This is a genomic window from Nocardia sp. JCM 38205 (assembly GCF_058222935.1).
In genome coordinates, this window is the sequence record NZ_JBYHFL010000007.1 from 227,981 (window position 1) to 270,120 (window position 42,140).

General features: G+C 68.4%; 31 protein-coding genes (1 of these 31 cut by a window edge). 28 read left to right on the top strand and 3 right to left on the bottom strand.

The window, feature by feature from the left end; translation table 11 throughout:
- Positions 1–341: the 3' end of an NlpC/P60 family protein gene (locus AC4HOU_RS24925; protein WP_195007226.1), read on the top strand. The gene continues 496 nt to the left of window position 1, outside the view; 341 of the gene's 837 nt are visible here — the last part of the coding sequence; its start codon lies beyond the left edge, outside the window; it ends in the stop codon at positions 339–341.
- A gap of 14 nt (positions 342–355) precedes the next feature.
- Here the strand turns inward: AC4HOU_RS24925 and AC4HOU_RS24930 are convergent, their stop codons facing one another.
- Both AC4HOU_RS24930 and AC4HOU_RS24935 read right to left on the bottom strand, forming a co-directional pair.
- The gene (locus tag AC4HOU_RS24930) at positions 356–1,588 is read right to left on the bottom strand and encodes a transglycosylase SLT domain-containing protein (protein ID WP_228806369.1); all 1,233 of its coding nucleotides are present in this window, start codon (positions 1,586–1,588) and stop codon (positions 356–358) included.
- A gap of 2 nt (positions 1,589–1,590) precedes the next feature.
- The gene (locus AC4HOU_RS24935) at positions 1,591–2,700 is read right to left on the bottom strand and encodes a DUF4226 domain-containing protein (RefSeq protein ID WP_194990378.1); all 1,110 of its coding nucleotides are present in this window, start codon (positions 2,698–2,700) and stop codon (positions 1,591–1,593) included.
- A 160-nt stretch (positions 2,701–2,860) separates the two neighbouring features.
- On the opposite strand from AC4HOU_RS24935, the gene AC4HOU_RS24940 reads away from it, so the two are divergent.
- The 10 genes from AC4HOU_RS24940 (at position 2,861) to AC4HOU_RS24985 (ending at position 16,867) form a co-directional block, all read left to right on the top strand.
- Complete coding sequence (locus AC4HOU_RS24940; RefSeq protein ID WP_194990379.1) at positions 2,861–3,163, top strand: hypothetical protein; 303 nt, start codon at positions 2,861–2,863, stop codon at positions 3,161–3,163.
- 1,217 nt (positions 3,164–4,380) lie between these two features.
- Positions 4,381–6,081, top strand: a complete 1,701-nt coding sequence (locus AC4HOU_RS24945; RefSeq protein WP_195021416.1) for a hypothetical protein — start codon at positions 4,381–4,383, stop codon at positions 6,079–6,081.
- A gap of 31 nt (positions 6,082–6,112) precedes the next feature.
- Positions 6,113–7,654: a PPE domain-containing protein gene (locus AC4HOU_RS24950; RefSeq protein ID WP_490725397.1), complete on the top strand. Its 1,542-nt coding sequence runs from the start codon at positions 6,113–6,115 to the stop codon at positions 7,652–7,654.
- Positions 7,651–7,995 (top strand): YbaB/EbfC family nucleoid-associated protein, encoded by a 345-nt coding sequence (locus AC4HOU_RS24955; RefSeq protein ID WP_163817648.1) that lies wholly within the window; start codon positions 7,651–7,653, stop codon positions 7,993–7,995. Before AC4HOU_RS24950 ends, AC4HOU_RS24955 begins: the two co-directional genes overlap by 4 nt.
- The gene (locus AC4HOU_RS24960; RefSeq protein ID WP_163817650.1) at positions 7,992–8,732 is read left to right on the top strand and encodes a hypothetical protein; all 741 of its coding nucleotides are present in this window, start codon (positions 7,992–7,994) and stop codon (positions 8,730–8,732) included. The genes AC4HOU_RS24955 and AC4HOU_RS24960 overlap by 4 nt, the downstream gene beginning before the upstream one ends.
- Positions 8,729–9,112 carry a hypothetical protein gene (locus tag AC4HOU_RS24965; RefSeq protein WP_163817652.1) on the top strand — a complete coding sequence of 128 codons (384 nt, stop codon included), beginning with the start codon at positions 8,729–8,731 and terminating at the stop codon, positions 9,110–9,112. Before AC4HOU_RS24960 ends, AC4HOU_RS24965 begins: the two co-directional genes overlap by 4 nt.
- Before the next feature lie 30 nt (positions 9,113–9,142).
- Positions 9,143–9,451: a hypothetical protein gene (locus AC4HOU_RS24970; protein ID WP_163817654.1), complete on the top strand. Its 309-nt coding sequence runs from the start codon at positions 9,143–9,145 to the stop codon at positions 9,449–9,451.
- 21 nt (positions 9,452–9,472) lie between these two features.
- Complete coding sequence (locus AC4HOU_RS24975; protein WP_195021414.1) at positions 9,473–12,160, top strand: collagen-like domain-containing protein; 2,688 nt, start codon at positions 9,473–9,475, stop codon at positions 12,158–12,160.
- Positions 12,161–12,232: 72 nt separating this feature from the next.
- Complete coding sequence (locus AC4HOU_RS24980; RefSeq protein ID WP_195021413.1) at positions 12,233–14,278, top strand: type VII secretion target; 2,046 nt, start codon at positions 12,233–12,235, stop codon at positions 14,276–14,278.
- 120 nt (positions 14,279–14,398) lie between these two features.
- A complete protein-coding gene (locus AC4HOU_RS24985; protein WP_195021570.1) occupies positions 14,399–16,867 on the top strand; it encodes a periphilin-like transcriptional regulatory Lge1 domain-containing protein in 2,469 nt (822 codons plus the stop codon).
- A 299-nt stretch (positions 16,868–17,166) separates the two neighbouring features.
- Here AC4HOU_RS24985 and AC4HOU_RS24990 read toward each other — a convergent pair whose 3' ends face one another.
- Positions 17,167–18,369 carry a hypothetical protein gene (locus AC4HOU_RS24990; RefSeq protein ID WP_195021412.1) on the bottom strand — a complete coding sequence of 401 codons (1,203 nt, stop codon included), beginning with the start codon at positions 18,367–18,369 and terminating at the stop codon, positions 17,167–17,169.
- A 187-nt stretch (positions 18,370–18,556) separates the two neighbouring features.
- Between AC4HOU_RS24990 and AC4HOU_RS24995 the strand changes: the two genes are divergently transcribed.
- From AC4HOU_RS24995 to AC4HOU_RS25075, 17 genes are all read left to right on the top strand, one after another.
- A complete protein-coding gene (locus AC4HOU_RS24995) occupies positions 18,557–19,522 on the top strand; it encodes a C40 family peptidase (protein WP_163814953.1) in 966 nt (321 codons plus the stop codon).
- Between the two features lie 107 nt (positions 19,523–19,629).
- Positions 19,630–21,384, top strand: a complete 1,755-nt coding sequence (gene eccA / locus AC4HOU_RS25000) for a type VII secretion AAA-ATPase EccA (protein WP_163814955.1) — start codon at positions 19,630–19,632, stop codon at positions 21,382–21,384.
- 4 nt (positions 21,385–21,388) lie between these two features.
- On the top strand, positions 21,389–22,945 hold the full coding sequence (eccB, locus tag AC4HOU_RS25005) for a type VII secretion protein EccB (protein ID WP_194990985.1): 1,557 nt from the start codon (positions 21,389–21,391) through the stop codon (positions 22,943–22,945).
- 59 nt (positions 22,946–23,004) lie between these two features.
- Positions 23,005–26,955, top strand: a complete 3,951-nt coding sequence (gene eccCa / locus AC4HOU_RS25010) for a type VII secretion protein EccCa (protein ID WP_280499461.1) — start codon at positions 23,005–23,007, stop codon at positions 26,953–26,955.
- A 91-nt stretch (positions 26,956–27,046) separates the two neighbouring features.
- Positions 27,047–27,373 (top strand): PE domain-containing protein, encoded by a 327-nt coding sequence (locus AC4HOU_RS25015; RefSeq protein ID WP_267469128.1) that lies wholly within the window; start codon positions 27,047–27,049, stop codon positions 27,371–27,373.
- 33 nt (positions 27,374–27,406) lie between these two features.
- A complete protein-coding gene (locus tag AC4HOU_RS25020; RefSeq protein ID WP_195021411.1) occupies positions 27,407–28,780 on the top strand; it encodes a PPE domain-containing protein in 1,374 nt (457 codons plus the stop codon).
- Positions 28,781–28,809: 29 nt separating this feature from the next.
- Positions 28,810–29,121 carry a hypothetical protein gene (locus AC4HOU_RS25025; RefSeq protein WP_163814965.1) on the top strand — a complete coding sequence of 104 codons (312 nt, stop codon included), beginning with the start codon at positions 28,810–28,812 and terminating at the stop codon, positions 29,119–29,121.
- A gap of 47 nt (positions 29,122–29,168) precedes the next feature.
- Positions 29,169–29,483 carry a hypothetical protein gene (locus AC4HOU_RS25030; RefSeq protein ID WP_163814967.1) on the top strand — a complete coding sequence of 105 codons (315 nt, stop codon included), beginning with the start codon at positions 29,169–29,171 and terminating at the stop codon, positions 29,481–29,483.
- 20 nt (positions 29,484–29,503) lie between these two features.
- Positions 29,504–30,376: an ESX secretion-associated protein EspG gene (locus AC4HOU_RS25035; RefSeq protein WP_309139017.1), complete on the top strand. Its 873-nt coding sequence runs from the start codon at positions 29,504–29,506 to the stop codon at positions 30,374–30,376.
- 34 nt (positions 30,377–30,410) lie between these two features.
- Positions 30,411–31,940, top strand: coding sequence for a MinD/ParA family ATP-binding protein (locus AC4HOU_RS25040; RefSeq protein ID WP_228816062.1), 1,530 nt, complete (start codon positions 30,411–30,413; stop codon positions 31,938–31,940).
- Positions 31,937–33,475, top strand: coding sequence for a type VII secretion integral membrane protein EccD (gene eccD, locus AC4HOU_RS25045; protein ID WP_195021410.1), 1,539 nt, complete (start codon positions 31,937–31,939; stop codon positions 33,473–33,475). The genes AC4HOU_RS25040 and eccD overlap by 4 nt, the downstream gene beginning before the upstream one ends.
- Positions 33,475–34,830 carry a type VII secretion-associated serine protease mycosin gene (gene mycP, locus AC4HOU_RS25050; protein WP_195021409.1) on the top strand — a complete coding sequence of 452 codons (1,356 nt, stop codon included), beginning with the start codon at positions 33,475–33,477 and terminating at the stop codon, positions 34,828–34,830. The genes eccD and mycP overlap by 1 nt, the downstream gene beginning before the upstream one ends.
- Positions 34,827–36,536, top strand: a complete 1,710-nt coding sequence (gene eccE / locus AC4HOU_RS25055; RefSeq protein ID WP_324197448.1) for a type VII secretion protein EccE — start codon at positions 34,827–34,829, stop codon at positions 36,534–36,536. Before mycP ends, eccE begins: the two co-directional genes overlap by 4 nt.
- A gap of 27 nt (positions 36,537–36,563) precedes the next feature.
- Complete coding sequence (locus tag AC4HOU_RS25060; RefSeq protein WP_232052348.1) at positions 36,564–36,899, top strand: helix-turn-helix domain-containing protein; 336 nt, start codon at positions 36,564–36,566, stop codon at positions 36,897–36,899.
- A gap of 77 nt (positions 36,900–36,976) precedes the next feature.
- A complete protein-coding gene (locus AC4HOU_RS25065; RefSeq protein WP_163814975.1) occupies positions 36,977–38,038 on the top strand; it encodes a discoidin domain-containing protein in 1,062 nt (353 codons plus the stop codon).
- A gap of 10 nt (positions 38,039–38,048) precedes the next feature.
- On the top strand, positions 38,049–38,798 hold the full coding sequence (locus AC4HOU_RS25070; RefSeq protein ID WP_195021408.1) for a hypothetical protein: 750 nt from the start codon (positions 38,049–38,051) through the stop codon (positions 38,796–38,798).
- A gap of 148 nt (positions 38,799–38,946) precedes the next feature.
- The coding region (locus tag AC4HOU_RS25075; RefSeq protein ID WP_490725409.1) for an NAD-glutamate dehydrogenase domain-containing protein at positions 38,947–42,140 on the top strand (3,194 nt) is incomplete at its 3' end.

The following is a 42,140-nucleotide window of genomic DNA, read 5'->3' on the forward strand; positions in this document are numbered from 1 at the left end:
TCGCTGCCGAAGGGGGCGGCATAGCAGTCCCGACAGCACAATCCGGACACCCACAACCCGGCGGCTCCTGCGTACAGACCAGCGACACGTCAGTGATCGACCTACCCGGCACGATTGCCGGGCAGGGACTGTGCGGCCAACGCGTCAAGCTCGACGCCGTCTCGGCGGGTGATCTGATCTTCTGGGATTACCGCGATCACGCGCCGACCCGAGTCGGCATTGCAGTGGACCGAACGCGCGTGGTCACCGCAGATCCGGCCACTGGGCAGTTCGGGTTGATGGAGATCAACTCCGACAGTGACGTACGCGTGAAACGGGTGCTGCCCGGTACCGAGAGCTGACGGCGGGTGCGGGCTCAGTAGCCCATGTACGCCCCACCTTCGCGCATACTCGCGATCCCCGGCACATTGCTGACCGAGCCGTATCGATCGATGGAGTAGCGCACGCCGGCGATGATGTTGTCGACCGGATTCCAGATATCGCGGTGCCCCGGCAGCGAATAGGCGTTGAACGTCGGGTCGATGGTCTGCATCAGCCCCTTCGACGGGATGCCGGCAGCGGCGTTGCTGTCCCACAGGTTGATCGCGTGCGGATTGCCACTGGATTCGTGCTGGATTATCGCCGCGATGGCCGAGCGGTCGATCTGGCTTGTGTCGTAGCCGTTCTCGGCCAGTACGCGCATGGCCTGATCGATCCATTGACTCTGCTGCCCGGTGGGCATCGTCCGGGGCGGTCCGGTCCCAGCGCCGCCGCGGCCCGGCCCGGTTCCGCGGCGCCGGCGCGGTGCGGGTGCCTGGGGCCGCGATTCCCGGACGTAGCGACCTGCGAGCGCGGCTACCCGATCCGCCGACACCGCGGCGTTGGTCTGCCCCTGGCCCAGCACGGTACCGGCCCGTTGTAGCGCCCTGCCCAACGTGGCGATCACCATCTGCTGGCCCTCGGGTGTGTCCGCCACCGGCCCCAAAGCGGTGAGCGCCGTGTTGACTTCGGCGATGAGTGTGCTTATCGCCGCCCTGCCGTGCGCGGTGGAATTCGCCGCGTCACCGAGGATCCGCTCGAGCTCGACGTTCAAGTTCCCGAGGGCCTCGACGCGACGAGACGTATTGCCCTCGTGGAGACCGTATTGCGCGCCCATTTCACCGCCCAAACGTAAGGGGCCGGTCGGAGCGCCGGTACTGACGACAGGCGGCGCGTAGCCCTGACCGGTGACCGCGGAGGGCGAGCCATCGCCGTAGCGTCCCGCGATGGCGGCAAGCGCGGCCATCGCCGGCGCGGCCACCCCGACGAGCGCAGCGGGCAAAGCACCGAAATCCGCTCCGGCCGCCGCGGCGGCACCGCCGGGCCGCGCGTCGCCGACCGGTGGTACCACTCCCGGCGCGGTGGCAGGCGATGTCGGAGCAGGCGTGCCACCCGATTGTGCGCCCGGCTTGGCGGTCGCCGCCGCCGCTCCCGCCCCTGGTGCCGCGGGACCGGAGGAGCCAGTGGGCGGACGAAGCTGTGCCGGGCCCTTGTTGCCGACGCGTTGGCGTCGTTCTCTGCGCCCGGGCGCCGGGTCGACGGGGCCGGTATCGACGGTGGGCCCAGCCATGGTCAGTACCCCACGTGGGCGCCGCCGGCGCGTACCGCCTTCACACCGGGCACGTTGCCCAACGAGCCGTATCGGTCGAGTGCGTAGCGCACGCCGGCGATGATGTTGTGGACCGGATTCCAGATGTCGTTGTAGCCGGGAAGGGCATACTGCCGGAACGTCGGATCGATGGTCTGGAGCAGGCCCTTCGAGGGAGTTCCCCGTTTGGCGTTGTCGTCCCACAGGTTGATCGCCTGTGGATTGTTGCTGGATTCGTGCTGGGCCATGATCGCGATGGCCGCGGGATCGACCTTGCTCATATCGGTGCCGGACCGGCGCAGGATATCCATGGCCTGCTGGATCCATTGGCCGACCGACCCGCCCTGTCCGACGCGGTACGGGCTGTACCCGGTCCCGGTCGTCGCGTTCCCGGAGGGCTGCTGCTGCCCGTTGATATTCCACAGGTACTGGGCGGTGAGGCGTTGGACGTGGGCGGCCATGTCCTTGGTGGTCGATTGCCCGGCCGAGACAATGGTGTGAGCCTTCTGCAGAGCGCGCGCGAGGATTTGGTGTACCTTCGCGTGACCTTCGCGGGTATACGCATGCGGGCCGAGCTCGGCCAGTGCGACATTGACTTCCCGGATGAGCTCGGTGAGCTTCTTCCGGTCCACCTTGTGGTTGCCTGCCAGACCCGAGACGTACTGGGCGAGCTGGTTGTCGAGATTGTTGAATGCGGTCGCGGCTGTGCGCTGGAACAGTTGCCGAGCACGGCTCCCACTGGCAGCGCCGCCACTGCCGGGGGTGAGTCCCAGCATCTTTCGTAGCTCGATGACCTCGGGATCGGTCGGATTACCATCCCCATAGGCCGCCGCCAAGAGACGCAAAGCCTTGATCGCACGCTGAGCCTCGGGCGACAGGCCCCCCGCGACAGCGTCGGCGGCGGTGTCTGTCATGCCGGCGCCCGCGGTGCCGGTGGTGGCGTCGGGTTCGCCCAGCTTCTCGCGAGCGCTCGTAGCCGGTGCGGCAGCCGCGTTCGCGGTCGTCGGCGCGGACGCTGTCGCTGCCGTTTTCCCCGCGGCATCGCCGTTGTTGCCGGTCAAACCCGACAGCGCCGAAGCGAGCATCGGCAGCATCTGTGAGCCGGCGGACAGGGCAGGCTCGAGCTGAGCGAGCAGGTCCGCGCCGTCTTGCGCCGCGGGCTCTTGCTCGGCGGTCGGCCCTCCGGAGGCGGTGGAGCGGGCCGTCTCTATCGAGGTATCCGCCGGTACACCCGCCGGCGAGGCCGGCGCTATTGTGGCTGCCGGGGAGGACGCCGATCCGGCGGATTGGGCGTTCGCCGAGGGTGCGTGCTCGCGCTGGGTGGTCGCGGCGGGCGTATCGCGGCCGTTCCCCGTGCTCGGGCCGGTGGTATTCGCGGGCGCGCCGTCGGTGCCGGTCGATACCGGTCGTGTGCTGGACCCCGCGCGTGCCCGACCAGATGGCGGCGACCAGGGACTCGGTGTGGTGAGCCCGTCGTCGGTGTCGTGTTCTGCGACCGTGGCCGGCGTTTCGGCGGTCGGCCACACCTCGGCGCTGGTCATGGTTGGGCACCTGTAGTCGAGCGGGCACGCCAGCGGAGCTTCCTGGACTCGGTTCCGGTCTGTGGTCGTTGGTGGTGGAGGTCCATTCCGGCTGTCCTCCCATGTCCGTCGGTGACCGGCGAGGCCCGGCCGGCCGCATCGCTCCGCCTACCCCATGGTGCGGTCTCCGAACCATCCTCACCCGTGCGCGCACCATAAGGGTTCCCAGCATTGGGGATCTTCGACAATGAGTGGGTTCGGAAGGGTATGTGGCGCGTGGACTATCACTGGAGCGTGGAACCGGCGGCTGTGGCCACCACGGTTCTGCCGAACGCGCCCCTGTTCCTGTTCGACGTCCTTGGTACGCGAGCACCATGGCTGCCGACTGATAGTGGAGGCCTCTGATGTTTGGGTGGTTGAAGAAGGCGGCGGTCGCTACGGCTGGAGTGGCCCTGCCGTTGGTCGGCGGAGCGGTCGGTGCGTACGTCGGTGGGCCGATCGGTGCCAGGATCGGGGCCGCCGTCGGCGGTAGTTTCGCGAACTGGGCGCAGACCGGAAAACTCGATGGGTCGACGATCGTTGCCGGCATTGCTTCGAGCGTCGGTATGAGGGCGGGCGGCGGACTCGCAGGGGGGAGGCTGGGTTTCCTCGGAGGCGCTCAGGGCCGCACTGCAGCACGAGCCGGGCAGGCCGCCAGACGCAACTACAATCTTCCCGCCAACGCCCCTACGCCGTTACTGAGGGGTGGCCGCGTGGGGGCAACCCTGCGTGGACAGGCGCAGCATGCTCGGCGTGCGGAAAGAGCGAACCTGGCCCGAAACCGACCCGATTCGTGGCGTAACCATTTCAACCCGGGCGCGGACGGACTCCGGTGGCGTCTCCCGAACAGAAACCTCAGGCGATCGGGCCTCGGGTACGCGGGGGCATCCGGCACAGGTGCGGTAGCCGGCTACTACGCGTCCAAGCCGCTGAACAATTACCTCTTCGGCGACCCTCCGGTAAAGCCGGGTCAGGCTCCCGGAGGTAAGGGGCCAGGTAATGGAGCACCAGGGTACGCTGGAAAATTCGTAGGCGGATACGTCGAGTCGGCGAGGAACGGTAGTTTTACCCAGTACGCGAACCCCGACAACACCAAAGGATTCATCTGGCAGCCCGATGGCTTGTCCCCCGGAATGAAGCAACTGTATTCCAAGGACACCGGAGCCGCGGCCGCAGTGACCATTTGATGTTCTCGCGAGTTGGGAGGTCGACGTAGTGGCGGAACCGGCAGAGACTTCGACGTCCTCGGAACCATCGACCCCTTCGAGCCCATCGTTCGTCGAGTATCTCGATATCACCTATCGGATGTTCGGCGTGGACGAGCCTGCCGACATGGAGTTGCCCAAGCTTCCGAAGATGCATTTGGCGAGGCCCGGAATCGACGAGTACACGACTGCGTCCGAAGGCCTCATCCTGGTCGCCGATTCCTATGAATCGGTTCAGCAAAAGGCCTGGGAGAAGGTTGTCGAGACAAAAGAAATGACGAAAACCGGACGCACGAACATTCTCGATTTGATCGACGGCATCAATGACTACGCCATGCGGGCAAATAACGACGCATCATTCTTTGATATTCTGGAGTCCGGATTCAGGGGTGTCGACGGCGTCCGAGAGATGTCGACGGAAAAGTCTCAGGAACTCGGCGACGGCCTCCGGAACGATGTCCAGAAATGGATAAAAGACTCGGCCGCGCAAGGTCAGAAAGATCGAGAAGCCTGGCAGAAGCAGATGGAAGGCATTCTGGGCGCGCAGAAGCCGTCAGGGCCGTCGGCGCCGGGAACACCGGGCGCGCCGGGGGCTCCCGGGGCGAACAACCCGGGACAAAATCCGCCGCCCTGGGTCAACGACAACGGCCCCAAGCAACCCGGCACAACACCGGATCCGACACGTCCCGGCACGATCACTCCGCCGGGGACGACGAAACCCATCACCCCGCCGGAGACGAAACCGCCGGCGTCCGGCGTGAAACCGCCGTCTTCGGATATCAAACCGCCGACGACGACTCCGCCGATTTCCACTCCGCCGCGGGTGAATCCGCCGATCTCGTCGCCGAGTTCGCCTGGCTTGGGCGGTATGCCGGGGATGGGCATGCCCGGAATGGGTATGGGCATGCCGGGGATGGGAATGCCTGGTATGGGCATGGGTCTGCCCGGGATGAACGATCAGTTGGCGCGGCGTAACGAGTTGGATCGGGATCTGGCGCGTCGGCGTGAGGAGCTCGAAGATCGGCGGGACAAGCCGCGTGATGTGGCGCAGCCGAAGCCCGCGGCGCAGCCCGCGGTGGCGCAGCAGGGTCAGGGGGCGCCCGGAGCCCCGAATGGGCAGCAGGTGAACGCGAATTCGGGTGCCACGGCCGCTCCCGGGGCGGGTACCCCGCCACCGCCGGGGCAGGCGGCGGGACCGGTGCCGAACGAGAAGGGGTTGGTGCCGTTCGACTTTCCCGGACGGCCCACACTGTGGGTATCACCGGTGGTGCACAGCGCGTTGGGAGCCGCCGTCGCCAACAAGAAGGGCATCGATGCCAAGGCCGCGTACGCGAATACGCCGGCGAAGTGGAACGACGACAAGACGATCGGAATGCGGATCGATCCGAGCCAGTTGATCACCGGCGATGTGGCGAGCTGGAAGGATGGCACCGCGATCGCTGTCGTCTGGAAGAACGAGGGCGGTGCCGACGCTGTGCCGGTCGCCGACGGTGCAGGCCCTCCGGCCGGCGGTGCCGAGGGCACGCTGGAGATCGTCGCCAACGGCGAGCTCCAGGCGGTGACCGGCGACATCATGAAGGAGGACGGGCCGTACGGGACGTTCAACGGCTTCTTCCATCCGAACGGGATCGATGCGGTGCCGCCCACCGACGCCGGTGCGGCGGCGCCCGCGCCCGCCACGGCGGATCAGCAGCCGACGGTGGTGGCGTAATGGGTGCAGGTTGGTCTGAGGGGAGACGATTATGGCTCTCGATGTCGATCTGAGCGCATTGGTGAAGGCGGCGTCGGGCTTGACCGACGCCGCACGTGACACCGGACTGGCGCTGCCCAGCGGCTGGGTGGTGCCCGCGGGCGCCGACCCGATCTCCGGTGCGAAGGTGCCGCAGTTGAATGCTCAGACTGCCGCTGTCGTGAACGGCATGATCGATGTGCTCAACGCGGTCGCGATGGACGCATACAAGATCGGGAAATCCGCCCAGGCCTATAGCACTCAGGACGATGCAGGGGCCCGCGCGATCGGCGGCCGCGGCGGGGAGATCATCGCGAACCCGATCGCCGAACCGGTTCCGATGCCGCATCGCAAGCCACCCGTGTACTCGGCGCCGAGCAGTGCGGCCATCGACCCGCTGACCTTCGCGAAGCAGTTGCAGGCGGGCCCGGGGCCGGGGCCGGCGAAGGAATTCGCCGAGAAGGTACGAGGATTCGCCCGTGACATCTCCCCGATCGCGAACCAGGCCGTAGCCGATTCGGCCGCCGCCATGGCGCAGTGGACGCCGGTCGGGGAGAAGGTCGCCGGCAATCTCACCCGGTACAGCGGCTGGCTCGGCCATCTGGTCACCGGAATGCGGTTGCTCGCCGATTCGATCGACTCCTACAGCGAGGCGTTCCGGATCGCGAAGTCGACGCATCCGACGCCGGAGGAGATCATCGCCGCCCGCAAGGAACTGCTCGCCGCCATGCGCTCCAAGGACGAGGCGCGCACTGCCCTGGCGCTGGCGAAATTCGAGGAGCAGAACGCCCGCTCGGCGGAAACGGTCACCGGATACAGCGCTGCCACCAACACGCCGCTTCCGGGTGAAGCCGCTGCCGCGGAATCCGCCGCGGGTCAGGCCGCAGGCGGTCAGGGCTCGGGCGGCCAGGGCGGCGGCGAACAGGGCTCGGGTGAGCAGGCCATGGACCCAGGCATGCTCGCCAATCTGCTGCCCGCCATGATGAACGCGATGTCGAGCATGGGCGGCCTGCCGCTGGACCAGTCGTCGCAGGAATACCTCGACGACTATGCCCTGGGTGACGAACTGTACGACGACAGCTACGGCTTCGGTTCCCCCGGTGGCTACGGAGGCTTCGGCGGCGGTGGAGGTGGCGGCGGAGGCTTCGGCGGTTCCGTCGGCGATTTCGACGCGGCCGCCGTCGCCGCACCCACACCCCTGACCACGTCGGCTTCGGTGCCCGCGGGCCTGACGCAGGGGTTGCCGCGCGCGCCGGTGATCGAACCGCTGTCCGCGTCGTCGTCCGGCGGGTCGGGCAGCGCGATGCGGGGTGCGGGCATGCCGATGATGCCGTACATGCCGATGGCTCCAGGGGCCGGTGGGCCCGGCGGCGGTGGTGAGGATCGCAACCGGGTCGTCGCCTGGCACCCCGATCGCCTCATGTACGTCGACGACACGCCGCACACCGAGATGGTGATCGGCGAACGTCCGACCATCGCACCCAGCGTCACCCCGCCGACACCGAATTCGGCTGGAGGCAACCAGCATTCGAGTCACTCCGGAGGTTCTGCATGACCAAGATCCATCCCGATGTGCAGGCCGCCCTCGATATGGCGCGCGACCTGCGTCACCGCATCGCCGATATGCGGGAGAAGATCGATGCGATCCGGGCGCGGCGTCCCTCGCCGAGCGGTGCGGTCATTCCCGAGGTCGACGCGATGGGCAGGTTGACCGGCCTGTATCTCGCACCCGGCACGGTGGACCGATTCACCAGCCCGGAACTGGTCGACGAGATCATGGCCGCGATCCGCGACAGCGCCGCCGACGCCGGACGCCAGTATCGCTTGGTCATGGACGGCCCCCTCGAGTCGGCCGAGCCGGAAGCGACCGCCGGTGCGTCCGGGGCGTCGTCATGACGCAGGCCGATACGGTCAGTCCTGGCGAGGCGATCCGCTGGCTGCACGAGGAAGGGCTGAGCAGGCTGGCGGGCACAGCGGCCAATGCGGCCGCTCCGTTCGGCGCCTTCACGGTGGACGTCGCCACCGGCGCGGTGACCGCATATCCGGTCACGAATACCGGTGCCGGCGCCCAACTGCTGACGTTGTCCGCCGACGAGCTGCCCCCGCCGGTGGAGTCCGCCCGGCGGTTGGTGGTGGCCGGAATCACCATGGGGGACGCGATTCTCGTCATCGATCTGGCCGCGTTCCTCCAGGTCGCGATCAGCGCCGATCATGCGGTGGCCGTGGCGCGTTCGTGGGTGATGCAGTTGCTGCTCGATCCCGAAGTCACCATCACCACCAACAGTGAGGCGGTGACGGTCGGCGACAGCCCGAGGTGTCGCCGCGGATTTTTCCCCGGTGGGGGAGCGTCGATCATTCACGTCGACGACAAACGCCCGCCCGTCACCACCCTCGTCCTCGACGCGGCCGACGACGGCGTCGACCGCATCGAGGTGGCGCCGGACGGCACCGGAGAGGTGTACCTCGGTGCGCGGTTCTGGCCGCTGAGATTCGTGATGACCATCGACGACACGATGTGGTCGGGCCTGGTAGCCGGACTCTCCGGAACCTCGGACGCGCCGGGCCCGGCCCCCAGACCCACCGCGGTGGCGGCTGCCGACGCCACCGAACGACCCCCGGAGATGAACCGATGACGCATCCGAATGCCACCGAGCCGGTCGATTTCGACGATTTCGACGAGGACGGCTATCACGGTGACGCCCCCGCCGCCCCGGACTGGCAGAGCATGATCTACGAAGTGGTCAACCTCGATCACAGCGTCGGCGTCGCCTGCAACCGTGACGGTGAGGTGGTCGGTCTGCACCTGACCGACGAAGCCAGGGAGAACGGCGATGCCTGGCTGTCGGCCGAGATCCTGCGGATCGCGCGGCTGGCCCATCTGAAATCCAGGGTGGGCTTGCGCGCCGAGATGGAATACAACGGCGCCCGCCCCTACACCGTCGACGCCTTCGATCTGCCGACCGAGGCCGCCTACCGAGCCATGGAGAACGCCGAGCTGGGCCGCACGCCCTGATACCGGCCGGATCCGAGACAGGACCCTGACATGTTGGACCGCGACAGCACGCCCGAAGTTCTGCGCCCGGTGCAGGCCTATGTGTATGCCATGACTTCCGGGGCCGGCCAGGTGGGCGCGGCGGTTGGCGATTTCACGCTCACGTGCCGCCCGTCGTCGTCGCTGGACCATGCGCTGGTCGGCGAACTCGACTGGATCACCGAAACTTTCGGCAATGCTGTGCGTAGCTGCCTCGGGCGCGCCGATATCGCACTCCGGGAAGCGGTCGACGGCGCCAATGCCCACGACATCGCCGACATCCTCGGCGCGGCCGCGGTGCGCGGTCACCGCCCGGTCTGATCGCCGGAACAGCCGAACGTCATGGAGCCGGAGCGTACGAGCCCCTACTGGGACGCCATCGTCGGCGACGATTGGCCCGAGGTCTCTCCGGCGCACTGGAATGCGCTGGAGACCCGGGCGCGGGCCGCGGCCTCCGCGCTGAACACCGGTGACGCACCACAGGCGCGGCTGGCCTTCGATCAAGCGGTGCGGGCCAGTGAACGCCTGCAACCGATCAAGGACGAAATGCTGGCGCAGCAGGGGATGCCGCAGGCGTTCGCCGACGCGCTGCTGGCCGCGAGCGAGGTCTTCCGCGGGTTCGGTGACCTGGTCTATCGGACCCGCAACCGGATTCTCGACATCGTCGACGACGCCACGGCTCGGATCACGGCAGTGCGCCGCAGGGCCCAAAGCGATGACAGTGCCGAAAGTACCGAAGGCGAGGCGAACCGGCCCACGCCGGAAGAGGCCGAAGCGACGATTGCCGCCATCCTCGCGACCGCGCGCGATGACGTGCGCGATGTGGTCGCCGCGGCGCTGGCCACGCTGAGCCCGTCCGGTGTACCCGCGCTCGCCAGAATCGCGGAACTGCTGAGGCAGCCCGGTCCGTGGACGCAGCGCCGTTCGGGAGCGCCTGATCCACCATCGGGTCGTGCTCCGACGGAGCCGGTGCACGACCGGTTTCGGCAACCGCCCACGGCGCCCGCTGCGCCGAATCCTCGCGGCGTGCCTGTTCCCACGCCGCTGCCGAATCCAGACGGACCGCACACGCTTCCGCCTCCGGTGCATGAGACGCCCGATGGGATCGGGCAATCGCCGGAGGCCAGGGGGCCGGCCGATATCGTCACCGGACCGGGGCCTGCGGCTGGGCCCGGCGAGCCGACGGGGCAAGGCGAGTCGGTCGGCCAGGGCGAGTCGACCGGGCAGGGCGCGGCGATCGACCGCACGCCCCGGGGCGAGGGTAATTCGACCGGCGGCAGCGTCCCCGTATCCGATCCTGCGGGCGGCCCGGTCCATGCCGGCCCGGTGGGTCGTGGTTCCGCTGGTCAGGTGCCGACACCGTGGGGCGCGGTCATCCCCGATACGGCCAGGGGCGCGGCGGGTTCCGATCCCGGCATCGACCGGTCGAGCAGCCCGGGCGATCGACCCTCCGGCGACGCCTCGGATCGCCTGGCCGGCGCGAGTGCCTATCGTGCCGGTTCGGACGAGCAGCGTTCCGATGGTGAGTCCACTCGCGCGAAATCATCCGGCTCCGAGACGGACCCGGGCGCGGATCCGGCCGACCCCGTGGCCGATGCCGCTATTCGCGCCGCTGGGCAGAAGAATCCGGGGGCCGACTTCGCGGCGGACAGCGATCCAGGGCCGGACCAGGCCGCCGCGGCCGCCATGGGTGCGATGCCGCCTCCGATCTTGCCGGCCGGCCCGCCACCGTCGGCGGTCACGGCCGCAGCGCCCGCTGCTCCGCCACCGCCGGTGACCGGCAAAACCGCCGTTCCATCGAGCGCGGCGGCGCAGCCATCGTCGCCGGCTGCGCCACCCGCGCCGCCGGTGGCGCCGGCGAAGGCTCCCGTCGTCGGGGCGCAACCTGCTGCGGGCGCCCCGGCGCCGACCGGACCGGCAGTCGCGTCCAACAGCCAGCCGGCTCCCCGGCCCGGGATGCCACCACACGAGCAACCCGCGGACCCGGACGATTCCGGCGACATGGTGCGCAATGTCGTCGGCGCGGCCATGGCGGCGGCAGCAGGACCGTCATTCGTCCTCGGCGACAAGGTCGACGGCGATCTGGTCCTCGCCCGCACGCTGCTGGCCGGCGTGCTCGCCGCCGCACCCCCTGTCGTCGGGCATGCCACGGCGGTCGCGGTCATGCGCCATTCCGGCGGGGTGAGTGCGTTCCTCACCACCAACGAGGGCAGAGGCTGGTTGCCCACCGGAGTGTTCGTGCCGCCGGAAATGTCGACGCCGTGGATGTGGTCGGTCTCCGATGGCTCGGCCTGGGAGGGCCTGTCGGATCCGGCGCGGGTGCTGGCCGAGTTCGGCGTGGCGTGGGGACGCAAATCCGGTGCTCGGCTGACGGCTCTGGCCTCCTCGCTCCCGATCCACGCCGTGCTCGCCGCCCAACTCGGCGAGGTGGCGACGATCGGCGAGGTGCCTGCCTCACCCGAGATGGATCTCAGCGCGCGCACCGGCAAGCTGGTCGACCGGCTCGAACTGACGGCCTCACCACGCATGCTGGCCAGGGTCGCGGCGATACCCGACGACGAAATCCTCGCCCGCTGCGTCGATCTGGCTGTCGACGCCCATCAGCGAGTCACGCGGGCGCTCGGCGAGAACGCGCACGCCCTCGGCGCGCCCACCCAGCGCGAACGCGTACTCCGCGCGATTCGGCAAGACCGCGAGGTGCCCGAGCAGTGGTTCGACGAGCTGCGCGATCTGGACGATCTGCTCGCCGCGTCGATGGTGTCACGGCGGTTCGACGCGTCACGGGTGACGCTTGGCGAGTTGCGCGCCGAGCACACCGGCACCGAGGGTGCGGCGTTGCGGGCCATGGTGTTCGAGCGCCGCTGCGATGAGCTCGTGCTGCTGCTGGCCGGCGAGCCGACCCGGCAGTTGCTCCGCGACGCGATGTACGCGCACGCTCAGGTGACCGGGCATCCCGCGCTGCCCGAACCTGCCGCGCCCCGGCCCGGTGCGAACCGGCCATCGGCGGTGTCCGCGCCGACCGTCCGCTGACCAGGCGCGGATTCCCAATGGCGGGAAGCGCCGAAAATGGACGGGTCAGTGGTGTGGAAGGAGTGATCAGGCGTGCCGGAAGGTCTGAGTCTCGACCCCGCGGTGTTGCGGCAGCTGGCTGAACAGCACCGGCGCGTCGCCCGAGACACCCGGGAATGGGCGAAGCCTCCCCTGGATTGGCTCAACGACTTCCCACGGACCTACGGGGCGATCGCTGATCCCGTCTACGAAGCGCTGGTCGAGTACTACAACGAACGGCAAAAGGCAGGCAATGCCCTGGCCGACGATCACGACAGGACCGCGGACTATCTCATCAAGTCTGCCAACGACTACGAGTGGTCCGATCAGCAGGGCGCGCAGGCCGTGCGCGGCGGCGGCCAGGGCCTCGATACTCCGACCGGAGGGGGTGCGGGCACTCAGCCGGTTCCGGCGCCGACGCCCGTCGGACAGACACCCGACGCTCCGTCGACGGGCGGCCCCGGCACGGGCACCACACCACCGGACAGTTCGGCTCCGGACCGCCCGGCCCCCGGTCCGGTGCTCCCGGGCGGTACCGCGCCGGATCAGACCGATCCCTCCGGCCCGACAGCCGACCAGCCGGCGCCGAACGTCACCACGCCGCCACCGGTCACACCCGGCATCGGCGCCCCCGGTGCGTCGGAAACCGCTGCGCAGCAACCCGCTGCCGCTTCCGGTGTGACCCCGCAGGTTCCCACCGCGGCGGCGGCAGCGGGCACCGACACCGGGACGAATACCGGTTCGTCCGCGCCTGCCCAGCCCACCGGAGCGTCGGCGCCCACCGCGACGCCACCGCCGTCCACCGGGATGCCCGGCGTCGCGCCGATGGCGCCGGTCGCCGGCCCGATGGACGATCGGGCCGCCACCGCCCCGCCGTCGCAGACGAGCGGCCGCTCCGACGCCACGCCGATGATGGCGCCGGTGCCGACCCCGTTCGCCGCGGCCGTGGCCGCCGCGAAGGACAAGGCGGCCGAGCCCTCGCATGTGGTCGGCGACGAGGTCGACGAAGATCTGGTGATCGCGCGGACGCTGCTGCGTTCGGTGCTCGCCGCGGTCGACTCCTCGGTCATCGGCCTGACCTGGGCGGTATCGGTGATGCGCGGACCGGCCGGCGCCGGCGTGTTCATCACCACGAACGAGGGCCGCGGCTGGATGCCCGCCGGGCTGTTCCTGCCGCGTGAGGTGTCGTCGCCATGGATCTGGGACGAGCTGCTCGGCACCGACTCCGGCGAAGGCTCACCGTGGGAAGGCGTCACCGACCCGGCCCGGGTGCTCGCCGAATTCGGCCTGGCCTGGGGCGCCAAGGCCAACGCCAAGCTGTCCGCGCTGGTGTCATCGGGGCCGATCGACCCCGGCCTGCGCGCACAACTGCGCGACGTGTCGACCGAAGGCAACGTCCGCCCGGCCGAGGAAGTGGATCTGCGCGTATTCACCCCGGACACCGCCGATCGTCTCGGCCTGTTCGGCACGATGAGCGCCTTGGAGCACGTGTCCGCGCTGACCGACGAGCAGGTCCCCGGCCGCTGCATCGAGCTCGCGGTCGACGCACACGTCCGGGTCGGTCGCGCCGGGCCGGTGCCGGCCGAAGCCGCTGAGGCGCGGTCGGTGCGCGAACGCATCCTGGCGATGGTTCAGGCCGGCCAACCCGTTCCGGCCCCGTGGTGGGACGACCTGCGCGATGCCGACGACCTGCTCGCGGCCTCTATGCTCTCGCGTCGCGTCGATCCCGGCCGCGTCGGCATCGGCGACCTCAGGGTGGACAGCTCGGATTCCTCCCTGCGGGACATGGTGTTCGAACGCCGCTGCAACGAACTGGTGATGCTGCTCGAGGGCGAGCCGACCCGCCAGGGCTTGCGCGACGCCGTCTACGCCCACGAGCAGATCATCGAACACCCCCTGTTCGTGGAGGCGCCGTCCGCGGTGTCCGCCGCCGACACCGGCCGCGTGGACCGTCCTGTTACCACGACCGGAACCGTGTCCGCGCCAGGAACTTCGGTCGCCCCGCCGAGCGGAATTTCCGGGCCGCCGCCAGGAGTCTCGGCCGGTCCGCCCCCGGTCGTACCGCCCCCGGTTCCGAGGAGCAGCCAGGATGGAGCCTGAGTCCCCCGGCTACACCGGGCCGCGGCGAGTTGACGGAGACGGTTCGGACCGAGCGGTACGTATGGTCCGGCCTACGGCCGGGCGCCGCCTCGGTGCCGCGACGCAGGTTCGGGTGCGCTGATGTCGATCGAGGACGAAGCACGCGCACGGGGTGACGTATCGCCGAATACCGCGAGGCCGGGGGCGACCCCGAAACCAACTGCTCAGGCGTCGCCGAAGGAGCCCGATAAGGAGGAGAAGGAGGAGAAGAAGCTCGACGGCACCGCACCCATCAAGGGGGCAGTCGAACCGGAATTCGACGCACCGTCGACCAAGGACATCAAGCTCGATGCCGCCACCGGCAGCAACACCATCAAAGTCGGCGATACCCTCGGGCCGAATGATGAACTGGTCTCGGACAACGGTCGATACGCCATACGATTCCAGGACGGCAACCTGGTTTTCGTCGACAAGGAGCTCGGCCAGAAAGCTCTGCAATCCGGCACGGACAATGGCACCAGCTCGGTTACCGGTGCCCGGTTCGACAACGACTCCATCGACATCCTCGGCGGCCAGCATCTCGCCAAGGGTGACAAAGGCCGGGCGCTGTGGTCGCAGGGATTCGAGTTCGACAAGTCGATCCTCGACAAGATCAAGGCCTACCGGATCAACGACGATGGCACGATCGTCGCGCTCGGCGGCAAAGACAACACAGAGGTCCTGGGTGTCGCCTACTACATGGGCGACCAGAAGAAACACTTCATCCCCGTCGACTTCCCGGTGCCGCCGGGCGGTAGCGAGTTCTTCTATGACACCGTCGCGACGATGCGGCGGATCATGCAGCTCCAGGTCGACCAGCTCGGAGCCGGTAAGCCATCCGCCGCGCCTGATCCGCTCGAGGAACTGAAAAACGCGGGGCTGCCGAGCGGGAAATTCACCTCGGAAATGGTGAAGATCTACCGCGACAATCACGAGAAGATCGAAAGCCTCAACCTGGCTCTCGACAAGCGGCTCAAAGACGTCAAGGTGTTGACCAAGGATCTCGCCAGCGAGGTGAGTGACGCGAAGAACGACATCGTCCGCAGGTTGGAGGACCTCGGTCAAGTGATGCGTTCGCCCATGTATGCGAGCGCGCGACCGTGGGGCCAGAGCCTGGAAGAGCTGGAAGCGGAGAAGAAGGCCAAGGTCCAGCGCACCTACGACAAGGACGGCAACGTCACATCGTTCGAGCTGAGCAAGGAGCTCGAGCAGAAGCTGCTGGATGCTCTGCGCAGCACCTCGCTGGACATCTCCAAGAGAATCGAACGCGTCAAAGACTTCGTCGAGGGGAAGAAGCCTCCCAAGGACCCGGGCGGGAAGCAGAAAGACGGTTCTTCCGGCAATACGGGTGACGGCGACGGCAAGCGTAATGGCGGTGGGCAGCAGACGCCGCAGGGTCCAGGCCAGCAGCAGGGGCCCGGCCCCACCCCAACCGGCCCTGGCGCCAACCAGGATTGGAGCGGCACCTACAACGATCTTCCGGTGGGCGCCGACAACCCCGGCGGCGGAACCGGCCAGGGCACAACCGATCCGAAGTTGGCCAAGTTCTTCAACGATCTCGCCGACGATATCGAGAAGATCGGGGCCGGCGGTGGCGGCGGTACGGGCGGCGGTTCCGGTGGTGAGGGGGGCGGGGGCTCCTCGGGTGGGGGCACGTCGGGCGGCGGAACGTCGGGTGGGCAGACTCCTGGCGGCCAGGACAAGCCCGGTGACCAGACCAACCCCGGGTCCGGTTCCGGTGGCGCGGGGCAGCCGCAGCAGCCGCAGCAACAGGGTGGCGGCGGCATGAATCTCGCGATGCCGTTGATGATGATGATGTCGATGTTGCCGCAGGTCGTCGGCCAGGCCGCGCAGATGATGATGGCGCAGAAGGCCGAGCAGCAGGAGCGCGAACGGGTCGAGGAGGAGCGCAGGCTCGAACGGGAGGAACGCCAGCTCGAGCGGGAGGAACGTAAGGCCGACGAGGAAGCCGCCACCGCACAGGCGTCGGCGCAGGCCGGTGGCGCGCCGGCCTCCGGCGAGGGTGCGCCGCCGGTTGCGGCCGCATCGTACGGTCCGGGTGCGCCGCCGCCGGTGGTCATGCCCGGCGGAATGACAGATGCGCCGCTGCCGGATGGGACTACGCAGAAGGTGCCGCCGGCTGTCGCGCAGGCGTTGAACAAGGAGATCTACAACACCAACGGCAGTGACGCGCACGCCGCGTACGCAGGCACGACCGGGCAGCAGACCCCGAGCAACCCGTGGACCGCGGTCGACCCGAACACCACCGACCCCGACAAACGTCTGCGCACCGGCGATGTGATCCAGTGGGAGAACCGGACCGCGCTGGTCGTGATGAACGATTCCGGTTTGAACGTCCTGCTCAATGGCCAGCTCGTGCAGATGGACCCGCACAATCCACCGGACGACGGTCACGGGCCGTTCGGAAGGTTCCAGGGCTTCTTCCACCCCAGCGGAATCGACAAGGCCGCAGGCGATCTCACCGCGGGTGCGCAACCGACCGTGGATGTCGCGCCGGGCGGCGGTGCGCCGCCGCAGCCGAAACCGGTTCGGCCGCAGGTCTATACCTGATTCGCCGGCGCGGCGGACGTTGCGCCTCGCCTGCTCGGACCGGGCACTTCGCCATTCGCGGCCGGCCACGAGACACCCCGGCCGGCGACGAGATGGGATCGCGCCGACCGATCGTTCCCGACTGCCCGGCACCCTGTCGCACCAGAGGCAACCGTGCTACCAGGTCGCCTGGGGCGTATCACGGTAGCATGACGCAGGTTGGTCCAGGCCGCCCCTCGTGTTACCTGGTCACGTGGCCGCATCGCCCCCACGGAGTACCCGCCGATGACGGCATACGGACGTGGCGTGCCCTGCCGAACTCAGGCCGGGGCAGCCTTCGGTTCCTCGCCCTTCGCCGGCTCACCCGCCGGCTTGTTCGGATCATTCGGCTTCTGATCGCCCGGCGCCGCAGCGCCTTCCGCGGGCTTGCCGGAATCGCCCGGTGGCGGCGCCTGACCCTCGGGCGGCTTGCCGTCACCCGGCGGCGGTGGCGGCGGAGCGCCCTCGCCCTTCTTCTCTTCGGCGTTCTTGGGTTCCTCAGGGGCGAACGCCTCGTGCAGCATCGGCAGCATGGGGATCAGGGACATGGGGATCATGCCGAGCATGGGCAGCATGCTGAGCAGGCCACCCAGACCGCCATCACCACCACCGGCTTGGCCGCCGCCCGGCTGCTGCGCACCGCCGCTCGGGATGCCACCGCCGCCGCCCGCGCCACCGCCGCTACCGTTACCACCACCACCGTGCGCGATGTCCCAGTTGTAATCAGCAGCGGCCACGATCTTCTCGCAGATCTTGCGCAGGGCACGCGCGACGATCTTCATCACCGCGTAGTCCTGTGCGGCGGTGAGCTTGGCCGCGGAATACGGTTTCAGCGCGGCCTTGAGTTCGGTGACGATCGTCTTGATGGCCGCCAGATTCTTGGACTTCTCGTCGGCCATCACCGTCGAGGTCTTCGCGACCTTGTCGTCCATGGACAGCAGCGCCGTCTTGGTCTGGCGGGATTGGCCGAGAGCCTTGTTGTACGCCTCCACCATCTGGCCGTTTCCGACATTGTCGGCGGCGACAGTCTTGAGCAGCTCGCTCACCTGTGGCGGCGGTGTGACGGTGTGTTCGCGGCCCAACAGGTCGACGGCGAACCGAATCGCCTTCTCGGCCTGCGCGATCAACAGCTTCGTCTGCGGTGAGGCGCCGGGCGGTGGATCGAGGTTCATCCAGTCGCCGTTGGCGGGCGGCGGGGTGCGGACCGGGTCCTTGGCGGAGATCGGCCGCACCGAATCGGGATCGCCCGACCCCTTTGCTCCGTCGGCAGGCAGGGCCGGGCGCGCCGGCGGTGTCGTCGTCGCGTCCTTGGCGCCCGACGGGTCGGCGGAGCCGGCTCGTCGCGCTTCTTCGACGGGCTGCGCGACAACTCGGCCGACCTCGGGTTCGGCGGGAGTGGCGCTCTGCGCGCGTGGAGCAGCGGCTACCGCCGCGACCTCTGCGGGCTTTGTGCTCTGTGCCTGTTGAACTTCGGTGTCCGCCACACCTGCCACCATTCTGTCGACACCGCCTCCCGCTGTTATCGCCCCTCATTGTCTTGCCTTCCCCGCGCTGGGAAGTGCTGTGCCCGAGCGCAACGTCCCATTGCTGGGAAGATGCTCGATTCGGCTGCCGGGACAATGACGTGGAATCGGAAAGGCGGTCGGTGATGCGCGACGGTAGGTCGGTCGGATGGCGCCGGGGCTGACGACGGACGCCGAGGGCGTGCTGCGTTCGCTGGCCGGCCTCTACGGCGAAGGGCAACCGACGGCGGGCACGAACACGGCCCTCGCCAAGGCCGATCTGGCGGCGAGCGCGTTGCGCGGCGGTCATATGCAGGCCGGCTATTCCGAAGCACGCACCAGGCATGAGTCCGCCGTCGAGGCCCATGCGGGCAGGGCGGGAGTGGTCGACAAGGCGGTCGCCGGCTCCGGTGACGGCACCGTGCTCGGCCGGCGCGCCCTCGACCGCGAGATCGCCGAATTCCATTCCCGGGTCAAGGCGCTGAGCACCCTTGGCGACCTGCGGTTCAGCGGTCCGGCCCTGCTCGATTCCGCGCAGAAGGCGGTCACCAACGCCACCAAGCAGGTCAACGGTGATCTCGACGCGGCCAGGCGCCAGGCCGCGCAGATCGTCCCACCCGAGGTGCCGAAATCGCGTGTCCGCGGTCAACCGCCGATCCAGCGGCGCAGACGCCGTCGGCCATCGAGAGGGCGAGCCTCCGGCGGTATCCGACGCAGCAGTGCCGACCGGCGCCGGGTTCCCTCGGACGGCACCCGCGGCGGACTCGCCGTGAGCGCGGCCAGCGCCTGGCTCGGTGCGCCGTATATCTGGGGCGGGGGCGGCCCCGGTGGCCCCACCGGAGGCGGCTTCGACTGTTCCGGGCTCACGCAGTACGCGATCGCGCAGGCCACCAACGGTGAAGTGATCCTGCCGCGCACCACCTACGATCAGATCCACAGCGGCGTCCGGGTGCATCCATCCGACGTGCAGCCGGGTGATCTGGTTTTCCCCGGCAGATCGTTCAGTGCCCCTGGTGTTCCCGAGCATGTACAGCTCGCCGCGGGCAACGGCATGGTGATCGAGGCGCCGACCTTCGGGCAGACGGTGACGTGGTCGCGGATGGACAGCGACTCGGTCGTCATCCGGGTGCTGTAGAACGAATCACCCCGCCTCTTCCCAATTTTGGGGACTGTGGTCGATTCAACTGATCGCCCCCGTGGCTAACCTGCACTCAGGCGGAGATCGGCGGAAGGGAAGTCCGAGTGTCAGCGGCCGAGGACGCGTTCTACACGGGTGTACAGAGTTTGGGGCTTGTCGCCGGAGGGGTGCGCAACGAGCAACACGCGGCCGCCGCCTTCAGGACGGCGACCGACCTCGATCCGGACATGTGCGATGCCTGGCTGGGCCGCGCCATGGCCGGTGAAGTGACCTCCGAAGTCATCTACGGGGCCTACCGCTCCGTGCACAACCTGTACCGCGATCAGCAGCGCGCCGGCCTCGCCGATCGCGCGCTGTGGTGTCAGGTCGAGGTCGGCATGTACGGGCTGCGGGTGGCAATGGCCGACCGGGCCCAGATCGCCATCGCACAGGCGTGCTTCTACGCCGACGGTGGCGAGTGGGCCGAAGCCGCGGCGATTCTGGATGAGGTCCCCGGCGACGACGTGGCCGGTTTCGTTCGGATGTCGCTGTATTACCGCACCGAACGGTGGACCGATGTGCTCGCCGCGCGCACCGCGCAGCCCTCGCTCGACGACGGCCTGCTGGATATCGCGGCCGAATTGATGGCCACCTCGGCGCTGGCGCATCTGGGCCGGTTCGGTGAGGCGATGCCGCGCGCGCAGCGGATCGTCGAGGACAGTTCGTCGGGCAACCTGTCCTACATCTGGGCCGACGCGCACTTCCTGCTCGGCATGCTGTTGCGGCACAACGGCGATACCGAAGCAGCGGACAAGGTGCTAGCGGGCCTGCAAGGGTCGGGCCTGTGGGGTGAGCGCGAGGAATGGCAGCGCGCCGTCCGGGACAAGAGCTACCGGTTCGCGATCACCACACCGGAGCTGATCGCCTCCCGCGCCGACATCTGGGATCCGCGGTCCGGCGACGATCCGGTGCAGGTCGCCGCCAGCGCCGCCAAGGCCGAACGCGAAACCCTGCTGACCGAGGCATCTGAGCTGCTCAATGCCCAGATCGGCATGGCCTCGGTGAAGGAGCAGGTGGACCGGCTGAAATCCGGTGTGCTGATGGATCAGGTGCGCGCCAAGCGTGGGCTCGCCGTCGAATCGAAGTCGCAGCATCTGATCTTCTCCGGGCCGCCGGGAACCGGTAAGACCACCATCGCCAGGGTGATCGCGAAGATCTTCGCTGGGCTCGGGGTTGTGCAGAACGCCGAGGTAATCGAGGTCTCGCGCAACGACATGGTCGGCACCCACCTCGGTCACACCGCGCCGAAGACCAATGCGCTGATCGACTCCGCGCTGGGCGGAGTGCTGTTCATCGATGAGGCCTACACCCTGATCCAGGAAGGGCTGTCCGGCGGTGACGCCTTCGGTAAGGAAGCCGTCGACACGCTGCTGGCCCGGATGGAGAACGACCGGGACAAGCTGGTCGTGATCATCGCGGGCTACGAAGACGAGATCGATCGCTTCCTGGCCTCCAACGACGGCCTTGCCTCCCGCTTCACCAAGCGGATCCGGTTCTCCAGCTACGACGCCGATGAACTGGTGCAGATCGCCGAACACATTGCCAAGAAGAAGGATTCGATCCTGTCCGAACAGGCGATGGAGGTGCTGCGCGAGCGCTGCGAGCAGCTGGCGGTGCAGAACCGCGACGGCAGGCGGCTGATCGACCTGGCGGGCAACGGCCGCTTCATCCGCAATGTGGTGGAAGCGGCCGAGGCCGAACGGGACTACCGCTTCACGCGCGACAATCTCGATGTGTCGACGATGACCGACGAAGAGCTGATGACCGTCGACGCGTTCGACATCACCTCCGCGCTAGCGGGTCTGGCACCCACCAGGTGATGTGATGGCACGTTTCCGGGTGGTGACCAAACACCAGATATCGGGCTGGCGTTTTCTCCTGCACCGGATCGAGCACGCCCTGGTGCGTCGCGATGCCTCCATGATCGATGATCCGCAGCGCGGCCGGTCGACCGCGCTGATGATCGGTGTCGCCCTCGCGTGTGTCTGTGTCGCCGGCGCTGCGGTGATGGCCTTCTTCAAACCGGCCAAAAACGTCGGTGATTCGAAGATCGTCGCCGACAAGGACACCGGTGCGCTGTACGTTCGCATCGGCGATCGGCTGCATCCGGCGTTGAACCTGACCTCGGCGCGGCTGGTGGTCGGTTCGGCCGACAATCCGGTCCGTGTCTCCAATGGTGAACTCTCGAAGTATCCACGCGGACCGTGGGTCGGTATTCCCGGAGCACCGGGCAATATCGTCGATTCCGGATCGAAGGACTCATCCTGGGCGGTCTGCGATACCACTCGCTCCGGAGCCGCAGCGCCGGTCGATTCTCGCACCGGCCTTCCTACGGCTACCCTCACCGCACCACGAACCACCGCCATCGGCGGGCCGCTGAACATCGACGGCGAGACCACCCGCGCGCTGGCCGGCGCCGAGGCGCGCCTGCTGCGTGACGACTCCACCACCTGGCTGGTCTACGCCGATCACGAGCAGGGCTTCGTGCGCGCGGCGATCGATCTCGCCGACTCGGCTGTGGTGCTGGCACTCGGCATCGACCCGACGGCGACGGTGGTCGCCGCCTCCAAAGGTTTGATCAACGCGATCCCCGAGGCACCACCCATCCGGGTGCCCGCCGTTCCCGGTGCGGGGGAGATGACGACCCTGTCCACCGGACTGACCGTTCCGGTGGGCTCGGTGCTGACGGTGTCGGGACGCGACACCGAGGGCGCGACGTATGTGGTGTCGCAGTCCGGCGTCGTTCAGGTGAACGCGGTGCTGGCGGACATGATCCGCAATGCCGACTCCCAAGGCGCCATTTCGGTGCGGACCGTCGGACCCGATGTGATCGCGGCGAATCTGCGCCCCGGCGCCTGGCCGGGGACGGCGACCTATCCCGCGACCCAGGTCGACATCGTCGAGCCGGAGCGGTTCGGCGTCACCTGCTACCACTGGTCGCGTGCCGCGGGTGACGCCGCCGCCACCACACAACTGGTGGCGGGGGATCGGTTGCCGCTGCCCGCCGAGGAACAGTCGCGCACGGTGCCACTGGTGACCGCGCCGAACTCGCAGGGCAAGACCGCCGACGCCGCGTACATGCCCCGGACGACCGGGCGATTCGTGCAGGTCAGCGGTTCGGATCCGGCCTCACCGCTGCGGGAGGGCCTGTACTGGATCTCCGACAGCGGCGTGCGCTACGGCATCGACGTCGACGCGGCCAACGAATCCGATGCCCGCCAGACCCTGTCCGCCCTGGCGCTGCGCGCGCCCGTACCCGCACCCTGGAGCATCGTGTCGTTGTTCGCTGTCGGGCCTACCCTGTCCCAGGCCGATGCCAAGGTCGTGCACGACGGCATCCCGGTCGACAAAGCCGGACTGGGCTTCGGCGGACCGTCGTGACCGCCACCCGCCGATTCGTCCGGCCGGCCCGGATGATCCGTGGGCCCAAAGCTCCCGCGGTGACCGAACTCCGGTTGCAGCCGCCGACCGAACTGCCCAAGCCGGTCCCGCCGTCCAAGCTCAAGATGATCCTGCCCGTCGTCATGGTCGCGGCCATGGTCGGCATGATGGTGATGATGTTCCGCAGCGGGATGCCGACATCGCCGATGATGCTGTTCTTCCCGCTGATGATGATGGTGTCGATGTTCGGCATGGTCGGCGGGCAGTTCTCCGGCGGTGGCGGGACATCGGCGGCGAGCCTCAACGAGGAACGCAAGGACTACCTGCGCAGCATCACCGACAACCGCAAGACCGTGCACGAGGCCGAAAAGGATCTGCACACCTTCCTGCGCTACACCCACCCCGGGCCTGCCGAGATCGCCCGGTTGGTCGGCGGCAAGCGCATGTGGGAAGTGCAGGTGGCCAGCCCGCAGTTCCTGCGGGTGCGGATCGGGCGGGGGCGCATCGCCAACCAGGTGCGGGTGATCGTGCCCGAAGCGGCGCCGACCTCCGATCTCGATCCGGTCGGCGTCGTCGAACTCACCAGGTTCGCCAAGGCGTACTCCACCGTCGGTGGTATGCCGGTCGCGATCAATCTGCTGTCCGCGCCGCAGGTCGGATTCGACGGTGATCCGGCCGCGGTGGCCGGATTGATCCGCGCGATGATCGCCGAGGCCGTCGTCCTGCACGGGCCGGACCAGGTGGCCGTCGCGGCGGCGCTGACGGATCCGGACGCGCCCGAGTGGGCGTGGCTGAAATGGCTGCCGCATACCCAGCATCCCACCGCCACCGACGCGGTCGGCCCCGCCAGGATGGTGTATCGCAGCGTCGGCGAATTGCGCGCCAAGGTGCTGGCCGATCTCAATCGAGGCCCGTTCTCCGCCAACAGCGAGCCCGCGCTCGACCGCAAGCATCACCTGCTGATCGTCGATGTCGGCGGCCAGGCCAACGAGCGCGATATCTCCGGCATCGACGGCTGCACCTGGTTGCGCCTCGGTCCCGCCGAGCAGTCGCTGCCGCGAGCGCTGAAATTCACTGTCGGCGAGGATCGTTCGCTCAGCGAGGTGACCGCGCGCGGCCTGCGCCGAGTCGGTGTCGCGGATTCCCTGTCGCTGCCCGCGATGATGGCGCTGGCCCGGCGCGTGGCCCCGTACCGGCTGTCCACGGTGGTGGAGGCGGTCGCGGCCGAACAGGCCAGCACCGGCACCTCCTGGGAGGAGATGGTCGGTCTCACCGATCCCGGCGATATCCGCATCGACCAGCAGTGGCCGATGCGCCGTGACAGCGATCGGGCCCGGCTGAACATCCCGTTCGGGCACGATCCGGCGGGCGCGATCGTGCACCTGGATATCAAGGAATCGGCCGAAGAGGGCATGGGCCCGCACGGCATGTGTATCGGCGCCACCGGTTCGGGTAAATCGGAATTCCTGCGGACCCTCGTGCTCTCCGCCGTCGCCACCCACTCTCCGGACCAGCTGAACCTGCTGCTGGTCGACTTCAAGGGTGGTGCCACCTTCCTCGGCTTCGACCGGCTCTCACACGTGACCGCCGTGGTGACCAACATGGAGGAAGAGTCCGACCTGGTCACCCGTATGGAGGACGTGATCAACGGCGAAATGGTGCGCCGCCAGCGCATTCTGCGCGACGCGGGCAATTTCGCCAACGTCGCCGACTACGAGCGGGCCAGGGAACAGGGCGCGGACCTGGCCCCGCTGCCGACGCTGTTCATCATCCTGGACGAGTTCGCCGAACTGCTCGAGCACTACCCGGACTTCTCGAAACTGTTCGTCGCGATCGGCCGGCTCGGGCGGTCGCTGCGCATCCACCTGCTGCTGTCCTCGCAGAAGGTGCCGGCGAACCGGATGGGTGAGCTGGAGGCGCACCTGTCCTATCGAGTGGCCCTGCGCACCAACCAGACCAGCGACTCCCGTGACGCCATCGGCACCGCGGATGCCTACCACCTGCCGAAGAAGCCGGGCTCGGGCTATCTGCGGGTCGGTTCCGGTGATCTGCAACGGTTCCAAGCCACCTACGTCGGCGAGGCGTACACGCCGCGCGCGACCGTCTCGGCGCCGAACGCGTCGAACCGGGCCCGGCGCGCCGGGGGCGGATACCGTCCGCCGCAACGATTCACCACCGGCCCGGTCGCCGATATCCGGCCGACTGTGGTCGAGCAGGCGCCCACCCGGTCCCAGCAGCCCGAGGCGGTCGAGGGCGAGCAGATCACCGTGATGGAGACGGTGCTGCAGCAATTGGCAGGACACGGCAGGCCGGCACACAAGATGTGGCTGCCGCCGCTGAACACCCCGCCCACGCTGGACCGCCTGCTGGGCGGGACCGAGCCGGGTTCGCTGAGCATTCCGGTCGCCTTGATCGATAAGCCGCGCCAGCAGCGCCAGGATAGCTGGACGGCCGATCTCTCGGCGGCCGGCGGGCATATGGCGATCGTGGGTGGCCCGCAGTCCGGTAAGTCGACGGCACTGCAGACGTTCATGCTGTCGGCCGCGCTCACCCACACCCCGGAACAGGTGCAGTTCTACTGCGTGGACTTCTCCGGCGGCTCGTTGTCGGCGATCCGATCGTTGCCGCACGTCGGCTCGGTGGCCGGGCCGCGCGATCAGGACCGCATCCGGCGCACCATCGCGCTGATCACGAATCTGCTCGAAACCAGGCAGAACCTGTTCGCGGAGTTCGGCATCGATACCATCCGGAAGTTCCGTGCGATGCGCAACGAGTCCGGTGGGCGCCCACCCTGGGCCGATCGCGACCCGTACGGTGATGTCTTCCTGGTCGTGGACGGCTGGGACATCGGATTGTCCACCAACGGACCCTACTTCGACGAGTACTCCGCGACCATGGAGCAGATCGCGCTGCAGGGCTTGAACTTCGGCATCCACCTGGTGCTGACGAGTTCGCGCTGGATGGCGGTGCGGCCCGCGGTCAAGGACATGATCCAGACCCGGATCGAGATGCGGCTCGGCGACCTCACCGATACCACCTTCAATACCCACCGCAATGTGATCGCCGCGATCCCCACCGATCGCCCCGGCCGCTGTGTGTCGGCCGAGGCATTGCACATGTTCGTCGCGCTGCCCCGGATCGATGGGATCGCCGACTCCGAATCGGTGGCGACCGGCCTGGAAGCGGCGATCGCCGAGGTACACCGCCGGTACCCCGATCGTGCGGCGCCGCCGGTGCGGCTGCTGCCCGCCCTGCTGGAATTCGACGAGATCCCCGCGACCCCCGCGCCCACGAATCTGGCGCAGCGGCTGGTGGTCCCGTTCGGTGTGCGCGAATCCGATCTGGGGCCCGCGACGATCGACTTCGGCATGTCGACGCACTTCACCGTGCTCGGCTCCTCGGGCTCCGGCAAATCGTCGGTCATCGCGTCGCTGCTGGAATCGATCACCCGCCGGTTCACTGCCGATGAGGCGCGGATCCTGCTGGTGGACTACCGCCGCCGCCATCTCGGAGCCGTTCCGGAGAACATGCTGATCGCGCATGTCACGAACGAGCGCGATGTGGTGGGCATCATGCCGGATCTGCTGGCGAAGATGGACAGCCGCAGGCCGCCCGACACGGTGACCACCCGGCAGCTGGCCGAGCGCTCCTGGTGGAGCGGCCCCGAGGTCTTCGTCTTCGTCGACGACTACCACATGGTGGTGCCGCGAGGTGCGATGAACCCGCTGGATCCGCTCAAGCAGATCCTGGTCGACGGCCGCGATACCGGCCTGCACGTCGTCGTCGCCCGCAATATCGCCGGCGCCGATACGGCCATGTACGACAACGTCATCGGCGGTATCCGCAACCTGAACTCGTCCGGCCTGATCATGGACGGCACCCGGCAGGACGGTGCCCTCATCGGTGATGTGCGCGCCACGAAGCAGCCGCCGGGACGCGGAATTCTGGTGGAGCCGATGCTGACCCGGCGCGAGCTCGTGCAGTCGGCGTGGATACCTCCACGGCTGTGAAACTGTGAGCCTTCCCACTGTTGGACATAACTTACCGTTCTACTCAGGCAGCTCGCTCCGAGCTGTTCATGGTGTTGATTGGAGTAATGCGATGACACTCCCTCTCCAAGTCTCGTCGTCGGCAATGCGGTCGACCGGTGCCTCGTACGAAGTGGATCAGGCCGCGTTCGAGGCTGCGCTCTCGATCGCGGCGCCGGCGACCATCGCCATGCCCGCCGCCCTCGACCCGGTCAGCAAGATGGTTTCGGCAAGGTTCAACACCTACGCCGGGTCTTTGCTGAAGGAGGTGGGCGACGGGTCGCTCAAGCGGCGTGACGGCGGTGAAGTGCTGGCGCCTGTCGCAACGGCGTACACGGACTCCGATATCGCCGGTGGCGGAACGGTTTCCGCGTACGGGTCGGTATCCGCACTGCGCTGATAGCGCGTCTCATCGCAAAGGTGGAGGCCGACAGTGCCGATTTTTGCTGCGTTGTCGCCATTGGCGATGTCCATCGCGCTCAATACCGGGCCAGGTCCCTGGCCGATGGAGCAGACAGCGCGGGCCTACCGTGGTATCGCCGAAACGATGAGTATCGCGGCCACCTGTTCGGAAGCGCATACCGCTGCCCTGGCCGCGCATTGGAAGGGAGATACCTCCAACGGCGCGCTGGCCGCCTATCGCCGGCATTCGGCTTGGCTGCGGCAGCAGGCCGACCTCGCCGCTCAGGTGGCGGTTCGATGTGACGCCCAGGCGGGGGCCTACACGGTCGCTCGCGAGGTGATGCCGCGCCCCGAGGCGATCATCGCCAATCGCGCCAGAGCCGTGTCACTGGCCGCAGGCTCGACGATGGCCGGAGCGAGCGCGGCGGCTTTCGCGCTCAACGAAGCCGAGTACATGGTGATGCGGGCGATGGCGGCGGCTGCGATGGCATATTACGAAACCGAGTCGCTGGCGAACGCGGCTTCACTGCCGCCACCGATCCCGCCGCCGGCCATCACCTCCGCGGCAGGCGGAGGCATGGTGCCGCCGCTCACGAGCCTGTTGCCCGACACCGGCCCGAACTCGACGGGTTGGGGGCAGGGCGGCCAGGGCGGTGAATTCGGCAACGGCGGCTCGCAGTTCGACAGATCCGGTGGCCAGGACGGTCTTTCGTCCTCCGGCGGTGGCGACGGCGGCAGTAACGGTGGTGGCGACGGCGGCGGTGGCGGATCCTCCGATTCCGGTGGTGGTGGCTCCTCCGACGCCGGCAACGGCGGGCCCAACGGCGGCGACACACTTCCTACCGATGGTGGCGCCGGGCCCAATGACGCGATGCCGGGAGACCCCGGGTTGAGCGATCCGGTCAGCGCGCCGGAAACGCTGACGGATATGGGCACACCCGGGCCGGACACGTTCGGTCAGGGCGCGATGGAAGGCGATCCGGGCTTCTTCGGTACCACACCGGGATCGACGACCCTGGCCGGCCTGCAAGGTGGTGTCGGCTCTGCCGTCGCTCTCGGCATGGTCCGTGGCGGTATCGGCGCGATGTCGGGGGCCGCCACCGGATTCCGAATGCCGCCGAGCTGGTCGCTGCGCGCGCCGGGCGCGACCTTCGGTGCGCCGGTCGCTCCCCCCTCGGGCCCACCCGCGGCCAGGAACGCCCCACCGCGCGGGGCCATCGCCCCGAACACTCGTCGCCGTCGCCGCGACAACGAGGAACTTCGGAAAACGGCCGCGGTGTACACCCCCGGCGAACCCCAGGAGGTGCCAGTACTGGAGAGACCCCCGGCCATCGGCGTCATCGAATACTCCGATGACGTCGAGACACGAGACCAAGAACTACTCGGCGAATCCGCCCGAGTGTGAAACACGGACTGTCTGAAAGGAATGTCATTATGGCGATGGGATATAACGGCTCACAGGGGGAGCTGCAAGGGTTCGCCGACAAGTTCTTCACTCATGTGGAGACGATGGGCGCGCACATGTCGGTGCTGCGCGATCTGAAGGTTCAGTTCCAGGCTCCGCTGACCGGTGCGACCGGTAAGGCTACTCAGGACGAGTTCGAGAACGCGATCAACAAGGGCACGCAGTTGCAGAAGTTCCTGAACGAAGCGGTCGACGCCCTGAAGACCTCCGGCGCGCGCGTCGGCAACCAGGACCTCGATGGTTCCGTTGCCGTCGGCAAGAGCACGAACTTCAACTTCTGAGAAATCGTCTCATACAAAACTATTCGTATTAGAAGGGATGGAATATCATGGCCGCAGGCGAATTGACCGATGACTATTACCGGGTAGACGAGCTCGTTCAGGCGACCACCAATCTGCTTTCGCAGATGGAACTGAACGACACCGAGAAGCGCACCTTGAGCAATCTGGTCGCCGAGAACTTCCGTGGTGAGGGTGGTGAATCGCAGTCTCAGTTCCAGGCCCGGTTCGACACTCTCGTCAACGAATACAACACGGCGCTGAAGGGCCTCAAGGGCGCGGTCGGCAACGTGGGCGGCAGCGGCGGTGAAATGCACATCACCGACAAGGGCCTGCGCGGGTTGTTCGACGGGATCCTCGGATAAGGAGTGGTTGTCCACCAGTGGTGATTTCTTCGTCAGGTTCGTATATCGCCGGATCGGATGACGCCGATCAGGACCCGACCGTCGTCGATCTCAATGTCGACGCGGCGCTGGCGCTGCAGGATCTGACCGGGATCGACGACTATCCGCCGGTCCTGGCCCTGCTTCCGAACATCTACGACGAAGACGATCACGCACGGGTACGCGCGGTCGTCCTCGACGAGCTCGAGACCGCGGGCATCGTCGAGGACGGTCGCGTGCATCCCGTGGTCCGGCAGTGGTTGCACTGCCTGGACCGTCCCGACGCCGAACTCGTCGTCCGGGTCATCGACCGCGGGCAGGGCGACGACGACATGGCGATGCTGCGCATGTCCCTGGTACGTCAGGGCGAGCAGCATGTGCTGGCGGTGCGCTGCGACGACCATGTCGTCATCCAGCCGGTGTTCGTCGAAGGCCGGAGTCTGGAGACGCTCGCCGCCGCGGTCGTCGCAGCGGTGGGTCCCTGTCCGCCACTGGAATTCGAGCCGCTGTCCGCCACCGAGGAACAGTTCGGTGAGGTACCGTCCGAACAGACCGAGCGACGGCAGGCGCTGCTGGAGCTCGGTGCGCACCGGCAGACCGCCGGTGTGCTCAGCAGGGTGATGGACGAGGTGGTCCGCCGCGCGGAGATTGTGATGTTCGAACATCACGACGGCGTCCAGGCGGTACCGAAGGTGAGTTCGGCAGTGCTCGACACGGTGTCGGGCCGGATCGTTGTGACGCCGAGCGTCGCGATGGATGGGCAGCTGTGGACCACATACCTGCCGGGTGACGATTCCGCGATCGCGACCGCTGTGGCGGCGCTGGTCGAATTGTTGCCCGGCCGGAGCTGGTTCGACACCACCCGCATCAGTTGACCGTCCCCAGAGCGGTTTCGGAGAGGACGAACAGATGAATCGCGCACCGACCACGAACGGTCATTCCGCGGAGCCCGTGCGGGCTCGCGGTGGCTACGACGCCTACTTCGCCCAGCAGGTGGACCTGCCGCCGGGGTCGGTCACCGGGGTGGGCGGGGCCGGTGTGCATCCGTCGACTACCGAAGCGGCGGACGCATCGAGGCCCGCGGGCGACCAGCGGGGACCCACCGCTGCGCCGGCCCAGGGCAACAGCTCGGCACCGCAGCAGGTTTCGGCGCCAGGTGCGCCCAGTTCATTGTCGTTGCCGAACAGCGATGCGCCGCCGCCCGCGGCAGCTGTCGCGGCGCCGGGTGCCGAGCAGAACGCCGCCGGCCAGGCCCGGCCTGCGCAAGACCAGCACCAACAACAGCAACACCAGCAACAACCACAGCACCAGCAACAACAACAGCAGCAACAGCAGCAACAGACGCAGTCCGGGTACCCGCCCGCGCAGCCGAATCAGTTGCAGAACCCGGCGTCCGGTGCTGCCGCGCCACCGCCCAACAACTGGGTGCCCGACCGCGTCGAGGTCACCACTGTGGACCAGTCGCGCGTCGAAGTACTTCCGGTCGCGCTCACTTCCATCGAGTTGCTGGCGAACATCTCCGCGGCCAATCAGGCTCAGCTGCGCTCCAACAGCGGTGTGCGCGGTGCGCTGAACAAGGTGGGTTTCCGGCTCGGGCTCTCGCCGGCCGAACAGCGCACCGAAGATCGCCGCAGCCGAATCCGCCGACAGCTCAACAACACCTACCAGATCGCGATGATCAGCGTGAAGGGCGGCGTCGGCCGGACCACCACCACCGCGACTCTCGGCTCCACGTTCGCCTCGCTGCGTCCCGATCGCGTCGTCGCGATCGACGCCAATCCGGACTTCGGCGATCTGTCCACCCGGACGGTGCGCCACCCCTATGGGCTCACGCTGCGCGAACTGGCGCGCGATCCCAATCTCGGCGCCTTCTCGGCGGTGCAGTCCTACACCTCGGTCAATGCGTCGAATCTGGCTGTTCTCGCCTCACCGTGGACCACCGAGGCGAACGAGGCGCTCTCCGGCCAGGAATACGGCACCGGGGTGGAGATCCTGCGCCGCCACTACAACCTGCTGCTCGTCGACTGCGGTACCGGCGTGCTGGATTCGGCCACCCGGACGGTGTTGCAGACCAGCGACGCGGTCGTGGTCGTGACCCCGGCGACCGTGGGTGGCGTGACCGGTGCGGTGGCGACGCTGAACTGGCTGAGCACCCACGGACTGGATCGGTTGATCGCGAAGTCGATGGTGGCCATCGTGCATCATCAGCCGCTCAAGCCGACCGTGGACGTCGAAGCGATCGAGAATCTGTTCGCCACCGCCCATCGGCCCACGTTCACCCTCCCGTACGACGCGCATCTGGCCGAGGGCGGCGAGATCGATCTGCGGCTGGTCACCAAGGAGACCAAGCTCGCGTTCGAAGAACTCGCGGCCGCGCTCGCCGACGACTTCCCGACTCATCTCGCCGGTGATCCCGGCCATCACGGAGGGTGGCGATGACCACTGTTGTTGCGCCGCCGGCGAATTCGTCTCCGGCCACTGCGGCGCAGCCGCCCGCCGAGGTCGCACGGGCCAGGATCGCGGTGCTCGTGGGGACATACCAGGTCGATGTCGTGGTCCCGACGAAGTTCAGCATCGAGACCTTCATCGACGATCTGCTCGTCGTCCTCGCCGATGCGATAGACGACGAGAGCGTGGACTTCACCCCGCCCGCCGGGCAGTGGAGTCTCGGGCGGCCGGGGGAGCCGCCGATGCCGCGTTGGCGCACGCTGGCCGATCACGATGTCGTCGACGGCACGGTGCTGATGCTGTCGGTGGTGGAATCGGCGGAGGTGTTCACACCCGTCGTCGAGGACATCACCGACGCACTGGCGATGATCAACGAGCGCGAGTTCGCCGAGTTCGACCCCCGCGCGTCCAGCATCGTCGGACTCGCGGCGCTGGGGGCGGGGTCGACCGTCGTCGCGGCGCTGCTGTCGTGGTCATGGACCGAGACCGGGTCGCTGTGGTGGTGTGCGCTGCCCGCGCTGTTGCTCGGGCTGATCTGCTGGGGCGCGGCCGTGCGGTCGCGTGCGCGCGAATCCGCGCCACACATCTGTCTCGGTCTGTCCCTGGCCGCGCTTCCGCTGCTGTTCGCGGGTGCGGCCATGCTGGTGCCGCCCGAGTACGGCGAGCCGGGGCCGTTCGCCGCGGCCAATCTCGCGGCAGGCGCGGTGGTCGTCGCGGTGGCCGCGGCGACCATGATCCGGCTGACCGGGCTCGGGATCGCCACCCTGATGGCGGTGACCGTGACCGGCCTGACGCTCACCGCGGCCGCACTGCCGCTGACCTATTCGGATCTGGCGGTCCGTCAGGTGTCCAGTGGCGCGGTGTTCGTCGGCCTGATCCTGTTGACGCTGGCGCCCCGCATCGCCGTGGTGATCGCGCGCATCCGTCCACCGGACCTGCCCGACCCGGGCAACGAGGTCGCGCCGTCGACCCTGACCGGGATCTTCGACGCCGAATCCGGCGGCGACGGTGAGCAGGACCGGGCGGCCGAGGATTCCGACCGGCGCGATGCCTCCACCGGCATCGAGAGCCGGGCCAGGCTCGCGGTGACGAGCCTGCGCGGCCTGATCGTCGCGATCTCCACCCTGCTGGCCGTCTCCTCGGTGATCACCGCGGCGGTCAGTCCGGGCGGGATCCGTGAAATCGTGCTCGCCGGTGCGGTAGCCGTGGTGCTGGTGCTGCGCTCACGCTGGTATCCGGATCTGGTGCAGGCGATCGCGCTGGTCTGTGCGGCCGCGGTGACGGTCGCCGGGGTCGGCTGGGTTCTGGTCGGCGCCTACGAGACGGCGCCGGCGCGACTGGTCGTCGTCGCGGTCGTCGCGGTACTGGCCACCCTCGCCTGCGTGGCGGCGGTGCGGATGCCGGGCAAGCGGCTGTCACCGCCGACGCGTCGCGTCATCGATCTCATCGAATACGCCCACATTCTGGTCGTGCCGATCATCGCGTTCTGGATCATGGGTATCTACACCGCTATGCGGGAGCTCTGATGGGTGGCGGACGCGTCGCGGTGGCGGCGCTCGCCGGGCTGATGCTGGCCATCGCCACCGGGCCGGCCGCGGCGGTGGCGCCGCCGCAGGTGGTCGTCGGCCCACCGCCACCGGACGATCCGCCCGGACCGGAGTTCCCGACCAAGCAGGACAAGGCGTGCCTGGCCACCGGTGTGCTGCCCGACAGCGATCTGACGCAGGTGCCGCCGCCGGATCTGGCGCTGGACCTCGAGCGGGCGCGATCGTTGAGCCGGGGCGCGGGGGTGACCGTCGCCGTCATCGATACGGGCGTGCAACCGAATCCGCGGCTGCCCAACCTGGTCGGTGGCGGAGACTATGTCACCGCGGGCGGCGACGGCCTGTCCGACTGTGACGCCCACGGCACGCTGGTCGCCGGAATCATCGGCGCCACAGCCGATCCGGCGGACGCTTTCGCCGGCGTGGCGCCGGATGCGCGGATCATCTCGATTCGCTACCGGTCCGGTGCGTTCCGGGCCGAACGGCCCGCAGGCGATCAGACCGCACAGAAGACCACCGATATGCGCGCGCTGGCCCGAGCCATCATCAGGGCGGCCAACCTCGGTGCCGGGGTGATCACGGTGTCGCTGCCGGTCTGCGTGCCCGTCGACGAGCCCGCCGACCACGACATGGTCGCCGCGGCCGTCGGCTACGCGACCCACGTGAAGGGCTCGCTCATCGTGGCCGGCGCCGGCAACACCGGTGCCGATGGCTGCCGGCAGAACCCGAAGATCGATCCGGGACGGCCCACCGACGAACGGAACTGGCGCGACGTCGGGACCATCTCGACACCCGGCTGGTACGCACCGACCGTGCTGACGGTCGGCTTCACCACCGCCAACGGCACACCGATGCCGGACTCGCTGAACGGTCCCTGGGTGTCGGTGGCGGCACCGGGTACCGGCATCGAATCACTCGGTCCGGGCGGCATCGGGCTCATCAACGGCGTCGGCGCTCCCGGCAAATTGGTGCCGGTGGCGGGTGCCTCGTTCGCCGCCGCGTACGTCAGCGGTGTCGCGGCGTTGCTGCGCTCCCGCTTTCCCAACGAGACTCCGGCCGAGATCGCGGCTCGCTTGCAGGCCAGTGCCCACAAACCGGCGCGCGGGATCGACAATGCGGTCGGCGCGGGCGTGATCGACCCCGCCGCCGCCCTTGCCTACCGCACACCACCGCAACCGCCGCAGGGGCTGTTCGCCTCGGCGGCCTTGGACATCCCGCCGCCACCACGAGCCGACGACGCACGCCCGGCGGTCACCGCGACGATCGTCATCGTCGCCGCGGCGATCCTCGGCGCGGGCGCGACCTACGCGGGCAATGCCATCCGGAGGCGGCGGTGAGGTTTCCGAGTGTGCGCGTCGGCGGTGCCGAACGCGTCCCGTTCGCTGTGCTGGCGGTCGGCGGCAGTCCCTTCCTGGTGACGCTGTCGGCGCACACACCGTGGTGGGCCGGTGCGGCCGTGGTCACGGTGTTGCTGGTGACGGTCACCGTCCGGGTCAACGGCCGGACCACCGTGCGCTGGTTGCTCGACTGGGTGGAATACCGCTCCGGTCGCTCCGCGCGGGCGCGGCTGCTGGCCGAGCCGCCGGACATCCAGGACGTGGAGACCAAGAGCGGGGCCTGCGGTGTCCGGAGGTCGGGTAACACCCTGGTCGCGATGATCCAGCTGGCCCCCGATCTGGACCTGCCCACCGTCATCGCCGACACCTCGATCTACACCGAGGACACGGTGCCGGTCGATGCTCTGGTGCCGTTGCTGGACCAGTACGGCATCCAGGTCGGCATCGACATCGTCACCACCGGCCAGCGGGTGCGCCCGACCGGCAGCTACAGCATGCTCTACGACCAGCTGATCGGTTCGCATCCGGTGGTCGGCGACCGGCTGACCTGGCTGGTGGTGCGGTTGGATCAGGAACGCAATCTGCGGGTGCTGAACCGGCGTGGACCGTGCGAGGTCGTGGCACCCAAGGCACTGGCCGCCGCGGCCCACCGGATCGCGGGCCGGTTGCGTGAACGTGGCATCCAAGCCCACGCCCTGCCCGCCGCCGCGCTGGGTGAGGCCACCCGGCTGCTGCACGCGGGCGTGGAACTACCGGATCTGCGGGAGACGTGGAACCGGCTGGAATCCTCCGCACCCGGGCGTTGCGTCACCAGCTTCGTCATCGACTGGAATCGGCTCGACGGCGCGGGGCTGGACGATTGCTGGTCCTGGAACAGTGGCCGCACCACGCTGGTGGTGAGCTTGACCACCGAGCGCGGGCCCCGCGCCCTGGTGCGTTTCATCGGGCCCGCGGTCGAGGCCAAGGACCTTCCCGACTACCTGAACCTGGTCTCGGGTCGCCAGGCGGATGCGCTGCTGGCCACGCTGCCTGCCGAACTGTCCGTCGACGCACTGCCGCCCGACGAAACCGGCAGCGACACCGCGACCCTGCCCCAGCTGTGGGAGCTGCCGATCGCCATCGGCCCCAATGGTCAGATCCTCGGTGCGGTCAGCGGTCAGCCGCGACACACGCTGGCGCTGCCGTTGTTCGACCCGGCGCGCTACAACCCGCGCCGGCGCTCGATCGATGTGCGGGCACAACTGTCGGTGGCGCAGCAGATCCTGTTGCGCGCGACGGTGGTCGGGGCGGAGGTCGAGATCCACACCAGCAGACCGCAGCGCTGGCGCCAGCTGGTGTCGGCCGTCGGTGACCCGTCGACGCTGCGGCTGGCCGATGCCACCCACGACAACGGTGCTGGCGCGGCCTCTTCGGCGACGATCGCGGTCTTCGACCAGGTACCCGCGCACGCCTCCGCCGCGCAGACCACCGTGACGATCTCCGAGCCGGGTGCGCCGCGCAGACGGGCCGCCGATCTGGCCATCGATCAGGTCAGCGCGACGGCGGTGGATGTGAGTATTCCGATGCGCCGAGTACGGGTGGACCTGATCGAACCGAGGGGCGAAACCCGGTACCTGGATGCCGCCGACCGGCCCGCCCCGCCCGGTGCGCCGGCGGGTTCGGAGGTGGCGTTGCTCGCACCACCAGGTGGCCGTCGTGTCAGTTGAGTCATGGAGACGGTAGGGTCGCAGATCGTGGCAGCGGACTCCCGGTCGGATGTCGAATCCTCCCCTCAACCCGACGACGCGGACGAACTCACTCCGAGACAGTCCGCGGCGGCGATATTTTCCAGCAAACTCTCGGAGCTGATCGCCGAGTCGGTGGTTTCCACCGACGACGGCTCCACGCGATCGCTGACGTTGTACTCGCTCGCGCAGCACCTCGAACTCGCCTACCCGGATGTGCCGGTGTCCCAGTCGGGGCTGTACCGGCTCATCCACGGCCAGGCGATTCCGCGGCTCGATCTGATCATCGCGCTGGCCCGCGTATTCGACGTTCCGCCTGAATATTTCGTCACCGCCGACAAGTAGCGCGGTCCGGCCACGCTGTTCTCGGTGCCGGGAATAGCGTCGGCTCGCCGGGCGCGAACCCGGGATACCATCCGAGCATGCCCGCCGAGGACCCGGGAGATGTCTTCCTTCGTAACCGCGGCGCGGTGCTGGATGCCCTGCTGTCCGATCCCGCGCTCGGATCATCCGGCGGCGGTGCGGTCGCCGACCGTCCGGCATCGGCCGCGGCACCCAGCAGCAACACCCCCGACCCAGAACTCATGGCCGCGATCGCCGCGTCCGCGGCGGCAGCCGGTTCGGCGGGGGCCGCGCCACGTAGGCGCGAGACCAGTGCGAGTGAGCGCATCAATGCGCTGCTGAGCGGTCAGTCGCCGGATTCCGGGTCGCATTCGTCGCTGGGGTCGGAATTCGCGGGTGTGCCCGCCTCCCGGCTCCGGGAGGCCGCCGCCGACGAGCCGCCGCGTACCGAGACCTCCGCTCCCGCGCAGCGACCGCCCGATACGGCAGGTCGTCGCGGCGGCGCGGATCAGTACGCCCGCGATCTGGTGACGCAGCTGCGGAAACCGAAGGTTGCGCTCGGGGTGGCCGCCGCCCTCGCGGTGCTGCTGGTCTTCATCCTGGTCGTCACCGGTGGTGAGGAGACCAAGTCCGAGCAACTGCAGGTGCTCACCGAGGCGCCGACCAGCGCCCCCGCGGCCCCGCCGCCCGGTCCGGCGCCGGGCAGCGTCATCGTGCCCGAGTCGGCGAAGTCGCAGTGCCCGCCGGGTGGCACCGATGCCATGGACGCCTTCTCCGGTGAGCCGGGCAAGGCGTGGTCGTGTGCGCGCGCCTATCAGGTCGATGGGCAGATCATCCGCATCGACCTCGGCAAGACCTACGAGATCGAATCGATCGCGATCGTGCCCGGGTGGGACCACGTGGGCACCGACGGTGTGGATCAGTGGGCGAAATTCCGCACCGTGAGCCGCGTTTCGTATCAATTCGACGACAAGGACGACACCGTCTACACCCAGGAAACCCTCGATCAGCGCACGCTGGTGGAGACCAGGATCGAACCTCCGGTGCAGGCCTCGGAGATCGTGCTGACCGTCCTCGAATCCAGTGGTGCGTCATCGGTGAACACCACCGCGATCTCCTCCATCGTCATCACCGGGCGGTGAGAGTGCCACCGTGTCCGCAGTGATCTGTCAGTACTGCTCGCACCGCGACAGCGGCGGGCACGCCACCTGCACCAACTGCGGTGCACCGTTGGCCGCGCCCGGCGTGCCCACCGCGTCAGCCCCGCCGCAGCCGTCGACGGCACCGGAGCCGAGCACACGGGCGTTGATCGGAACCACGCTGCGCAGGGTCGGCGAGATCGTCCGCGACGACGCGGCAGCGGTGCGCAAAGATGCCGAGGCGGTGGAACACGCGGTGGCCCATGCGCCGCATCCGCGCTGGCAGTGGCAGGCGGTGGGCGCCGCGATCGTGGTGTTGCTCGTGCTCGGATTCCTGCTCGCCCGATCATGTTCGGTGTCGATCCCGCCGCCGGAGGGCACGGCGATGGGGTCCGCGGTCATGGTGCTGCCCGCTCCGCTGCGCGCGGCCGCGTCATGTCAGCCGATGGCGGAATCGGGTGTGCCGGTGGAGCGGTGTGTGATCGGCGCACGGCATCCGATGTTGTCCGGGTCGATCACCTCCGGGCGGGATCTGATCTTTCACGCTCGGCTGGTGCCTCGGACGCGGTTGAACGACACTGTGGGTCAATGGCGTTCGGCCGGATCGACGGTGTTGGCCGACGGTGCGGTGTTCGCGGCGCTGAGCGCTTCGGCTGCCGTGCAGTACGCGAACCCTAGCACCGGATTGCTGCTCGACACCGGCACGTTCGCCGGTTCGGCCGGCGCGCGGGAGTTCCTGTCGCGCGCGGGTTTGCTGCAGTGATCGCGATTCGCGCAAACCACGAGCTATAAACCCTCAGTTAATGTACCGTTAGATAGCGGTACGTTGAACAACGTATTACTCTTGTTCGGTAACCCCACCCGACGATGGCGGAAGGCGCAGGTCAACGGTGACAACCACACAGAACGCGATGGATGCGACACAGTTCAGGGGTGATCCGACCGAGCTGGAACCGGCCTACTTCCGCTGGATCCGCCCGGATTCGACCGCCCTGACCATCACCGACCGCGCCGGGCACATCTTGCGCCACCACCTCGAGCTGGCCGCGCGGCGCGCGCCGGGGACCGTCTCCACCCGGGTCTACCGCGCCGACGACGAGTGCGGGCTCGGCCTGGCCATTCAGATCGTCAACGACGATATGCCGCTGCTGGTCGAGTCGGTCACCTCGGCGCTGCACCGGCTCGGCGCCACCGTCGCCGAGGTCGTGCACCCGGTCTTCGATGTCACCCGTGACGCAGCCGGCGAGCTGCGCGCGATCGCCCCGCGCGACGGCGACGGCGCCCGCCGCGACTACGCCGACGCCCACAGCTATCCCGAATCGTGGATCCACGTCCAGCTCGATCCCGCGGTGAGCGCGGAAACCCTCGACCGCATCGAACAGGCGCTGCCGCAGGTCCTCAGCGATCTGCGTTCGGTCACCGACGACACACCGGCCATGGTCGCCTCGATGACCACGCTGGCCGATCGGCTCGATCGCACCGCCGAATGGTCCGACGACGCCGAGATCTCCGAATGCGCGCGGCTGCTGCGCTGGCTGGCCGACGGCCATTTCACCGTTCTCGGCTACAGCGATTACCGGATGCGCCGCACCAGCCCCACCCCCGACGCCGAATTCGGCATGTGGCCGGTGCCGGGGACCGGGCTCGGTGTGCTGCGCGACGGCTCCGGCGCCGAGATCCCGGTGCCGGTGCTCGGCGCCAAGCGCCCGGTGCTGCGGCTGACCAATGGCACGGTCGACTCGTTGATCCCGGGTTCGCCGGATCTGTACTTCATCAGCGTCGCCGAATACGCCACCACCGATCCGGGTGGCGCGGGTGCCTCCGGCGACACGGTCGCGGCGGTCAAGGGCGAGCACGTGTTCGTCGGCACCTTCACCGTGACCGGGCTGCACGAGAACATCCTCGATATCCCGGTGATCTCGCGGCGGGTGCATCAGGTCATCGAATGGGCCGGGTTCGAACTGAATTCGTTCTCTGGTCAGGCCATGCTCGAGGTGATGCAGACCTTCCCGCGGGTCGAGTTGTTCTCCACCGACGCGCGCAGGCTCTTCGACACCGTTTCGGCGGTCATGAATCTGGGTCTGCGCCGCCAGATCCGGCTGTTCCTGCGCCAGGACGGGCGCAGCGGCGCGATCTACTGCCTGGTCTACATGCCGCGTGACCGGTACTCCACCGAGGTCCGGCTACGGATGCAGGACATCCTGCTTGCGGAGTTCGCCGGCGACCAGATCAGTTATTCGGCGCGCGTCACCGAGTCCGAGCTGGCGGTCGTCTACTTCACGGTGCACCGGGCGCCGGGTACGGCAGCGGATCTGTCGGAGGCCAATCGCGAACGCGTGCAGGACATTCTGTTCGCCACCACGCGCACCTGGTCGGACCGCGTGGTCGCGGCCGCCGCAGGCGTCGCGGGCATTTCCCGTGCGGTCGCCACCGGCTACGCCACCGCGTTCCCGGCGAGCTATCAGCAGGAATTCGGCGCCGATCGCGCGCTGACGGATCTGCGCAGGCTGGAGCGCCTCGGCGAGGGCGAGATCGATACCGCGCTCTACCGGCTCGCCGACGCGCCGGCGGGGGAGTGGCGGTTCACCCTCTACGTCGCCGGTGCGGGTGTGTCGCTGAGCCGGGTGCTGCCGGTGCTGCACAGCCTCGGCGTCGAAGTGGTCGACGAGCGGCCCTACCGGATCGCGCGCCAGGACGGCCCCCTGCGCTGGATCTACGATTTCGCGCTCCGGGTGCCCGCGGCGCTGCTGCGCGATTCGCTCGACCCCGATATGGAAGCCGATCTGCTCGATCCCGCCGCCGAGCAGGCCGCCGGTATCCGGCAGCGGTTCCCGGCCGCCTTCGCCGCGATGTGGTTCGGCGACGCCGAGGTCGACGGTCTCAATGAGCTGGTGCTTCGTGCCGGAATGCATTGGCGCCAGATCGCAGTGCTGCGCGCCTACGCCAAGTACTTGCAGCAGGCCGGATTCGCCTACACCTTCGGCAATATCACCAGGGTGCTGCTGGCCCATCCGGCCCTGGCGGCGGCGTTCATCGAACTGTTCGACGCCTATTTCGATCCCGATGCGGCCGGCGAGGAGTCCGCGAGCCGGGTCGAGGCGATCGCACAGCGGTTGCGCACGGAGATCGATGCGGTGGTGAGCCTGGATACCGACCGCATTCTGCGCGCCGTGCTCGAGCTGATCACCGCGACCCTGCGTACCAACTACTTCCGCCGCGACGAGCACGGTGAGCCGGCCGGCTACCTGTCGTTCAAGTTCGATCCGCAGGCCATCGCCGAATTGCCGCAGCCGCGGCCGCGTTTCGAGATTTTCGTGTATTCGCCGCGGGTGGAGGGTGTGCATCTGCGGTTCGGTGCGGTGGCGCGTGGTGGTTTGCGGTGGTCGGATCGGTTGGAGGATTTCCGGACCGAGATTTTGGGTTTGGTGAAGGCGCAGGCGGTGAAGAATGCGGTGATCGTGCCGGTGGGTGCCAAGGGTGGTTTCGTGGTGAAGCAGCCGCCTGCGGCCACCGGGGATGCGGGCGCGGATCGTCAGGCGATGATGGCCGAGGGTGTGGCCTGCTACCGCACGTTCATCTCCGGCCTGCTCGATCTCACCGACAATGTCGATCACACCAGCGGTGACGTGCTGCCGCCCGCCCGCGTGGTGCGGCGCGACGCCGATGACACCTATCTGGTGGTGGCCGCGGACAAGGGCACCGCGACCTTCTCCGATATCGCCAACGACGTCGCCAAGAGCTACGGTTTCTGGCTGGGCGACGCCTTCGCCTCCGGCGGCTCGGTCGGCTACGACCACAAGGCCATGGGTATTACCGCTCGGGGTGCGTGGGAGAGTGTGAAGCGGCATTTCCAGGAGATGGGGATCGATACGCAGGCCGAGGATTTCACGGTGGTGGGTATCGGTGATATGTCCGGTGATGTGTTCGGTAACGGGATGTTGTTGTCGGAGCACATTCGCCTGGTGGCGGCGTTCGATCATCGGCATATTTTCTTGGATCCGAATCCGGATGCGGCGTCGTCGTTTGCCGAGCGGCGGCGGATGTTCGAATTGCCGCGGTCGTCGTGGGCCGATTACGACACGTCGCTGATCAGCGAAGGCGGCGG

Coding starts and splice junctions, on each gene's coding strand:
- eccB (WP_194990985.1), top strand. CDS start 21,389: ATGGCACGTTTCCGGGTGGTGACCAAACACCAGATATCGGGCTGGCGT.
- AC4HOU_RS24960 (WP_163817650.1), top strand. CDS start 7,992: ATGACGCAGGCCGATACGGTCAGTCCTGGCGAGGCGATCCGCTGGCTG.
- mycP (WP_195021409.1), top strand. CDS start 33,475: ATGGGTGGCGGACGCGTCGCGGTGGCGGCGCTCGCCGGGCTGATGCTG.
- AC4HOU_RS24995 (WP_163814953.1), top strand. CDS start 18,557: ATGGCGCCGGGGCTGACGACGGACGCCGAGGGCGTGCTGCGTTCGCTG.
- AC4HOU_RS24965 (WP_163817652.1), top strand. CDS start 8,729: ATGACGCATCCGAATGCCACCGAGCCGGTCGATTTCGACGATTTCGAC.
- AC4HOU_RS24950 (WP_490725397.1), top strand. CDS start 6,113: ATGGCTCTCGATGTCGATCTGAGCGCATTGGTGAAGGCGGCGTCGGGC.
- AC4HOU_RS25040 (WP_228816062.1), top strand. CDS start 30,411: ATGAATCGCGCACCGACCACGAACGGTCATTCCGCGGAGCCCGTGCGG.
- AC4HOU_RS24970 (WP_163817654.1), top strand. CDS start 9,143: ATGTTGGACCGCGACAGCACGCCCGAAGTTCTGCGCCCGGTGCAGGCC.
- AC4HOU_RS24935 (WP_194990378.1), bottom strand. CDS start 2,700: ATGCTGCCGATGCTCGCTTCGGCGCTGTCGGGTTTGACCGGCAACAAC.
- AC4HOU_RS25025 (WP_163814965.1), top strand. CDS start 28,810: ATGGCGATGGGATATAACGGCTCACAGGGGGAGCTGCAAGGGTTCGCC.
- AC4HOU_RS24955 (WP_163817648.1), top strand. CDS start 7,651: ATGACCAAGATCCATCCCGATGTGCAGGCCGCCCTCGATATGGCGCGC.
- eccD (WP_195021410.1), top strand. CDS start 31,937: ATGACCACTGTTGTTGCGCCGCCGGCGAATTCGTCTCCGGCCACTGCG.
- AC4HOU_RS25015 (WP_267469128.1), top strand. CDS start 27,047: ATGACACTCCCTCTCCAAGTCTCGTCGTCGGCAATGCGGTCGACCGGT.
- AC4HOU_RS24975 (WP_195021414.1), top strand. CDS start 9,473: ATGGAGCCGGAGCGTACGAGCCCCTACTGGGACGCCATCGTCGGCGAC.
- AC4HOU_RS25065 (WP_163814975.1), top strand. CDS start 36,977: ATGCCCGCCGAGGACCCGGGAGATGTCTTCCTTCGTAACCGCGGCGCG.
- AC4HOU_RS24930 (WP_228806369.1), bottom strand. CDS start 1,588: ATGGCTGGGCCCACCGTCGATACCGGCCCCGTCGACCCGGCGCCCGGG.
- AC4HOU_RS24985 (WP_195021570.1), top strand. CDS start 14,399: ATGTCGATCGAGGACGAAGCACGCGCACGGGGTGACGTATCGCCGAAT.
- AC4HOU_RS25030 (WP_163814967.1), top strand. CDS start 29,169: ATGGCCGCAGGCGAATTGACCGATGACTATTACCGGGTAGACGAGCTC.